The sequence below is a fragment of the Streptomyces sp. genome (assembly GCF_036566765.1).
Lineage (GTDB): Bacteria > Actinomycetota > Actinomycetes > Streptomycetales > Streptomycetaceae > Streptomyces.
The window spans coordinates 1-42,578 of sequence record NZ_DATCVQ010000513.1; the positions used below are offsets into that span (position 1 = coordinate 1).

Sequence of the window (42,578 nt, forward strand, 5' to 3'; positions counted from 1 at the left end):
GTCGCGACCGACGCGCGCGCCGGTCGCGGGCCTAGCCGCCCGCGCTGCGCGGCCCGGCCGCTCCGCCCCTACCCCGTCGGCTCCAGCAACCGCAGCCGATGTGCCATCGCCGCCGCCTCGCCTCGCCCCGAGACGCCGAGCTTGCCCAGGATGTTCGAGACGTGGACGCTCGCTGTCTTCGGGGAGATGAAGAGTTCCTCGGCTATCTGGCGGTTGGTGCGGCCGGCCGCCACCAGGGTCAGGACGTCCTGCTCCCGGGGGGTCAGGCCGAAGGCGTCGTCCTCCGGTTCCGGGCCTGCCGGGAGGGGGGTCGTCAGGGAGAGGCGGGCTCGGGCGGCCAGGAGTTCCAGGTCTTCGACCAGGGGGCGGGCGCCCAGGCGTGCCGCCGCGCCGTGGGCCGCGCGGAGGAGCGTCGCGGCCTCGTCCCTGCGGCCGCCTTCGGCGAGGAGCGCGTCGGCGAGGCGGTGGCGGGCGCGGGCGGTCGGGTACGGGGCGTCGAGGGGCTCGTACGCGGCGACCACTTCCGCCCATCGCTCGACCCGGTCCCGCTTCTCCGCGCGGGCCAGCTCCGCGGAGACGTGCAGCGCGTACGCCTGCCAGAGGGGCGCCGGGGAGGCGACCCGGCGCGCGAGGCCGGAGATCAGCGCCAGCGCCTCGGCGCGGCCCTCCTCCGCGGCCGGCAGCCCCAGCGCGTCCGCCTCCGCCGCCGCCGCGCCCAGCAGCAGCGGCCACACGTAGCGGTGCTTGCCGGTCGTGAGGGCGTCGTCCGAGGCCGCGGCGAGGGCCGCCCGCACATCGGCGATGCGCCCCTCCCCCGCGGCCACCAGGAGTTCGACCTCGGCCAGCGGCAGGGTGTACTGCACCATCGGGTCCTTCGTCCCGAAGTGCTCCCGGGCCTGTGCCAGTTGACGGGCCGCACCGGTGAAGTCGCCGCGCAGCACGGCGATCTGGCCCAGCCGCAGCGCCGCCGAGCCCCGCGGCTTGGCGCTCTGCGCGGCCTGCCGGACCCACTCCGCGGTCCGCTGCGCCTGCTCCCAACACCCCAGGGCCACCTGCGACTCGGCGAGGTTGGAGTTGATCCAGCCCTCGCTGTCGCGCAGCCCGTGCGCCTGGGCGAGCGCGATCCCGGCCTCGCAGACCTCCACCGACTCGCGCGACCGCCCGACGCTCTCCAGGGAGGAGGCGAGGTTCACATAGGCGCGGGTGGCCTCGGAGAGCTGCCCCACGGCGACCGCGCGGTCCCGGACCTCGTACATCTCGGCGAGCCCGCGCTCCACCTCGCCGGCGGCGACCAGGATCGTGCCCCGGGTGAGCCGAGCGTTGAGCTCGATGGGCTCGTTGCGGACCAGCCTGGCGTACTCGACGGCCCGCTCGGCCGCGGTCAGGCTCTCCGGCCCGGGCGTGCGGATCTGCCACGCCGCGGCGATCGCGAGGACGAACGCGTGCACGGCGGACGGCGGCAGCCCCCGCACCAGTTCCTGCGCGGTGGCGATCTCGGCCCAGCCGTCCCCGCGGCCGAGCCCGGACAGCAGCCGGGAGCGCTCGGTCCAGAACCACGCGGAGCGCAGAGGGTCGTTCTCCTCCTCCAGCATCCGCAGCGCCATCTTGCCGATCTTCAGGGCGCGTTCGCGCTCGCCGCCGAGCCGCGCCGCGACGGCGGCCTCGGCGAGCAGGTCGAGGTGGCGCAGCGGGGCGCTCTCGGGGTCGCAGCCGCAGGACGGGTACGCCTCGGCGTAGTCGACGGGCCGCAGGGTCGCGCGGACCTCGTCGGGGACCTCGTCCCACAGCTCCATGGCGCGTTCGAGGAGCTGCAACTGCTCGGCGTACGCGTACCGCTTGCGCGTCTCGACGGAGGCGCGGAGCACCGCGGGCAGCGCCTTGACGGCGTCGTGCGCGTGGTACCAGTACGTGGCGAGGCGGGTGGCCCGCTCGTCGGCGCGGACGAGGCCCGGGTCGGCTTCGAGGGCCTCGGCGTAGCGCCGGTTGAGCCGGGAGCGCTCGCCGGGCAGCAGGTCGTCGCTGACCGCCTCGCGGACCAGGGAGTGGCGGAAGCGGTAGCCGTCGCCGTCCGGGGAGGCGAGCAGGATGTTCGCGCCGACGGCGGCCCGCAGCGCCTCGATCAGGTCGTCCTCGGGAAGCCGGGCGACCGCGGCGAGCAGCGCGTACTCGACCGTGGAGCCGCCCTCGGCGACGATCCGGGCGACCCGCTGCGCGGTCTCGGGCAGCGTCTCGACCCGGACGAGCAGGACCTCGCGCAGGGATTCGCTGAGCTCGCAGCCGCAGGCGTGCGAGGTGATGAGCTCCTCGACGAAGAACGCGTTGCCGTCGGAACGGCTGTAGATGGCCTCGACGGTCGCCGGGTCGGGTTCGGCGGCGAGGATGCCGGTGAGCTGGCGGTGCACCTCGTTACGGGTGAACCGGGCGAGCTCGACGCGGCGCACGGTGCGCAGTCGGTCGAGCTCTGCGAGCAGCGGGCGCATCGGGTGGCGGCGGTGGATGTCGTCCGAGCGGTACGTGGCGACGACGACGATCCGGCCGCGGTGCAGGGTGCGGAAGAGGTAGGACAGCAGGTGCCGGGTGGAGGCGTCGGCCCAGTGCAGGTCCTCCAGGACGAGGACGACGGTCCGCTCGGCGGCCAGCCGCTCCAGGAGCCGTACGGTCAGTTCGAAGAGCCGGGCGGTGCTGTCCTCGTGGGACGCCTCGTGGTGGCCGACGTCGCCGAACTCGGGCAGCAGCCGGGCGAGTTCGTGCTCCTGGCCGGCGGCCGCGGCGGCGAGCTCGTCGGGCAGCGACCGGCGCAGGGCGCGCAGCGCGGTGGAGAACGGGGCGAAGGGCAGGCCGTCCGCGCCGATCTCGACGCAGCCGCCGACCGCGACGACCGCGTCGGCGGCGCGGGCCGACTGGACGAACTCCTCGATGAGGCGCGTCTTGCCGACGCCCGCCTCGCCGCCGACGAGCAGCGCCTGGGGCTCTCCCGCCGCGGCGCCCGCGAGCGCCTCGGTGAGGGCGGTCAGTTCGCCGGACCTGCCGACGAACACCGGACTGACTGACCTGGTCTCCACGTCGCCGAGCATCGCACAGCCCCCCGACGGTGCGGCACCCTCGATCGCTCCGGTGATCGATTCCGTGACGGATTCGTTGGACACGGACATCGTGCTGAACCCTTACCCGCGCGGGGGCGGGTCACGCGGCCCGTACGAAGCGTCTGCGCTCCGAGCTCACCCGCCCCTCGGCCCCGTTCTTCCCGGACCGGCGGGCGGCGCGGGCGGCCTTGACGGCCTCGCGGGAGAGGCGGTGGGCGGCGGCCTGGCGGAGGAGCTCGGCGTGGTGCATGTGGTGGAGTTCGTACTCGAACATCGTGTTCTCCCCTGGTGGGCTCCCGGTCCGTTCCGGTCCGGGTGATCGCTCCTTGCGATGTCCCTACTCTCTCGGGCCAGAGGGGGTCGCCACATCGGGCGAGTGCCGCATGTTCGGGGGGCGGGGCGCCTTAGGCGGTCCTCAGACCCGCCTAGGGCCTGTCCGGCGGATCAGGGTCGGATAGGCCCTAGCTGACTGAGGAGTGCCCTAAGCCGTCTTCTTCGCGGCCCGCCACTCGGGCGCGAGCACCGACCAGACCTCCATGTCGTGCCGCTTCCCGCGGTACGGGTAGCTCTCGCGGAGTACGCCGTCCTTGGTCATGCCGAGCCGGCGCGCCACGTTGACGCTGGCCTCGTTCCCGGAGGCGACCAGCCATTCGACGCGGTGGATGCCGCGCTCCTCGACCGCCCAGTCGATGATCACGCGGGCGGCCCGGGTCACCAGGCCCTTGCCGACGGCGGAAGGCTCCAGCCAGCAGCCGGCCTCGGCGGTGCCGAAGGTGACGTCCATGGTGCGGAACAGGACGCCGCCGACGAGGGTGCCGTCCGTCCAGATGCCGTAGATCCGGCCGGTGTCGGACGCGGCCTTGTCGGCGTAGGCCCGCAGGAAGGCGCGGGTCGAGTCGAGGTCGGTGTTGACGTCCGGCAGGGCGATGAACTGCCCGATGAACTCCCGGCCGCGGTCCATGTGGGCCAGGAACTCCTCCGCCCGCCACGGCTCCAGGGGCCGCAGCTCCGCGTCGTCACCCAGCGGTATCGCGAACATCGTCGTACTTCTCCTCCGTCGGTACCGTCACACGCTGCGAAGGGATCTTCGCACGCACGTCGGCGACGGCACGATCGGAAATCACGGCGCCGGCGTCGGCGCCGGCCTCCGCCTCCGCGCGCGCGTCCGCGACCGCGCGGCAGTCCGGCGGCTCGATGCTGATCCGCGGCATCCGGCGGTCCAGCCAGCGCGGCAGCCACCAGTTCGCGCCGCCGAGCATGTGCATCAGCGCGGGGACGAGGAGGGTCCGCAGGACGAAAGCGTCCAGCGCGACGGCGGCGGCGAGCGCGATGCCGAACATCGCGATGACCCGGTCGCCGGAGAGCACGAAGGCGAGGAAGACGGAGATCATGATGACCGCCGCCGAGTTGATCACCCGGCTGGTCTCGGCGAGCCCGACGCGTACCGCGCGCCGGTTGTCGCCGGTTTCCAGCCACTCCTCGTACATCCGGCTGACCAGGAAGACCTGGTAGTCCATGGAGAGCCCGAAGAGCACCGAGACCATGATCACGGGCAGGAACGGCTCGATCGGCCCGGCGCTGCCGAGGCCGAGCAGCTCGCTGCCCCAGCCCCACTGGAAGACCGCGACGACGATGCCGAAGGCGGACGCGACGGCCATCACGTTCATCAGCGCGGCCTTCAGCGGGATGCCGATCGACCGGAAGGCGAGCAGGAGCAGCAGACAGCCGAGCGCGATGACGACGCCGACGAACAGCGGCAGCTTGCCGACGATGATCTCGGCGAAGTCGTCGTACGAGGCGGTGACGCCGCCGACGTGGACCTCCAGCGAGGTGCCGTCCGCGGCCTCGGGGAGCACGTCGGCGCGGAGCCGGTCGACCAGGTCGCTGGTGGCCTTCGACTGCGGGGAGGAGTCCGGTACGACGGTGAGCACGGCGGTGTCGCCGGTGCTGTTGTACGTGACCGGCGAGACCGACTCGACGCCCTTGGTGTCGGCCAGCTTCGCGGGCAGTTCGCCCAGCGCGAGCCGGTCGTCGGCGCCGTCGATCCCGGCGACCAGGGTGAGCGGGCCGTTGACGCCGGGCCCGAAGCCGTCGGCGAGCAGGTCGTACGCCTGCCGGGTGGTGGCGGTGGCCGGATTGTTGCCCTGGTCGGAGGTGCCGAGGTGGAGCGTGAAGGCCGGCAGGGTCAGTACCGCCATGACGACGGCGGCGACGGCGCCGAGCAGCTTGGGGTGGCGCTCGACGAAGGCGGACCAGCGGGCGGCGAAGCCGGTGGGCACCTCGGGCTCGGGCCCGTGCTCGGCGAGGCGGCGGCGCTCGCGGCGGCTGAGCGCGCGCATCCCGATGAGGGAGAGCAGCGCGGGCAGCAGGGTCACGGACGCGGCGACGGTGAGGATGACGGTCAGCGAGGCGGCGATGGCGACGCCGTTGAGGAAGCTGAGCCGCAGGATGAGCATGCCGAGCAGGGCGATGCAGACGGTCGCGCCGGCGAAGACCACGGCTCTGCCGGTGGTGGCGACGGCGTTCTGGGCCGCCTCTGGGACGCTGAGGCCGCGTTTGAGGCCCTTGCGATGGCGGGTGACGATGAACAGCGCGTAGTCGATGCCGACGCCGAGGCCGATGAGCAGGCCGAGCATGGGCGCGAAGTCGGCCACCGTCATGACGTGGCCGAGGAGCGCGATCCCGGAGTACGCGGTGCCGACGCTGACCAGGGCGGTCGCGATGGGCAGCGCGCTGGCGGCGAGCGAGCCGAAGGCAAGGAACAGGACGACGGCGGCGACGGCGACGCCGACGATCTCGGCGACATGGCCGCCCTTCGCCTCGGTGAGCGCGACGGCGCTGCCGCCGAGCTCGACCTGGAGGCCGTCGCGCTCGGCCTGCTGCGCGGTGTCGACGAGGGCCTGGGCCTGCGCCTTGGGGATGTCGTCGGCCTGCTCGTGGAAGGTGACGGTGGCGTAGCCGGTACGGCCGTCCTCGCTGATCTGCGCCTGGCCGGCGGGGCCGTCGTACGGGCCGGTGACGGAGGAGACGCCGGGAAGCTCGGCGACCTCGTCGAGCATGGCGGTGACCCGGTGTTCGACCGCACCGGCGCGGACCGATCCGTCGGCGGTGTGCCAGACGATGGTGTCGCTGTCGCCGCCCGCGCCGGGGAAGCCCCGGTCGAGCAGCGCGGTCGCGCGGCCGGACTCGGTGCCCGGGACCTCGTAGTCGTTCGAGTAGGCGTTGCCGGCGACGGCAGCGCCGGCGGTGACGCCGCCGAGGGCGACGAGCCAGAGCAGAACAGCGACGAGACGGTGCTTGATGCACCACCGGGCGATGGCGGCCAAAGGACGGGCTCCCTGGGGTTCGTGGATCTTGGTCGATCTTCATCGGGGGAAGCCCGCAAAGAACGCATGACCTACGCGAGGCCACACGGATGGCCTACCAGAGGCAACTGTCGCAGCCGATCGTGATCCTTTGTCCCTTTCGTGTCGATCCTCACAGCGGGGCGCGGGGGCACGGGACCGGATCCCGTACCCCCGCGCTCGAAGACTCGGCGGAGCAGCTCGATCAGCCCGAGACGCTCGCGCGCCCGTTCTCGATGTGCCCCATCAGCCGGCGGCGGAAGCCGTCGGCGGCGGTGACCTCGACGTCGTACCAGCCGTGCGCGTCGGCGGCGGAGTGGACGACCGTACGGCTCTTCCCGGGCTTGACCGTGACCGTGCGGGTCCAGTCGGCGAAGTCGGACTCGTCGACGTAGCCGAGCGGCCGGACGGTGAAGGAGAGCGGGGCGGCGGAGGTGTTGCGCACGGTGATGTGCACGTCACGGTCCTCGTGGTCGAGGCGCGTGACGACCTCGGCCCCGCCCGCCGCGGGCCCCTCGAACTCGCGGCGGAAGCCGTTGGGGCCGGTGATCGTGAAGCGGTACCGCTCGCCCGAGAGGGGGACGGTCCACTCGCCGGCGCCCCGGACGTCCGTGTGCTGCGGGGCGGCGAACTCGCCCGCGTACGGGTAGAGGGCGAGCGGCGCGCTGGCCTTGCCGCTGTTGCGGAGCTGGACGGTCACAGTGCCGCCGGCGACCGTGCCGTACGCGTCCGGCTGGTACGGCAGCGGCCGGGCCGGTCGGGTGCCCGGCTCCTGGACCGGCATGCTCTGCACCAGCGGCGGCTGGGGCCGCCAGCGGCCGCTGAAGGGCGGGATCGGGCCCGGCTGCTCGACCGGGGGCTGCCGGCGCGCGCGGCGGAAGTCGAAGGCGGAGGTCAGGTCGCCGGTGACGCGACGGCGCCACGGGGTGATGTTGGGCTCCTGGACGCCCGTCCAGGTCTCAAGGAACTGGACGACGGAGGTGTGGTCGAAGACCTCCGAGCAGACGTAGCCGCCGACGGACCACGGCGAGACGACGAGCAGCGGGACGCGGATGCCGAGGCCGGTGGGCAGCCCCTTGTACCGCTCGTCGGTGTCCGTTACCGGCGGAACCGGCGGCGGGACGTGGTCGAAGAAGCCGTCGTTCTCGTCGTAGTTGATCAGCAGGACGGTGTGCCGCCAGACGTCCGGGTGCGAGCCGAGGGCGTCGAGCACCTTGTAGACGAGCGAGGCGGAGGCGATCGGCGAGGACGAGCCGGGGTGCTCGGAGTCGATCGCGGACGGCACGAGGTACGAGACCTCCGGCAGCGTCCCGGCCGCGACGTCGGCGCGGAAGGCGTCGGCGAGGGCGCCGGACTCGACGCGGCGCAGGCCCCGCTCGAAGAGCGAGCGCTCGGCGTCGGTGAGGGTGGCGACGCCCTCCTCCAGGAGGCCGAGGAGGCGGGCCCGCTCGGCGGCGTCGTCGGTGTCGCGGACGGCGGCGTAGAAGGACTCCATGAAGGTGTGCCCGCCGGTGGTGGCGAGCGCCTTCCGGGCGATCTTCTTGAACGTGGTGAAGAACTCGATGTTGTTGTCGGTGAAGTTCTCCCACTCGGTGTACGTCTTCCAGCTCCGCCCGGCGGCTTCGAGCCGCTCGGCGTAGGTGGACCAGCCGTAGCCCGGATGGGTGCCCTCCGCGTACGCGGCGTTGGTGACGGCGCGGCTGCCGTCGGCCTCGAAGCCGGTCCAGCCGGACCACAGGTGGTTGCGGTTGGGGCTGGTGGAGGTGTGGGTGGAGGAGTGGTAGGCGTCGCAGACGGTGAAGGTGTCGGCGAGCTCGTAGTGCAGCGGGATGTCCTGGCGGTCGTAGTACGCCATGGTGGCGGCGGTCTTCGCGGAGACCCAGCCGTCCATCCAGCCGCCGTGCCAGGCCTTGGCGCCGCCGCTCCAGGAGTGGTCGAGGTCGCCTATGTACTGGAGGTCCTTGTGCTGCGTCTCGGCGGCGCCGCGGATCGGGAAGGGCAGCACGGTGCGGCCGAGTGCGGCGGGCTGCTCGAAGACCGGCTTGCCGGACGGCAGCTCGATCGCATTGCGGTCGGAGAAGCCGCGGACGCCGCGCAGGGTGCCGAAGTAGTGATCGAAAGAACGGTTCTCCTGCATGAGGATCACCACGTGCTTGACCGCGGACAGCCCCCCGGCCGGCGGCTCGGCGGCCATCGCGGCCTGCAACGACGGCGGCAGCATCGATCCCACCGCGGCGGCGCCGAGCGCGCCTCCGCCCAGGGCGAGCAGCCTTCTGCGCGAAATCTCCGGGGACAAGCTCCCGACCTCCCTGTCGACGGCCAATGGATCGCCTTCGAGCCATTGGGTGGGTACGGCCGGGACGCTAATGAGACCGGATGACACCGAGAAGACCCGGGAACGGCCTCGTGGTGAACGTCCACCATGCGGACACCCGAGGCCGAGCGGAATCCGGCCTTCGCCGCCTGTGGGCCACAACGGTCGTCATCCCGCGCCGTTCGGGGGACGCGCGGCCGCCTCCGGCGCGGCGTCCGCCCCCTTGGGGCACCCGTCCCTCCGGACATGGGCGCACAGGCCGCCCGTGCCGGAGGACCACAGCGGGGCCCGGATCGTCAGGACGCCCCCGCGCTGAGGACGGGAGAGGTGGATGTTCGAGCAACGAGCCCCGCTGGTGTGGCGTCGGCGCGCGCTGACGGCAGCGGTCTCAGCGGTGACGGCGACGGTCTCAGCGGTGACGGCGGCGACGGTCGGCCTGGTCGGCGCGACCCCGGCGGCGGCCGGGGAACCCGCCGCGGTGAACTGCGAGGCGAACCCCGCGGCCCTGCGGATCGCGATCACCGGAGCCGCCGCGGGGGAGATTCTGGAAGTGTCGGGGACCTGTACCGGCCCCTTCGTCATCACCCGGAACCTGACGCTGATCGGCGCCGAGGACGCCGTCCTCGACGGCAACTTCGCCGGCTCCACGGTGTCGGTCGGCGGAGCGGGCGTCCGAGTACGGCTGGACAACCTGACCATCATCAACGGCACCGGAACCGTGGTGAACAACCAGATCTTCGGCGGCGGCATCCTCAACAACACCGGTGCCACGGTGGCGTTGACGGACTCCACGCTGCGCAACAACGCCGCCGAGTTCGGCGGCGGCATCGCCGACCTCGCCGTCGGCGGCGGCGCGGTGACGATGGACCACTCGCTGCTGCGCGACAACACCGCGAGCTTCTCCGGCGGCGCCGTCTTCGTCGGCCAGCAGAGCACGTTCTCGGCGACCCACTCGCTGCTGCGTGACAACACGGCCGCGCACGGCGGCGCCGTCCTCACCGACGCGGGCGGCAGGGTGACACTGTCCGACTCCGCGGCGCGCGACAACTCGGTGTCGTCGGACGGCGGTGGCATCAGCACGCTCACCGGGAGCACGCTGACCTTGATCCGCTCCTTTGTGGAGGGCAACCACGCGAGCAATGGCCCCGGCAGCGGCGGCGGCATCCTCAACGTGGCCGGCACGGTGACACTGACCCAGTCCACGGTGCGCGACAACCACCCGGACAACTGCGCGCCGCCCGGCAGCGTCGTCGGCTGCATCGGCTGACCTCATCAGGCCGGCCCCCGCGCTCCCAGTGCGCGGGGGCCCGCCCCTCGTCGTTCACCGGAACGCGCACCGGACGATGTCGCCCCCACCCGCTATCGTGCGCGGATGATATTCGGACGCAGGCGGTTCTCGGCCGTCGTCGAGGACTTCGAAGCGGCCGTACGGGCCCAGGACGCCGACGCGGCGGAGCGTGAGTTCGCGCGGCTGACGCGCGGCTTCGGCAAGGCGACGGACGACGAGCTGCACGCAGCGGGGCCTCGGCTCGCCGCCCTGCTCGGGGACGTACCGCCCGGACCGCGCGCGATCGTCGCCGTACTGATCGGGGCGTGCGTCGAACGCGGCGCCGACCCCTCGGCCTGCGCGCCGGCCCTGTTCGCGAACGCCCTGGACGCCTTCGAGCAGTCCGCCGCCTTCTGCGAGGCGTGGACCGCGGCGGGCCGCGGCGAACTGCCCGACCACGAGGGCGAGGGCCTCACGGACTCGGACTTCGAGCGGTTCGGCTTTGAGCCCGTCATGGCCTGGCAGGCGCTGCCGCAGTTCGAGATGGCCTGCGTGGCGATGCTCAACTCCCCTCGAATCCGGCGCGAGATGACCTGCCGCGACGAGCTGCGGGCCGCCGTCGCCCAGCTCGCGGAACTGACCGATGAGCCGTTCAAGTGCCTCGCGTACGCCCTCGTCGTCCTCGACGACGAGCCGGTCGTCGCGCTCGACCGCGCCACCGGCGCGGGCTTCGCGCTACGGGCCTTTGGCATCGGCGACAACTTCCAGCTGCACACGCTCCTCGCCGCCGCCCTGATCGGCCGGGGTCTCGTGGCGGGCGAGGCGCCGTCGGCCGAGGCCGTGGCCTGCTGCCGCGACCAGCCCGGGATGGCGCCCACCACCGGCTCCTTCAACCTGGTCGGAGCCGACGGCGAGTGGATCTGGAACGAGGGCAACCCGGCCGACATCCCCGTCGTGGACGGAGTCCGGCTCGTGGTCCTCGACCCGCCGTCGTACGCGCGGAGCTGGCCCGCCGGGCGCTTCTTCCCCGGCATGACCGGCGAGCTCGTGTACGAGCGCACCCTCTCCCCGGAGGAGTCGGGTGCGCTGCTGGCCGGCGTGGCGGCGCCCGTCCGCTGACGGTCCGGGAGCCGACTCGGCCACACCGGTCGTCGCCACGGGCGTTCGAGGGACGTGCGGTCGACTCCGGCACGGGTCTCCCCTGCGTGGGGCACCCCTGGTCGGGATGTCCCCGCACCCTGGAGTTCGCCATGAAACGCAGAAGTACGGTCCTGCTCGTCTCGGCGGCGGTCGTCGGTGTCACCGCGGCCGCCGCGCCCGCCGCGCCCGCTCCCGCCGACCCGGCAGGGCCACGCTCCGGCCGGGCGGCCGCGGTGTATCGGCAGGTGGTCAGCGCGCCCGTGACGGTGCAGAACAATCACGGCAACAGCGCGGAGGCAGCCTGTCCGGACGGCATGTTCGCGGCCGGGGGCGGGATGACCACGGACGGCACGGCCGACCGCGTGTTCACGACCAGTTCGTTCAGCACGGGCCGGGGCTGGTACATCGACTTCCGCAACGTCAGCGGGGCCCCGCGGACCGTCCGCGCCGCCGCGGTCTGCTCCACCGCCCAGCAGCACAATCATTCCGGCGTCCGTGAGCCGATCGCCCCGGGACGGGCCGCCACGATCTACGTCAGGTGTCCGGCGGGCAGTACGCCCAGCGGCGGCGGCTACTCCGCGGTCTCCTTCCACGCCTGGGAGTCCGCCCCGCAGCCCGACGCCAGCTGGGGGATCTCGGGGGTCAACACCCGCTACGTCGACGGAAGCGCGGTGCCCACGGTCACCTGCTCGGCCGAACCCCACCGGCTCGTCCTCGGGGACCCGGTGACGCTGTTGCCCGGCGAGACCAAGGACGCCGTCGTCGCCTGCCCGGCCGGCGAGACGCCCACCGGCGGCGGCGGATGGGCCGGGCGAGCCCTCCTCCACAACGTCTTCCTCACCCGCAACTTCCCCCGCGGCGACAGCTGGGTCGTGTCGGGCACCAACACCGGCAGCGACGAGAACACCCTCACCCCCAAGGCGATCTGCACGCCCAAGTGACCGAACGCCCGAGGGGCGGTACGGCCGTCGCATGACAGCCGTACCGCCCCTCGTCCCGGAGCCGGAGAGATCAGCCCTCGCTGACGCCCAGCTTCTCCAGGATCAGGTCCTTCACGCGGGCCGCGTCGGCCTGGCCGCGGGTTGCCTTCATGACCGCGCCGACCAGTGCGCCGACGGCCGCGACCTTGCCGCCGCGGATCTTGTCCGCGATGGCCGCGTTGCCGGCGATCGCCTCGTCGACGGCGGTGCCGAGGGCGCCCTCGTCGGAGACGACCTTCAGGCCGCGCTTGTCGACGACCTCGTCCGGGGCGCCCTCGCCGGCGAGGACGCCCTCGATGACCTGGCGGGCCAGCTTGTCGTTGAGCGAGCCGTCGGCGACGAGCGCGGCCACGCGGGCCACGTCCGCCGGGGTGATGGCCAGCTCGTCGAGGCCCACGCCCGCCTCGTTGGCGCTGCGGGCCAGCTCGCCCATCCACCACTTGCGGGCCGACGCCGAGTCCGCGCCCGCGTCCACGGTGGCGACGATGAGGTCGACCGCGCCCGCGTTGAGGATCGACTGCATGTCGTGCTCGCTGACGCCCCAGTCCTCGCGGAGCCGGTTGCGGCGCACCCGCGGCAGCTCCGGCAGACCGGCGCGCAGCTCCTCGACCCACTCGCGGGACGGGGCGACCGGCACCAGGTCGGGCTCCGGGAAGTAGCGGTAGTCCTCCGCCTCCTCCTTCACCCGGCCGGAGGTCGTGGAGCCGTCGTCCTCGTGGAAGTGACGGGTCTCCTGGATGATCGTGCCGCCGGCCTCGAGCACGGCCCCGTGGCGCATGATCTCGTACCGCGCGGCCCGCTCGACCGAGCGCAGCGAGTTGACGTTCTTCGTCTCCGAGCGGGTGCCGAACTTCTTCGCGCCCTTCCGCATCAGCGAGAGGTTCACGTCGCAGCGCATCTGGCCCATCTCCATGCGGGCCTCGGACACGCCGAGGGCCCGGATGAGCTCGCGCAGCTCGGCGACGTACGCCTTGGCGACCTCGGGGGCTCGCTCGCCGGCGCCGACGATCGGCTTGGTGACGATCTCGATCAGCGGGATGCCGGCGCGGTTGTAGTCCAGCAGGGAGTGGGACGCGCCCTGGATACGGCCGGTGGCGCCGCCGACGTGCGTCGACTTGCCGGTGTCCTCCTCCATGTGGGCGCGCTCGATCTCCACGCGGAAGATCTCGCCGTCCTCCAGCTGGACGTCCAGGTAGCCGTTGAAGGCGATGGGCTCGTCGTACTGGGAGGTCTGGAAGTTCTTCGGCATGTCCGGATAGAAGTAGTTCTTCCGGGCGAAGCGGCACCACTCGGCGATCTCGCAGTTCAGCGCGAGACCGATCTTGATCGCCGACTCGACGCCGATCGCGTTGACGACCGGGAGCGAGCCGGGCATGCCAAGACACGTGGGGCAGGTCTGCGAGTTGGGCTCGGCGCCCAGCTCGGTCGAGCAGCCGCAGAACATCTTGGTCTTGGTACCGAGTTCGACATGGACCTCGAGGCCCATGACGGGGTCGTACTCGGCGAGGGCCGCGTCGTACGACAGGAGTTCAGTGACGGTCACGGTGAGACTTTCCCTCTCAGCCCAGCAGGACGTCGTCGTCGCCGAGGCGCTTCAGCTCGCGGTAGAGGATCGCGAGGCCGGTGGCGATGGCGGCGGCGGACACGACGGCATCGATCAGCTTCAGCGTGTCGTGCTCGGCGCGGGCCTTCTTCGCCTGCTTGTACACGCTGATGGCGCCGAACGCGGTGGTGCCGATGGTCAGGTAGGTGCCGGACTTGGTCTTCTTGAAGCCCTTGGCCTTGGACAGTGCGTTGCTCACAGCGACGGTGCCTCCTCAAGCAGGTGGTGACCCCAGCGCTCGACGAAGGCGGCCTCGACTGCGGCACCCACCTTGTACAGGCGGTCGTCCTTCATCGCCGGGGCGATGATCTGCAGACCGACCGGCAGCCCGTCCTCCGGCGCGAGGCCGCAGGGCAGCGACATGGCGGCGTTGCCGGCCAGGTTGGTCGGGATGGTGCACAGGTCCGCGAGGTACATCGCCATCGGGTCGTCGGCGCGCTCGCCGATCGCGAAGGCGGTGGTCGGCGTCGTCGGGGAGACGATGACGTCCACCTGCTCGAAGGCCTTCTCGAAGTCCCGCGTGATGAGCGTGCGGACCTTCTGCGCGGAGCCGTAGTACGCGTCGTAGTAGCCGGAGCTGAGCGCGTACGTGCCGAGCATGATGCGGCGCTTGACCTCGTCGCCGAAGCCGGCCTCGCGGGTCATGGCGGTGACGTCCTCGGCCGAACGGGTGCCGTCGTCCCCGACGCGCAGGCCGTAGCGCATGGCGTCGAAGCGGGCCAGGTTGCTGGAGCACTCCGACGGCGCGATCAGGTAGTACGCGGCGAGCGCGAGGTCGAAGGACGGGCAGTCCAGCTCGACGATCTCGGCGCCCAGCTCCTTCAGCAGCTCGACGGACTCGTCGAAGCGCTGCACGACGCCGGCCTGGTAGCCCTCGCCGCGGAACTGCTTGACGACGCCGACGCGCATGCCGGCGACCGAGCCGTTGCGGGCCGCCTCGACGACCGGCGGGACCGGGGCGTCGATGGAGGTGGAGTCCAGCGGGTCGTGACCGGCGATGACCTCGTGCAGCAGGGCCGCGTCCAGGACCGTACGGGCGCACGGGCCGCCCTGGTCGAGCGAGGACGAGAAGGCCACCATGCCGTAGCGGGAGACGCCGCCGTAGGTGGGCTTGACGCCGACGGTGCCGGTGACGGCGGCGGGCTGGCGGATCGACCCGCCGGTGTCCGTGCCGATGGCGAGCGGGGCCTCGTACGAGGCGAGCGCGGCGGACGAGCCGCCGCCGGAGCCGCCGGGGATCCGGGTGAGGTCCCAGGGGTTGCCGGTCGGGCCGTACGCGCTGTTCTCGGTGGAGGACCCCATGGCGAACTCGTCCATGTTGGTCTTGCCGAGGATGACGACGTCGGCCTCCTTCAGCTTGCGCGTCAGGGTGGCGTCGTACGGCGGGATCCAGCCTTCGAGGATCTTCGAACCGACCGTGGTCGGGATGCCCTCGGTGGTGAAGATGTCCTTCAGGGCGAGCGGGACGCCGGCCAGCGGGCCGAGCTTCTCGCCGGCCTCGCGCTTGGCGTCGACGGCGCGGGCCTGCGCGAGCGCGCCCTCGCGGTCGACGTGCAGGAAGGCGTGCACCTTCTCGTCGACGGCGTCGATCCGGGCCAGGTGGGCCTCGGTGACCTGGACCGCGGTCAGCTCGCCGGAGGCGATCTTCGCGGCGATCTCGGCGGCCGTGAGCTTGATGATGTCCGTCATGGATTAGTCCTCCCCCAGGATCTGCGGCACCTTGAAACGCTGCTGCTCCTGGGCCGGGGCGCCGGAGAGCGCCTGCGCGGGGGTGAGCGACGGACGGACCTCGTCCGCGCGCATGACGTTCGTCAGCGGCAGCGGGTGGGAGGTCGGCGGTACGTCTTGGTCGGCGACCTCGGAGACGCGGGCGACCGCGCCGATGATGTCGTCGAGCTGACCGGCGAAGTGATCGAGCTCTTCGCCCTTCAGCTCCAGACGCGCCAGCCGTGCGAGGTGGGCGACCTCCTCGCGCGTGATGCCAGGCATGCAGCGATCCTCTGGGGTGAGTGTGTGTCGGTTGGACCCAATCCTAGGGGGCGGACCCTTCCCGGAACGAAACGGATTCGGCCGGGGGCCGGACGGGCCTCGGTGCGGGCGTCGTTGGGCGGGGCGCGTGGCCCGCGGCGGCGAGGGCGTTCTCGTACGCGTCCAGCGCCTCGGTGAGCGCGCCCCGGGAGCCGGACCGGGCGGATCCGGCGGCCTTGGGACCGGGGCGCGGCAGGGCTGCGGCGGACCGTTACTGCACGGTCTGGGTCGGGGAGTGGTCCGCCTCGGCCTGGGCGGGGGTCTCGCTCGGGCGGCGCCAGCCGTGCTCGCCGCGGGCGCGCAGCCAGGCCGTGGTCTCGCTGGGCGGCATCGCGGCGGCGACCAGCCAGCCCTGGACGGCGTCGCAGCCCAGGTCGCGCAGGCGCTCCCAGGTCTCGTCGTCCTCGACGCCCTCGGCTACGACCAGCAGGCCGAGCGAGTGGGCGAGGTCGACGGTGCAGCGGACGATCTCCGCGTCCTCGGTGTCCACGGCGAGCCGGGCCACGAAGGAGCGGTCGATCTTCAGCTCGCTGACCGGCAGCCGGCGCAGGTGCACCAGTGAGGAGTAGCCGGTGCCGAAGTCGTCCAGCGACATCTTCACGCCGTGGCCGGTCAGGCCCGCCAGGGTGTCGGCGGCCCGCTGCGGGTCCTCCAGGAGCACGTGTTCCGTTATCTCCAGCTGGAGGGCGCCGGCCGGGACACCGTGCCGGGCGAGCCGGGCCGCGACGGCGCCGGCGAAGCCGGGGGTGTGCACGTCGCGGGGCGAGACGTTGACGGCGACGGGGACCTTCAAGCCCTGCGCGCGCCAGCGGGCGACCTGGGCCAGGGCGGTCTCCAGGACGTACTCGGTGAGGTGCGGCATCAGGCCGGAGGACTCGGCGATGGCGATGAACTCGTCCGGCGGGACCTTGCCGCGCTCGGGGTGCACCCAGCGGACCAGGGCCTCCAGGCCGGCCACCTGGCCGTCGAATTGGACCTTGGGCTGGTAGTGCAGCTCGACGTCGCCGGCGTCGAGCGCGCGGCGCAGGTCGCCGAGCAGCCCGAGCCGGTCGGGGGTGTTGGAGTCGCGCTTGGACTCGTACACCTCGACGCCGGTGCGGTCCCGCTTGGCCTGGTACATCGCCACGTCGGCGCGGCGCAGCAGGCCCTCCGCGTCGAGCGCGTGGTCGGGGAAGACCGCGACGCCGGCGCTGGCCTCCAGGACGAGGGTGAGCCCGTCCAGGTCGAGCGGGGAGCTCAGCTCGGCGACGAGGTGCCGGGCGACCCGCTGGGCGCTGGTGGTGGAGTCGGCGGTGGGCAGCAGGACGGCGAACTCGTCGCCGCCGAGCCGGGCCGCCTCGGCGCCGCGCGGCAGCGCGAGCCGCAGCCGTTCCGCTATCTGCAGCAGCAGCCGGTCGCCCGCGAGGTGGCCGAGCGTGTCGTTGACCGACCGGAAGCGGTCGAGATCGATCAGGACGAGGGCGGAGCGCGCCCCCTCACCCTCGGCCTGCTCCAGCGCCGTCCAGGTCCGCTCCAGGAGCCACTGGCGGTTGGGCAGCCCGGTGAGCGGGTCCTTCAGCTGCTCCTCGGCGCGGGCGCGGGCGATCCACAGGGTGGAGTCGAGCGCGATCAGCGGGACGGCGAACAGCGGCAGCAGGACGGGCAGCGAGGCGGCGACCACGCAGATCAGCGGGGCGATGCCGAGCAGCGCGACCGCGACCAGGCCCTGCCGCAGCAGCGCCGTCCGGGCGATGGTGGGCAGCCCGCCGCCCTGGGGCGCGAGCGCGTACCAGAGCAGCAGGCGGGTCACCGCGAGATAGGCGCCCGCGGCGAGCGCCACCTCCGGTACGGCGGCGAAGCCCCAGTCGAGGGGCTGCCAGGGGGCGTCGACGGTCGGCGTGTCGCCGAAGGCGACGAGGACCAGGGCGGCCGCGCCGATGCCGAGGACGTCCGCGGCGCCGTGCAGCAGGCCCTGCCGCCAGCGGTGCCGGCGGGCCGCTCCGACCAGCACGACGACGGCCAGCGAGACCAGGCCGGCGGGCACCCAGCCGTACAGCAGCAGGACGGCGAGGGTGAGCGCGGCGCCGGAGCCGGTGCCGCCCCACCAGCGGTCCCGGCCGAGGGCGACCAGATGGCCGACGACGAGTCCGGTGAGCACGGCGAAGGACCAGCCGGCGGCGCCGCCGGGGAAGAGTCCGTGGCCGGTGGTGAGCGCTCGGCAGATCCCAACGACGAGCACGACGGCCGCGACGCCCGCCAGCACGGCGGCCGTCGCGGAGCCGAAGCCCGCGTATCCCGCGCGCGCCTGCGGCCGCGGGACCGGGGCGGCACTCTCGGTCGGTTTCATTCCCGTCCCTCTCACAGCCGTCGGCGGTGCCGATGCATCGCGATGGCCCGTTGTCATGCCATCACGGCTGACATCCCACCACGCAGCCGTGCACGACGACGCGCACGTCTCAACAGTAGGACGCGGAGGGCTCCCACGGGCAGCGCTCTACAGGTCTTGCCCGAATGCGACCCGGCCACCCGTCACGATCTGGTATGAGCTGAACGGGTGACGTCCGGCCGCTGTCCGAACGCCCGTTCAGCCTTCCTCGGGCACCGGGACCGCGGCGTCCCGAGCGGCCTCCGGACCCTGTTCCAGCAGGACCGCGAAGCCTCCCTCGTCGAGAACCGGAACCTTCAGTTGCATCGCCTTGTCGTACTTGGATCCCGGGTTGTCACCCACGACGACGAAGTCGGTCTTCTTTGAAACGGAACCGGTCACCTTCGCTCCGCGGCTCTGCAGCGCTTCTTTTGCGCCATCCCTGGTGTGGTTCTCCAGAGTTCCGGTGACCACGATCGTCAGACCCTCCAAAGGACGCGGGCCCTCGTCCTCGCCGGCCCCCTCGTCCTCCGTCCGGGCCCCGGCCTCCCGCCACTTGCGCAGGATCTCCCGGTGCCAGTCCTCGGCGAACCACTGCTTCACCGCGGCAGCGATGATCGGACCGACGCCCTCGGTGGCCGCCAGCTCCTCCTCGGTGGCCTCGTCGATCCGGTCGATGGAGCGGAACTCGCGGGCCAGCGCCTGGGCCGCGACCGGACCCACATGACGGATCGAGAGCCCGTTGAGGAACCGGGCGAGCGGGCGCTGCTTGGCGGCCTCGATGTTCGCCAGCATCGCCACCGCGTTCTTCTTCGGCTCGCCCTTCTGGTTGGCGAAGACCGTGACGACCTTCTCCTCGCCGGTCTTCGGATCCCGCTTGGGCAGCCCGCTGTCCTTGTCGCGCACGTACGCCTTGATGGGCAGCAGCTTCTCGATCGTCAGGTCGAACAGATCGCCCTCGTCGACCATCGGCGGCGATGGGGGCGCCCCCTGCTCGAGCGAATCCGAGAGCTTGGGGGACGGCGGAAGCGGGCGGGTCAGCGCCGCCGCGGCCACCTCGCCGAAGTTCTCGATGTCCAGGCACTCCCGGCCGACGAGGTAGGAGAGACGTTCACGCAACTGGGCCGGGCAGGTACGGGCGTTGGGGCAGCGCAGATCGATGTCGCCCTCCTTCATGGCCCGCAGCGGCGTGCCGCACTCGGGACACTCGGCCGGCATCACGAACTCGCGCTCCGTGCCGTCCCGCAGGTCGACGACCGGGCCGAGGATCTCCGGGATCACGTCGCCCGCCTTGCGCAGCACCACCGTGTCGCCGATCAGCACGCCCTTGGCCTTCACCACCTCCTGGTTGTGCAGGGTGGCGAACTCGACCTCGGACCCGGCGACCGTGACCGGCTCGACCTGCGCGTACGGCGTCACCCGGCCCGTCCGCCCGACGCCGACCTTGATGTCGACCAGCTTGGTGTTGACCTCCTCAGGCGGGTACTTCCAGGCGATCGCCCAACGCGGCGCGCGCGCCGTCGAGCCGAGCCGGCCCTGGAGCGGGATCTCGTCCAGCTTCACGACCACGCCGTCGATCTCGTGCTCGACCGAGTGACGGTTCTCGCCGAAGTACGCGATGAACTCCCGCACGCCCTGAAGCGAGTCCACGACCCGGTTGTGCCGGGCGGTCGGCAGCCCCCACTCGTGGAGGAGCGCGTACGCCTCCGAGAGCCGGGAGATGTCCAGGCCGTCGCGCGCGCCGAGACCGTGCACCACCATGCGCAGCGGCAGCGTGGCGGTGACCCGGGGGTCCTTCTGGCGCAGCGAACCGGAGGCGGAGTTACGGGGGTTGGCGTACGGCTGCTCGCCGGCGGCGACCCGGCGGGCGTTGAGCTCCTCGAACTTCTCCATCGGGAAGTAGACCTCGCCGCGGATCTCCACCAGGTCGGGGATCCGGTCGCCCATCAGGCGCTCCGGGATCCCCTGGATCGTCCGCGCGTTGGGCGTGATGTCCTCGCCCGTGACGCCATTGCCCCGGGTCGCGGCGCGGGTCAGCCGGCCCTTCTCGTACGTGAGGTTGACCGCCAGGCCGTCCACCTTCAGCTCGCACAGGAAGTGGTACGCGGACGAGCCGACGTCCCGCGCGACGCGCTCCGCCCAGGCCGCGAGCTCCGCGTCGTCGAAGGCGTTGTCCAGCGAGAGCATCCGCTCGCGGTGGTCGACCTTCGTCAGGCCCGTCTCGTAGTCCCCCGCGACCTTCTGGGTCGGCGAGTTCGGCGTGCGCAGCGCCGGGTACTCCTCCTCCAGCGCCTCCAGCTCGCGCAGGAGCTTGTCGAACTCCGCGTCGCTGATGACCGGCTGGTCCTTCACGTAGTACCGGAAGCGGTGCCCCTCGACCTGCTCGGCCAGCTGTGCGTGCTGCTCCCGCACCTCGGCGGGCAGGGCCCCCTGTTCGACAGCCACCGTTTCGTCCTCCCGTTACTCAGGGTTGTCCGCGAGCGATCTCGCCGCCCGGACGCAGTGGGCGAGCGCCGCCCGGGCATAAGCGGGCGAAGCACCCGCCAGCCCGCACGAGGGCGTCACCACGACGGACTCCGCGAGGGTCCCCGGATTCAGCCCCAGCCTGCGCCACAGCGTCCTGACACCCATGACGCTACCGCCCGGGTCCGACAATGCCGCGTCGGTGGAGGGCACCACGCCCGCGAAGAGCTTCGTGCCGCCCTCGACGGCCTCGCCGATCGGCTCCTCGTCACGTTCGGTGAGGAGCCCGAAATCGAACGAGATGCCCGCCGCGCCGGCCCTGCGGAGCAGCGCGAACGGCACGTCGGGGGCGCACGAGTGGACGACCACCGGGCCGTCGTGCACGGCGATCACGTCGCGCAGCGCGCTCTCCACGACCTGCCGGTCCACGGCCCGGTACGTGCGGTAGCCGCTGGCGGTGCGCACCTGACCGCGCAGCACGGCGGTCAGGGAGGGCTCGTCGAGCTGGAGCACCAGGCCGGCCCCGGGGACGCGCCTGCGCAGTTCCGCGAGGTGGCCGCGCAGGCCCTCGGCGAGCGAGGCCGTGAGATCCCGGCAGGCGCCGAGGTCGCCGAGGGCGGACTCGCCGCCCCGCAGCTCCAGGGCGGCGGCGAGCGTCCACGGCCCGACGGCCTGGACCTTCAGCGGGCCCTCGTAGCCCTGGGTGAACTCCTCAAGGGCGTCGAGGTCCTCGCCGAGCCAGGAGCGGGCGCGCCGGGTGTCACGGCCGGGTCGGTCGCTGACCCGCCAGCCGCTCGGCTCGACATGGCCGTACATCTCGACGAGCAGCCCGATCGTCCGCCCGATCATGTCCGCGCCGGGCCCGCGGGCGGGCAGCTCGGCGAGGTACGGGAAGTCCTCGAAGGACCCGCTGACGGTCTTGGCGGCCTCGCGCGCGTCGCCGCCGGGCATGGACCCGACGCCGGTCGCGGGCCCCCAGGTGAAGGTGCTCTTCTCGCTCACCCGGGAAGCCTACGCGGGCCCGGCCGGCTACCGCCCCGGACGGACCGTCAGGTCGTTGATCTCGGCGTCGCGCGGCAGGTCGATCGCGGTGACGATCGTCGTGGCGACCGACTCGGGGTCGATCCAGCGGGAGGCGTCGTACTCCTTGCCCTCCTGCCGGTGCACCTTCACCTGCATCGGGCTGGCGGTCCGGCCCGGGTAGACCGAGGTGACGCGGACGCCGTTGGCGTGCTCCTCCTGGCGCAGCGAGTCGGCGAGCGCCTTCAGGCCGTGCTTGGAGGCCGCGTACGCGCTCCACTCGGCGTGCGCGGTGAGCCCGGCGCCCGAGTTCACGAAGACCACGTGGCCCTGGGAGACCCGCAGCTGCGGCAGGAAGTGCCGGGTCAGCTCGGCGGGGGCGATCAGGTTGACGTTCAGCTGCTGGTGCCAGGCCTTCGGGGTGAGCTCGCCGACCGGGCCGAGCTCCACGACCCCCGCGATGTGCAGCAGGGAGTCGATCCGGTCGGGCAGGCTCTGGTGCGAGAACGCCCAGGAGAGCCGGTCCGGGTCGGCGAGGTCGCCGACGAGGGTGCGGGAGCCCGGGAACGCGGCGGCGAGTTCCTTGGCGCGGCCCGCGTCCCGCGCGTGCAGCACCAGCTGGTCGCCGCGCGCGTGCAGGCGGCGGGCGACCGCCGCGCCGATTCCGGACCCGGCTCCGGTGATCACATGAGTAGCCATAGCGGCCATGCTCGCACTACTGGATGCCGACGCTCGCCTCCAGGTAGGCCAGCGCCGAGACGCCGTCCTCCGCGAAGAAGACCAGGTCGGTCAGCGGCAGCGGCAGGAAGCCCTCCTCGTCCATCCGGCGGAACTGCTCCTTCAGGCCGTCGTAGAAACCCGCCGTGTTCAGCACCACGACCGGCTTGTCGGTCTTGCCGTGCTTCTTCAGCTCCAGCACCTCGGTGGCCTCGTCGAGCGTGCCGGTGCCGCCGACCATGACCACGATCGCGTCCGACTTCGCCAGGAGCAGCGCCTTGCGCTCCGCGAGGTCCTTGGCGGTGACCATCTCGTCGGCCTCGGGGCGGGCCTTGTAGGCCAGGAACTCCACCGAGACCCCGACCAGCCGGCCGCCGGTCTCCTGCACGCCGTCGGCGACGACCTTCATCAGGCCGACGTCCGAGCCGCCCCAGACCAGGGTGTGGCCGCCCTTGCCGAGCAGTTCGGCGAACTCGCGGGCCGGGCGGGTGTAGCGCTCGTCGAGGTCGGCGGCGGAGAGGAAGACGCAAATGTTCATGCGCACCACGGTAGGCCCTGCCGCCACGGCCCGGGTGATCGGCGGGAACCGGCATGTGTCGACCGGGGACGCGAGAATTCTGCTGGAAATCCCGCCGGGGACCGATGAGTTCCCGCGGTGCCCTCGGTCTGCCCTGGCATGGACGAGGTGAACACCACCCTGAGCAGGTCCCGGGGCCACGTCATGTCGCCGGACGGGACGAGGATCGCGTACGAGCGGTACGGGGACGGCCCGCCGCTCGTCCTGGTGAGCGGGGCGCTGTGCACGGCGGAGGACGAGCAGCCGCTGGGCGGCCTCCTCGCGGCGCGGCACACGGTGGTCGCGTACGACAGGCGGGGCCGCGGCCGCAGCGGCGACGCCCCGGCGTACGCGGTGCAGCGCGAGATCGAGGACCTCGCCGCGCTGGTCGAGGAGTTCGGCGGCCAGGTGGCGGTGCACGGGACGTCGTCCGGCGCGGCGCTCGCCCTGGCGGCGGCGGCCGCGGGGGCGCCGATGACGCGGCTCTCGGTGTTCGAGCCGCCGTACTCCGCGGACCCGGAGTCCCGGACCGCCGAGGCGGCGCACACGGCCCGTCTGACGGAGCTGCTCGACCAGGGCCTGCGGGAGGCGGCCCTGGAGCTGTTCCTGTCCGAGGCGATGCCGGCGCAGGCGCTCGCGGGGCTGCGCGGCTCCCCGGCGTGGGCGGCGCTGCTGGAGGTGGCGCCCACGCTCGCGTACGACTGCGCGGTGCTCGGCGACGGGCAGGTGCCGACGGTGCTGCTGGCCGGGGTGCGCACCCGCGTCCTGGTGATCGACGGCGGCGCGAGCCCGCTGTGGATGCGCGAGGGAGCCGTCGCGGTCGCTGCCTCGCTCCCCCGGGGCCGGCACCGCACGCTGACGGGCCAGACCCACATGGTGGCCCCGCACGTGCTGGCGCCGGTGCTCGCGGACTTCCTGGCGGAGGACTGACGCCCGTTTACGCCGGCGTCGGCGCCGTACGGCGGACCGTCGTCGCGATCGTGGCCGAGCCGACGACGCGGGTCCCGTCGTACAGGACGATCGCCTGGCCGGGGGCCACGCCGCGGACCGGCTCGCCGAAGGCGACCCGCAGCTCGCCGTCCACGAGCTCCGCGGACACCTCGGTCTCGCCGCCGTGCGCGCGCAGCTGGGCCGTGTAGGCGCCGGGGCCCTCGGGGGCCTGGCCGCACCAGCGGGGCTTGATCGCGGTCAGCGCAGTGACGTCGAGCGCCTCGACGGGGCCGACGGTGACCGTGTTGTTCACCGGCGAGATGTCGAGGACGTAGCGCGGCTTGCCGTCCGCGGCCGGGTGGCCGATCCGCAGGCCCTTGCGCTGGCCGATGGTGAAGCCGTACGCGCCCTCGTGGCTGCCGATCTTGGCGCCGGCCTCGTCGACGATGTCGCCCTCGGCCTTGCCGAGGCGGGCGGCGAGGAAGCCTTGGGTGTCGCCGTCGGCGATGAAGCAGATGTCGTGGCTGTCCGGCTTCTTGGCGACCGCGAGGCCGCGGCGCTCCGCCTCCGCCCGGATCTCGTCCTTGGTGGTCAGCGTGTCGCCGAGCGGGAACATGGCGTGCGCGAGCTGCTTCTCGTCCAGGACGCCGAGCACGTACGACTGGTCCTTGGCCATGTCGCTGGCGCGGTGCAGCTCGCGCGAGCCGTCCTCGTTCAGCACGACGGTGGCGTAGTGGCCGGTGCAGACCGCGTCGAAGCCGAGCGCGAGCGCCTTGTCGAGCAGCGCGGCGAACTTGATCTTCTCGTTGCAGCGCAGGCAGGGGTTGGGGGTGCGGCCGGCCTCGTACTCGGCGACGAAGTCGTCGACCACGTCCTCGCGGAAGCGCTCGGCGAGGTCCCATACGTAGAACGGGATGCCGATCACGTCGGCGGCGCGGCGTGCGTCGCGCGAGTCCTCGATGGTGCAGCAGCCGCGCGCTCCGGTGCGGAAGGACTGCGGATTCGCCGACAGCGCCAGGTGCACGCCGGTGACGTCGTGCCCGGCTTCGGCGGCGCGGGCGGCGGCGACTGCGGAGTCCACGCCGCCGGACATGGCGGCGAGGACGCGAAGGGGGCGCTGGGGGGACGTGTGGCGAGTCTCAGTCATAGCCCTCCCAGGGTACGGGTCCGCGGGAACCCGGGTCGCGTGAGTAAGCGTTCTTGAGTGCATGGGGAGCGAGAAGCAGGGCGGGGTGGGGCGGCGTGCTGTGCTGCTCGGCGGCGGGGCGGCGCTGGTGGGGACGGCGCTGCTGGCCAAGGACGAGCTGCAGCGTGCCTGGTGGCGGCTGCCCGGCTCGCAGAAGAAGCGGGTGGAGGGGGAGCTCGACCACAAGGGCGCGGTGTGGACGTCGGCGGCCCGGGCGAACTGGCGGCGGGCGGACCGCCCTGACGACTTCGCGATCGACCGGGTGGTGATCCACGTGGTGCAGGGCAGCTACGCGTCGGCCCTGAAGGTGTTCAAGAACCCGGGGCACGGTGCCGCGACGCACTATGTGGTGGCCAAGGACGGCCGGATAGCGCAACTGATCCGCGAGCTCGACGTGGCCTTCCACGCCGGCGACCGCGACATGAACGAGCGCAGCGTCGGCATCGAGCACGAGGGCTTCGTGGACCGCCCCCAGGACTTCACCCCGGCGATGTACGCGGCGTCGGCGACGCTGACGGCGGGGATATGCGCGCGGTACGGCATACCCGTCGACCGGCAGCACATCATCGGCCACGCGGAGGTGGAGGGCACGGACCACACGGACCCGGGCCCGCACTGGGACTGGGACCGGTACATCCCGCTGGTGCGGGCGGCGCGGGCGAAGGCGCCCGCGCCGAAGGTCAGCTGAGGCCGGCGGTTCTGGCGCGCTCCACCGCCGGGCCGATCGCTTCGGCGACCGCTGCCACGTCCTCCTCGGTGGAGGTGTGGCCGAGGGTGAAGCGGAGGGTGCCTCGGGCGAGGTCCGGGGCGGTGCCGGTGGCCAGGAGGACGTGGCTGGGCTGGGCGATGCCTGCGGTGCAGGCGGAGCCCGTCGAGCACTCGATGCCGGCCGCGTCCAGGAGCAGCAGGAGCGAGTCGCCCTCGCAGCCTGGGAAGGTGAAGTGGGCGTTGGCGGGCAGCCGGTCGACCGGGTCGCCGCCGAGGATCGCGTCCGGGACGGAGGCGCGTACGGCCGCGACCAGCTCGTCGCGGAGTGCGCCGACCTCGCGGGCGTACTCCTCGCGCCGCTCGGCGGCCAGCCGCCCGGCGACGGCGAACGCGGCGACGGCCGGGACGTCGAGGGTGCCGGAGCGGACGTGCCGCTCCTGCCCCCCGCCGTGCAGCACGGGCACGGGGCTGTACTCGCGGCCGAGGAGCAGCGCGCCGATGCCGTACGGTCCGCCGATCTTGTGGCTGGAGACGGTCAGCGCGGCGAGTCCGGAGGCGGCGAAGTCGACCGGGACCTGGCCGAAGGCCTGGACCGCGTCGGCGTGCAGCGGGACGTCGAACTCCGCGGCCACGTCGGCGAGTTCGCGGACCGGCATGATCGTGCCGATCTCGTTGTTCGCCCACATCACGGTGGCCAGCGCGACGGACTCGGGGTCGCGGGCGATCGCCTCGCGCAGCGCCTCGGGGTGGACCCGCCCGTACCGGTCGACGGGCAGGTACTCGACGGTCGCGCCCTCGTGCTCGCCTAGCCAGTCGACGGCGTCGAGCACGGCGTGGTGCTCGACGGGGCTGGCGAGCACCCGGGTGCGGCGCGGGTCGGCGTCCCGGCGGGCCCAGTACAGGCCCTTGACCGCGAGGTTGTCGGCCTCGGTGCCGCCGGAGGTGTAGACGACCTCGCTGGGCCGCGCGCCGAGCGAGGCGGCGAGGGTCTCGCGGCCCTCCTCGACGGCGCGCCGGGCCCGCCGACCGGCGGCGTGCAGCGAGGACGCGTTGCCGGTCACGACGAGCTGGGCGGTCATCGCCTCGACCGCCTCCGGCAGCATGGGAGTGGTCGCGGCGTGGTCGAGGTAAGCCATGGTGCGTCGATTCTACGAGCCCGGCGGCGGCCTCTCGGCTCCCCCTGGCCGGTTCCCGCCGTACAGCGCGATCACCACGGCCGCGACGGTCGCGAGCAGCTTGCGGGCGTCGGGCGGCGCTGTCGGGCGAACGGACCGGCTCGGCGCCTGTCGCAACCGCCTCCCGTGCCCCTACGCGCGTGGTGCGCGGGCCAGTTGGCGGGACTGGGCTACCAGGCGGTCGGCGGAGTCCCAGACCTCGGCGTCCTCTTCCAGGAAGCCGCCGGCCAGGTTGCGGGTGGTGATGGCGACGCGCAGGGGGCCGGGGGCCGGGCGGCAGCGGATGTGGGTAGTGAGCTCGACGGTCGGGGTCCAGCCCTTCAGGCCCAGCTCGAAGGAGGTCGGCGGCAGCGCGTCGACCGTGAGGAGGAGCGAGATCGGGTCGGCGTCGCGGCCGTCCGCGAGGCCGAACCAGGCCCGCATCTCGCCCTTGCCGGACGGCGCGCCGATCGCCCAGCCGACGGTGGCGGGGTCGAGCTTGATGTCGAGCCGGTCGGTGATCGCGGAGGAGCCGGGAATCGCGGGTCTGGCCGGGCCGTCCGACGGCCCGAAGCACTGCTCGCGCGGCGGGATCGACGGCGGCGTGGCGGAGGTGCGCACATCGTCGGGGAGCGCGTCCAGGTCCCCGTACGAGGCGAGCACGCGGATGCGCTCGACCTCGCTGCCGTCCTCGGCGAACTGGAAGAGCGAAGCCTGGCCGGTCGACAGCGTGCGGCCGGTGCGGACGACTTGGGTCCGGATCACCGCGGGGCCCGGGGCGGACGGCGTCAGGTAGTGCGCGGAGACCGAGAACGGGTCCGGGTGCGGCAGGGCCTCGCCGAGCGCGCGGCCGAGCAGCGCGAGGAGGTAGCCGCCGTTGACGGCGTGGATGATCGTCCAGCCGGCGGAGAGGTCGGCGTCGTAGACGCCGGGCTCGCGGAGGGTGACGGCGGTGTCGCGGTCGAATTCGCTGTCGCCGATGCGGGCCTGCTCCAGGGCGGGCCGAGCTGCTGCCTGTGCCATGGCGGTACCGTACAACAAGCTATTACTGAGCGGTAGCTTTTCCGGTCTCTAGCTCCTCGTGGGCGCTGGACCTGCGGTTCCAGGCGCGGGGGGCGCGCCAGTGGTAGCGCATGGCGAGGAGGCGCAGCAGGAACGCGGTGATGACGGCGAGGCCGCCGGTGACGGCGTTGAGCGCGTCGAAGCGGATGCACAGGACGACCATGGTCGCGCCGACGATGGCCGGCACGGCGTAGAGGTCGCGGTCCCAGCGGAGCAGGGAGGGCACCTCGTTGGCGAGCACGTCCCGCAGGACGCCGCCGCCGACGGCGGTGGCGAGGCCGAGGGCGGCGGAGGCGGTGAGGTTGAGGCCGTACTCGTACGCCTTCATGGTGCCGGTGACGGCGAAGAGGCCGAGGCCGGCGGCGTCGAAGACGTTGACCGCGGTCTGGGTGCGCTCGACCTCGGGGTGGAGGAAGAAGACGAGCACGGTCGCGACGAGGGGTGTGAGGAAGTACCCGAGATCGGTGAACGCGGCCGGGGGCACGGCGCCGATGATCAGATCGCGGAAGAGCCCGCCGCCCAGGGCGGTGACCTCGGCGAGGACGGCGATGCCGAAGACGTCGAAGTTCTTGCGAACGGCCAGGAGGGCGCCGGAGATGGCGAAGACGAAGATCCCGACGAGGTCGAGCGCGTGTTGGACGGACGGGGTGAACAGTTCGTGGAGCACGCGCCCATTGTGACGGCCGCCGGCAACGGGGCTGCCTCCCCCCACCCCGCCCGGGAGCGAGTACGGGGCTCCGCCCGGACCGCGGGAGCGGCAGCTTCGCGCCCCGCCGGGGCCCCGGGATCCGCCGGGGCCCCGCGCACGGCAGCTTCGCGCCGCTCCGTCCCACCGTTGTGGGCATACGTCCCGCAGTGGGGGTCCCCCCAGAACGAAGTCCTGGGGGAGGGTAAGGGTGGGCACAACCCCCGGGGGTCTGGGCCTCTTCAGGGCCCTTGCCCCCAGGGGCCCGGGGTTACTTCTCGGGGGCCTCGTCCTTCGCAGGCGCGTCGGCCTTCGCAGGCGTCTCGGCCTTCGTGGGAGCGGGCGCGGCCGGCTTCAGTTCGATCGCTTCGCGTTCCGGCTCCACTCCCTCCGGGTGGTGGCAGGCCACCTGCTGGCCCGGGCGGAGTTCCAGGAGCGGGGGCTCCTTCGTCTTGCAGATCTCCGTCGCCTTCCAGCAGCGCGTGTGGAAGCGGCAGCCCGAGGGGGGCTTGATGGGGGACGGGACGTCGCCCTTCAGGAGGATGCGGTCGCTCTTCGCGCCGCGGCGCCGCGGGTCCGGGATCGGGACCGCGGACATCAGGGCCTTCGTGTACGGGTGCATCGGCGACTCGTACAGCGACTTCCGGTCCGCCAGCTCCACGATCTTGCCGAGGTACATGACCGCGATCCGGTCCGACACGTGCCGGATCACCGACAGGTCGTGCGCGATGATCACGTACGTCAGGCCCAGCTCCTCCTGGAGGTCGTCCAGGAGGTTCACCACCTGCGCCTGGATCGACACGTCCAGCGCCGACACCGGCTCGTCCGCGACCACCAGCTTCGGCTTGAGCGCCAGCGCCCGCGCGATGCCGATGCGCTGCCGCTGACCGCCGGAGAACTCGTGCGGGTAGCGGTTGTAGTGCTCGGGGTTGAGGCCGACCAGGCCCAGCAGCCGCTGGACCTCCTTCTTCAGGCCGCCCTCCGGCTCCACGCCCTGCAGCCGGAACGGCGCCGACACGATCGAGCCGACCGTGTGCCGCGGGTTCAGCGAACCGTACGGGTCCTGGAAGATCATCTGGATGTCCCGCCGCAGCGGGCGCATCTTCGCCACGCCCAGATGCGAGATGTCCGTCCCCTGGAACTCGACCGTGCCGCCCGTCGGTTCGAGGAGCCGCGTGATCAGCCGGCCCATCGTCGACTTGCCGCAGCCGGACTCGCCGACCACGCCCAGGGTCTCCCCGGGACGCACGTCGAAGGAGATCCCGTCGACCGCCTTCACGGCGCCGACCTGCCGCTGCAGCAGGCCCTTCTTGATGGGGAAGTGCTTGGTCAGGCCCTCGACCCGCAGCAGCGGCTCCGGCGTGGTCGTCGCCTGCGCCGGGATCTTCACGTCACTTTTCTCGGTCACAGCTTCGGCGCAATCTCTTCGGTCCAGATCCGGGTCCGCTCCTCCTGCGACATGTGGCACGCGGAGAAGTGGCGGTCGTCCGACCCGCCCGTCGCAAGCTTCAGCTCGGGGCGCTCCGTCCGCGTGATGCCGCCCTTGGGCACATCGGCGTACGGGCATCGCGGGTTGAACGCGCAGCCGCTCGGGACGTTGATCAGGCTGGGCGGGTTGCCCTTGACCGGGATGAGCCGGTCCGTCTGGTCCCGGTCGATCCGCGGCATGGAGCCCAGCAGACCCCAGGTGTACGGGTGCTTCGGCTCGTAGAAGACGTCCTCGGCCGAGCCGCGCTCCACACACCGGCCGCCGTACATCACGAGGATGTCGTCGGCGATCTCGGCGACCACGCCGAGGTCGTGCGTGATGATGACGACCGCGGAGCCGAACTCCTGCTGCAGGTCCCGGATCAGGTCGAGGATCTGCGCCTGGACGGTGACGTCGAGCGCGGTCGTCGGCTCGTCCGCGATCAGCAGCTCGGGGTTGTTGACCAGCGCCATCGCGATCATCGCGCGCTGGCGCATGCCGCCGGAGAACTCGTGCGGGTAGTTCTCGAAGCGCTTGGCCGGCTCGGGGATGCCGACCCGGTCGAGCAGCTCGACCGCACGCCTGCGCGCGGTCTTCTTGTCGACCTTGTTGTGGACCCGGTACGCCTCCACGATCTGGTGCCCGACCGTGTAGTACGGGTGCATCGCGGACAGCGGGTCCTGGAAGATCATCGCCATGTCGCGGCCGCGCAGCCGGCGGACGGTGTCCGGGTCGGCGGAGAGCAGCTCCTGGCCGTTGAGCCAGATCTCTCCGGAGATCTGCGCCTTCTGCCGGCCGTACTGGCCGACGGTGTGCAGGCCCATGATGCCGAGCGAGGTCACCGACTTGCCGGAGCCGGACTCGCCCACGATGCCGAGGGTCTTGCCCTTCTCCAGCTGGAAGGTGAGGCCGTCGACGGACTTGACCAGGCCGTCGTCGGTCGGGAAGTGGATCTTCAGGTCGCGTACGTCCAGGAACGCGTCGGACGGGGCGGAGCGCACCGGTTCTCCGGCCGCCGCGGCCGTCGAGGTTCCGGTCTTCGACAGCTGCGTCATGCCAGCCTCACTCGGGGGTCGATCACGGCGTACAGAAGGTCCACCACGAGGTTCGCGAGGACGACGCAGGACGCGGTGATGAGGGTGACGGCCAGAATGATCGGGAGGTCGCGCTCGCTCACTCCCTTGATGGCCAGCCCGCCGAGCCCCTTGAGGTTGAAGGCGGTCTCGGTCAGGATCGCGCCGCCGATGAGGGCGCCGAGGTCCATGCCGAAGATGGTCAGGATGGGGGTCATGGTGGAGCGCATGGCGTGCTTGCCCAGGACGACCGGCTCCGGCAGGCCCTTGGCCCGTGCGGTACGGATGTAGTCCTCGCCCAGGACCTCCAGCATGGTGGCGCGGGTGAGTCGCGCGTACATCGCCGCGTACAGGAAGGCGAGGGTGACCCACGGCAGGAGCAGGCCGCCGAACCAGCCGCCGAAGGACTCCCCGATCGGCACGTACGAGGCGTCGAGCCAGCCGAGTTGGGTGCGGAAGACCAGCATCGCCAGCATGGCGGTGAAGAAGATGGGGAGCGAGACGCCGGCGAGGGCGGTGATCATCGCCGCGCGGTCGATGATCGTGCCCCGCTTGAGCGCGGAGAGGACGCCGGTGGAGACGCCCAGGACGAGCCACAGCACGGCGGCGCCGAGAACCATGGACAGGGTCACCGGGAAGGCGTCGACCAGCATCGCCGAGACGTCCTGCTCGGTGCGGAACGAGTAGCCGAAGCAGGGCGCCGCGCAGTGGATGGTCTCGCCGCCGCCCGTGTAGTCACGGCCGACGAAGACTCCGGAGACGAAGTGCCAGAACTGCACCAGGATCGGCTCGTCCAGGCCCAGCTTCTGACGGATGCCCTCGATGGAAGCCGGATCCGCCTGCTTGCCGACGAACATCGCGGCAGGGTCGCTGCCGGTCATCTTGGGGATGAGGAAGAAGATGCTGAGCGTCACCAGGGTGACGACGAGCAGCATCGCTGCGACGGCGAAGAGCCGTCGGACTATGTATGCAAGCATGCGGTCGGCCGGCCGGCGGCCGGGGAACCCGATCGGGTTCCCCGGCCGCCGCCACGGCCATCACCTGCCCTTCGGACCTAGCGGCGGGTGCGCCGTTGGAGCGAGTTGACGGAGACGGGAGACGCGTCTTACTTGACGACGCCGAGCGACGCGTAGTCGTAACGGCCGTTGTAGGCGTCGGCCGTGTAGACGTTGGTCAGGCGCGAGCTACGCCAGATGATGTTCTTCTCGTGGGTGAAGGGGAGGTAGACCGCGGCCTCCGAGACCTTCGTGTTGATCTGCTTGTAGAGCTCGCCCGCCTTGGTCGGGTCGGTCTCCTTCAGCGCCTGGTCGAACAGACCGTTGACGGCCGGGTCGTTCAGCTCCGAGAAGTTGTTGTTGCCGCTCGGCAGGATGAAGCGACCGTCGACCAGCGGCTGCAGGAAGCCCTGGCCGGTCGGGAAGTCGGCGCCCCAGCCCATGATGATGATGCCGTAGCCCTTCTCCTTGACCACCTTCGGCGAACCGATGATGCCGGAGGTCTGGGCGCCGTCGAACTGGTCGATCTGAGCGTCGATGCCGACGGCCTTCAGCGACTGCTGGAGGGACTCGGCGGTCGCGATCTCGATCTTCTTGTTGTTACGGACGGCGATCGTGGTCTTGAAGCCGTTCGGCTGACCGCACTTCTTCAGCGCCTCCTTCGCCTTGGCGATGTCCGGCTTGCCGCCGAGCTTGCCGTACGGGTCGGCCTTCGGGTCGGCGCCCTTGATCGCCGGCGGCAGCATGTTGGTGGCGATGTCGCCACCGGCCTGCGGGCCGCCACGGGCGGTCTGGAGGGACGTGGAGTCGGCCGCGTAGATGATCGCCTTGCGGCACTCGATGTTGGGGATGACCGTCTGCGGGAAGGCCGCGTAGCGGATGAAGCCGGTCTGCGGGTTGTCCGCGTTCGCCTTGTTCTGCTGGAGAACCTTCTGGCGGGCCGCGGCGCCGACGCCCGTCGCGTTGATGTCGAGGTCGTACTCGCCCTCGATCAGACGGTTGTCCATGTCGTCGGCGTTCGTGGTGAACGTGACGCTGATCTTGTCCGGCAGGGCCTTGCGGACGGTGTCCGTCTTGGCGTCCCACTTCTCGTTGCGGACCAGCTTCATGGACTTGTTCGGCGTGTACGACTCCCACTTGTACGGGCCGGAGGAGAACGGCTTCAGGCCGTACTTGGCCTTGGTGTCCATGTCCGGGCGGACCGGGGAGGCCGCGGGCATCGCCAGCATCTGCAGGAAGTCACCGTTGGCGACCGGCAGCTTGAAGATGATGGTCTTGTCGTCCGGGGTCTCGATCGCCTTCAGGCCGAGCTTGTCCGGGGCGGTGTCCTTGTACGGGCCCGCGTACTTCTTCTGCGGGTCGAGGACCTGCTGCAGGTAGATCGGGCCGCCGGAGATGACGTCCTGGGCCCAGATGCGCTCGATGCCGTACTTGATGTCCTTGGAGGTGATCGGCTTGCCGTCCTCCCAGGTGACCCCGTCCTTCAGCGTGAAGGTGTAGGTCAGGCCGTCCGCCGAGACCTTGCCGGCGTCGGTGGCGAGGTCCGGGACCAGCTCGGTGGAGGCGGCGCCCGGCTCGGCCTTGAAGGTGACGAGCTGGCGCGTGTAGTAGCGGGCGAAGTCCCACACGAAGCCGTAGTAGCCGCGCTGCGGGTCCCACGAGTCGGCCTCCTGCGAGCCGATGAACTTCAGCTCGCCGCCCTTCTTGTCGGAAGCGTTGGCGACCTTGTTCACCGCGGCGTCGAAGCCGGGCGCGCCCGCCTTGCCCTTGTCACCGCTGCCGCTGCCACCGCCACAAGCAGTGGTGACGACCATCGTGGCCGCGGCGAGCAGCGCGCCCGCGGCAATTCTGCGCCTCTGGGAGCTGTTCAGAGTCATGGTCGAGCAACCTCCGGTGTTGTGGCGGCCGCTATGGGCGGTCCGCCGTTGGGGGATGTGCCTCCTGTCGACAGCGGCAGGGGCTGGTTCAGTGGAGAACGGTGCGGTCAGCGAGAGCTCTTCGGGTCGAGCGCGTCGCGCACGCCGTCGCCGAAGAGGTTGAACGCCAGCACGGTGATGAAGATCGCGAGGCCGGGAATCACCATGAAGAGGGGGTCCGCCTCATAGGTGGTGATGGCCGTCGACAGCATCTGCCCCCAGGAAGCGGTGGGAGGCTTGACGCCCGCGCCGAGGAAGCTGAGCGCCGCTTCGGTGAGGATGTTGGTGGGGATCATGAGGGTCGCGTAGACCATGATCGGAGCGATCAGGTTGGGCAGCAGCTCGCGGCGCAGGATGTAGAGGCGGCCGGCGCCCAGGCTCTGGGCGGCCTCGACGTACTCGCGGTTGCGCAGCGAGAGCGTCTGGCCGCGGACGATGCGGCCCACGTACGGCCAGCCGAAGAAGCCGATCACGACGACCAGGGCGACGATGCGGACGCCCGAGCCGGACAGGCCGAGGAGTTCGTTCGGCAGCACGGAGACCAGGGCGATCGTGAAGAGCAGCTGCGGGAACGCCAGCATGACGTCCATGATCCGGCTGAGCGCCGCGTCGACCCAGCCGCCGAAGTAGCCGGCGATGATGCCGAGGACGGTGCCGAGCGCCACCGCGAACACGGCGGCGAGGAAGGCGACGAGGAGCGAGACCTGGGCGCCGTAGACGATCCGGCTGAACACGTCGCGGCCGTTGACCGGTTCGACGCCGAGCAGGAAGTCGGAGCTGATGCCGCCGTACGACCCGATGGGCGTGCCGAACAGCGGGTCGATCTGGTCCTCGTGGAACTCGTTCGGCGGGTGGCCGAGCAGGCCGACGATGACCGGGGCGAGGATCGCGACGAGCACCAGGAGGAGGACGACGACCCCGCCGGTGAGGGCGAGCTTGTCACGCTTGAGCCGGATCCAGGCGATCTGCCACGGAGAGCGGCCTTCGATCGCCTTGGCGGGGGCTGCGGCCGCGACGTCGACAGCTGCGGTCTCGGCCGCACTCGTGTCGTGCAGTGGTGCCGTCATCGTGGTGAGGACCCCTCTCGGCCGCCGGTGGACGGCCCTTGCCCGCCGCGGGTGGCGGCGTTGTGGAACTGCTGGTTGAGCGCTCGATCAGGGAGTCGAACGCCCGGCGTTCCGGGGAGTCTTCAACGGTCGCGCGATCACCCGCCAGACCTGGCGGTGAATGTTTGCGCAACTGTGATGCGGTCCGCCCACTTCCGTTATCCGGACGGTGAGATCGGCTCAGCGGACCATCTCGGCCGCTATTCGGCCAGAACGGACAAATGCTCAACTGTCCTGGTGAGACGGGTGATTGGAGTGACTAGAGCGACGCGTGCGTCACTGGGGGTAGCCGTAGCCGGATCCACGCGCCGGCGCGGCGTGCGCCTCGCGGTCGTAGAAGGGCCGGGCGGACGCGTGCAGCCACATCGCCACCGGGTCGTACGCGTCGGACATCGCGACGGTCGAGACGGGCAGCCCGTCGGGCACCGCGGCCACGGACTGGCGCATCATCTCCCGCACGGCGTCGACGGAGGCCGGCGCGGTGTCGTACAGGTCGAGGCCGATGGCGAGGTACGGGGAGCCGAGCACCGGCTGCACCCAGGCCCGGCGCAGCGAGCGGACGGCGGGGGTGCGGTGCGCGTTCTGCGTGAGCAGGGCGTAGAACTGCGGGATCTCCAGGGCGGGTTCGGAGAGCCGCAGCGGTCCGGCGGGCATCCGGTCGAGACCGGTCGCGATCCGGCGCAGGTCGGCCCACGGGATGCCGACGCCGCCGCCGGGGGCGTGCGGGTTGAGCCAGATGCCCCAGCGGTCGGGGTAGAGGGCACGGGCGATGTCCCGGCCGGTGACGACCTCGTGGGCGCGGTTCCAGCCGGAGGCGCCGAGTTCCTGGGCGGAGGTGACGCAGGGCGCGTAGCCGAGGCCGTCGACCTGCATGTTCCCGTACTGGGCGTCGGAGGCGCCGGGCCGGCCGTGCCAGAGCAGCATCCAGACCTGCTCCGCGGCGAGCGCGCCGAGCAGCGCCTCGTAGGCGTCGTAGCGGCCGGGAGCGACCTGGCGCAGCAGGTGTTCCACCTGGCCGCCGGCCTGCCCGGTCCGGCCGACCGCAGCGTCGCGCGACGCACTCACCCTGGGTTCCGCCCCTCTTCCGTCTGCCGTTCGGTTCGGATTGTCTCGGTACCGATTATGCGTACACGCGCTGGTAGAACGGGCGCACCTTCGCCAGCATCCAGTCGGCCACCGGGTCCTGGGCCACGTCGAGCAGGACGATGTTGACCGGCCAGCGGACCTCGACCCGGCCGAGCGCGCGGCCGAGCGCGTCCTGGGGGTCCCCCCGGACGAAGTCTGGGGGAGGCGCGTCCCGGTGCACGCCGTCGTAGACGGAGAGCTGGACGCCGATGAAGAGCGCCGGCTCGGCGCCCTCGACGCTGGCGAGGACGCGGCGGGCGGTGGTGACGGTGCCGAGCGCGTCGAACTCCTCTGCCGCGGCGGACAGGAAGTCGACCGGGTCGTCCTGCCAGTCGGGCTCGAAGAGCCGGACCCGGCCGCCGCTCGCCGTGCCGTCCAGCGGGGTGCGGCCGGTGCGGCACAGTTCGGCGACGGCGGGCGGGGGCAGCGGGACGCCGACGGTGCCGCCGGGGTTCACGGCGAGGCCGAGCTGCGGCGGCAGACCGCGGGCGAAGTCACGGGCGGGGGCGACGGTGAACGACATGTGGGCGCCGACGCAGGCGAGGAACTGCTGCTCGGAGCTGAAGACGGGGACGTAGGCGCCGCCGTCGATCTCCACCGTGGGCAGATCGAGCGAGCGGCTGTCGGGGCCGCCGCCCTGCGGCAGGGGCACCCACACGTGGCTGCGCCCGAGGACCTCGACGAGACGGGCTCCGGCGGAGGGGGCGCCGAGCGAGGCGGCGAGCGTCTCTTCCAGCTCGTTGCCCGGCCATGCGATGTCCACGTTCTTCGTTCTTCCCTTCCGGCGGCGCGTCCTGCGGGCACCTTAACGTCGCGGACCGACACCGGGGGCACGCTGCCCCCGATTCGGACGCGGTGACTTCTCCCACCAGGACGGCGCCGAGCGGCGGAGGGTTGCCCTCCGGCCCGACGGAGTGGATCAGGGCGCCGGGCGGAAGGCGATGCGGCGCAGGGCGGTGGCGGCCGGCCGGTCGAGCAGGGTGGTGGTGGCGCAGCCGGCCGGGGGGCGCGGCGACTGGGCGGCGGCGAGCAGCCGGCCGACCGCGTGCCGGTGCCGGGTGAACGCGTACCCGGACACGCCCCGGCCCCGGTCGCGCTGGCCGTCGCGGGCGGTCTCGGGGGTGACGTCGAGCAGGATCAGGTGCAGGGCGCGGCCGCGGCGGCGTGCCTCGCGGGCCAGCCAGCGGCGGACCCAGCTCTGGGTGCCGCAGTCGTGGACGACGACGCTCGCGCCGGAGCGCAGGGCGGCGCGCAGTCCGGCGTAGTGCGCGATGCGGACCAGGGGGCGGTAGACGGCGTACGGCAGGAAGCCCGGCATCTTCGCCTCCCAGCGCTCACGGACGTCCTGCGAGTCGATGGCCCGGTCCTGCGCCGCGCGGCGGATGAGCGTCGACTTTCCGCTGCCGGGGAGCCCGGAGACGACCACCACGTCACCCTCCGCGAAGGTGAGCACGCTCGGGCCGCGGCCCTCGCGCTCGCGCAGATCGCGCAGCACGGGCGCGGCCCTGTGCCGGGCGGCGCGCTGCACCTGCTGGGCCGGTATGCCCGTCCCTGTCGCCATCGCGCCGGTTCGCTGCCACGTCATCGCTTCTCCCCCTGCCGGGTCTTTCGGGACCCTTGCCCATGAAGTGTAAAGAGACGGTAATGAGGCACAAGCGATTTGCCGATCAGACCCCGCATGCAATGATGTGCGCGCCAAGCGCACACAACCACATACTGGCCGCTCGAATCCGCGCGGGAGAGTCCCGAGCCGGAAGTATCCGGCCGGGCGCCGAAGGAGCAAGACCCTCCCTTGAATCTCTCAGGCCCCGATACCGCGTGGATGAGGCAGATCTGAAAAGCGGGCCGCGTCAGCGCGGTCCCACCCAAGGTGCAAGCCGGGGATGCCCCCGGTGAACCTCTCAGGTTCCATGACAGATGGGGAGGATGTCCTCACCCGTCATGTACGTCGTGCCCTGCACGCCACGCCCTGGGACCCGGGAGCCACCCGATGAGCACTGCCCCCCGTCTGACCGCCCTCGATGCCCTGCATCGTTCGCTGGGCGCGACCATGACCGACTTCGCCGGCTGGGACATGCCGCTGCGCTACGGCAGCGAGCGCGACGAGCACACCGCCGTGCGCACCAAGGCCGGCCTCTTCGACCTCTCGCACATGGGCGAGATCACCGTGACGGGCCCGCAGGCCGTCGAGCTGCTCGACCACGCGCTGGTCGGCAACATCTCCACGGTCGGAGTCGGCCGCGCCCGCTACACGATGATCTGCCAGGAGGACGGCGGCATCCTCGACGACCTGATCGTCTACCGCCTCGGCGACACGGAGTACATGGTCGTCGCCAACGCCTCCAACGCGCAGATCGTCCTCGACGCGCTGACCGAGCGCGCCGCCGGCTTCGACGCCGAGGTGCGCGACGACCGCGACGCGTACGCGCTGATCGCCGTCCAGGGCCCGGAGTCCCCCGGCATCCTGAAGTCCCTCACCGACGCCGACCTGGACGGGCTGAAGTACTACGCCGGCCTGCCGGGCACGGTCGCCGGGGTCCCCGCGCTGATCGCCCGCACCGGCTACACCGGCGAGGACGGCTTCGAGCTCTTCCTGAAGCCGGAGCACGCCGAGGGCGTATGGCGTGCGCTGACCGAGGCCGGCGCGCCGGTCGGCCTGGTGCCGTGCGGCCTGTCCTGCCGCGACACGCTCCGCCTGGAGGCGGGCATGCCGCTGTACGGCCACGAGCTGACCACCTCCCTCACCCCGTTCGACGCGGGGCTCGGCCGGGTCGTGAAGTTCGAGAAGACCACCAACGAGGGCCGCTTCGTCGGCCGCGAGGCGCTGGAGAAGGCCGCCGAGCGCGCCGAGACCGCCCCGCCGCGCAAGCTGGTCGGCCTGATCGCCGAGGGCCGCCGGGTGCCGCGCGCCGGGATGCCGGTCGTCGTGGCCGGCGAGGTCGTCGGCGAGGTCACCTCGGGCGCCCCGTCCCCGACCCTGGGCAAGCCGATCGCGATGGCGTACATCGACGCGGCGCACGCCGAGCCCGGCGCCGAGGGCGTCGGCGTGGACATCCGCGGCACCCACGAGCCGTACGAGGTCGTGGCGCTGCCGTTCTACAAGCGCCAGAAGTGACACTGAGCACGTCTCGTCCCTCACTGCACTCCCCGTTCATCAGCACTCTTCCGCGTACAGGAGAATTCAGGTCATGAGCAACCCCCAGCAGCTGCGCTACAGCAAGGAGCACGAGTGGCTGTCGGACGCCGTGGACGGCGTCGCGACGGTCGGCATCACCGAGCACGCGGCGAACGCCCTCGGCGACGTCGTGTACGTCCAGCTCCCGGACGTCGGCGACACCGTGACCGCGGGCGAGACCTGCGGCGAGCTGGAGTCGACCAAGTCGGTCAGCGACCTGTACTCCCCCGTGACCGGCGAGGTCGTCGCGGCCAACCAGGACGTCGTGGAAGACCCGTCCCTGGTGAACACGGCTCCGTTCGAGGGCGGCTGGCTCTTCAAGGTACGCATCGCGGAGGAGCCGAAGGACCTGCTCTCCGCGGACGAGTACACCGAGTTCTCCGGCAGCTAAGGAACCCCTCCCGATGTCGCTTCTGAACACCCCTCTCCACGAGCTGGACCCGGACGTCGCCGCCGCCGTCGACGCCGAGCTCCACCGTCAGCAGTCCACCCTCGAGATGATCGCCTCGGAGAACTTCGCTCCGGTCGCGGTCATGGAGGCGCAGGGCTCGGTCCTCACCAACAAGTACGCCGAGGGCTACCCCGGCCGCCGGTACTACGGCGGCTGCGAGCACGTCGACGTCGCCGAGCAGATCGCCATCGACCGGATCAAGGACCTGTTCGGCGCCGAGTACGCCAACGTCCAGCCGCACTCCGGCGCGTCCGCGAACCAGGCCGCGCTGTTCGCGATCGCCCAGCCCGGCGACACGATCCTGGGCCTGGACCTCGCCCACGGCGGTCACCTGACCCACGGCATGCGCCTGAACTTCTCCGGCAAGCAGTTCAACGTGGTCGCGTACCACGTCGACGAGGCCGGTCTGGTCGACATGGCCGAGGTCGAGCGCCTCGCCAAGGAGCACCGCCCCAAGGTCATCATCGCCGGCTGGTCCGCGTACCCGCGCCAGCTGGACTTCGCCGAGTTCCGCCGGATCGCGGACGAGGTCGAGGCGTACCTGTGGGTCGACATGGCCCACTTCGCCGGCCTGGTCGCCGCCGGTCTGCACCCGAACCCGGTCGAGTACGCGGACGTGGTCACCTCCACCACGCACAAGACCCTGGGCGGCCCGCGCGGCGGCATCATCCTGGCGAAGAAGGAGTTCGCGAAGAAGCTGAACTCCTCGGTCTTCCCCGGTTTCCAGGGCGGCCCGCTGGAGCACGTGATCGCCGCCAAGGCGGTCTCCTTCAAGGTCGCGGCCTCGGAGGAGTTCAAGGAGCGCCAGCAGCGCACGCTGGACGGCGCCCGGATCCTGGCCGAGCGCCTGGTCCAGGACGACGTCACCGCGCACGGTGTCTCGGTCCTGTCCGGCGGCACGGACGTGCACCTGGTCCTGGTCGACCTGCGCAACAGCGAGCTCGACGGCCAGCAGGCCGAGGACCGTCTCCACGAGGTCGGCATCACGGTCAACCGGAACGCGATCCCGAACGACCCGCGTCCGCCGATGATCACCTCGGGTCTGCGCATCGGTACGCCGGCGCTCGCGACCCGCGGTTTCGGCGACGAGGACTTCACCGAGGTCGCCGACATCATCGCGGAGACCCTGAAGCCCGGCTTCGACGCCGAGTCCCTCAAGGCCCGGGTCACCGCGCTGGCCGACAAGCACCCGCTGTACCCCGGCCTGAAGTAATTTCGTACCCTTTTGTTCGTACGAACCTCCGGGGCACCGCGCACACTGGACAGTGACAGTGGGCGCGGTGCCCCGTCCCATGCTCAGCGTTTCTGCACCACCCCGGCAGACAACGACGTCTAGCCCCCACAAGGAGTCCCCGTGGCCATCTCGGTCTTCGACCTGTTCTCGATCGGCATCGGCCCGTCGAGCTCCCACACGGTGGGCCCCATGCGCGCGGCCCGCATGTTCGCCCGCCGGCTGAAGAACGAGGGGCTGCTCGCGCACACCGCGTCGATACGGGCGGAGCTGTACGGCTCGCTGGGCGCGACCGGGCACGGCCACGGCACCCCGAAGGCCGTCCTGCTCGGTCTGGAGGGCAATTCGCCGCGCACGGTGAACGTGGAGACCGCGGACGACGAGTTCGAGCGGATCAAGCAGAGCGGGCGGATCAACCTGCTCGGGATGCACGAGATCCCGTTCGCCTTCGACGACGACCTGATCCTGCACCGCCGCAAGGCGCTGCCGTACCACGCCAACGGCATGACGGTCTTCGCGTACGACGCCGAGGGCGCGCTCGTCCTGGAGAAGACGTACTACTCGGTCGGCGGCGGCTTCGTCGTCGACGAGGACGCCGTGGACGGCCAGAACCCGATCGTGCCGGACGACACGGTCCTGAAGTACCCCTTCCGCACCGGCGACGAGCTGATGCGGATGGCGAACGAGAGCGGCCTGTCGATCTCCTCGATGATGCTGGAGAACGAGAAGGCCTGGCGCACCGAGGAGGAGATCCGCGAGGGGCTGCTCGAGATCTGGCGGGTCATGCAGTCCTGCGTCTCGCGCGGCATGTCCCGCGAGGGCATCCTGCCGGGCGGCCTGAAGGTCCGCCGGCGCGCCTCGTCGCTGGCCCGCAAGCTGCGCTCCGAGGGCGACCCGAAGGCGCACGCGATGGAGTGGATCACCCTCTACGCGATGGCCGTGAACGAGGAGAACGCGGCCGGCGGCCGCGTGGTCACCGCCCCGACGAACGGCGCGGCGGGCATCATCCCGGCGGTTCTGCACTACTACATGAACTTCGTCCCCGGGGCCGACGAGGACGGCGTGGTCCGCTTCCTGCTGGCGGCCGGCGCGGTCGGCATGCTCTTCAAGGAGAACGCCTCGATCTCCGGCGCCGAGGTCGGCTGCCAGGGCGAGGTCGGCTCGGCCTGCTCGATGGCCGCCGGCGCCCTGGCGGAGGTCCTCGGCGGCTCCCCCGAGCAGGTGGAGAACGCCGCCGAGATCGGCATGGAGCACAACCTGGGCCTGACCTGCGACCCGGTCGGCGGTCTGGTCCAGATCCCGTGCATCGAGCGCAACGGCATGGCCTCGGTGAAGGCCGTCACCGCCGCGAAGATGTCGATGCGCGGCGACGGCAGCCACCTGGTCTCCCTCGACAAGGTCATCAAGACCATGAAGGAGACCGGCGCGGACATGAGCGTGAAGTACAAGGAGAC

At 71.9% G+C, this 42,578-nt stretch carries 35 protein-coding genes and 1 riboswitch; of the genes, 9 read left to right on the forward strand and 26 right to left on the reverse strand.

The window, feature by feature from the left end; translation table 11 throughout:
• Window positions 1–68: 68 nt before the first annotated feature.
• The 5 genes from VIU94_RS29840 to VIU94_RS29860 form a co-directional block, all read right to left on the reverse strand.
• Complete coding sequence (locus tag VIU94_RS29840) at window positions 69–3,074, reverse strand: helix-turn-helix transcriptional regulator (RefSeq protein ID WP_331916073.1); 3,006 nt, start codon at window positions 3,072–3,074, stop codon at window positions 69–71.
• A gap of 109 nt (window positions 3,075–3,183) precedes the next feature.
• The gene (locus tag VIU94_RS29845) at window positions 3,184–3,357 is read right to left on the reverse strand and encodes a hypothetical protein (RefSeq protein WP_331916009.1); all 174 of its coding nucleotides are present in this window, start codon (window positions 3,355–3,357) and stop codon (window positions 3,184–3,186) included.
• A gap of 207 nt (window positions 3,358–3,564) precedes the next feature.
• On the reverse strand, window positions 3,565–4,122 hold the full coding sequence (locus VIU94_RS29850) for a GNAT family N-acetyltransferase (protein ID WP_331916011.1): 558 nt from the start codon (window positions 4,120–4,122) through the stop codon (window positions 3,565–3,567).
• Complete coding sequence (locus tag VIU94_RS29855) at window positions 4,100–6,409, reverse strand: MMPL family transporter (protein WP_331916013.1); 2,310 nt, start codon at window positions 6,407–6,409, stop codon at window positions 4,100–4,102. The genes VIU94_RS29850 and VIU94_RS29855 overlap by 23 nt, the downstream gene beginning before the upstream one ends.
• 223 nt (window positions 6,410–6,632) lie before the next feature.
• On the reverse strand, window positions 6,633–8,723 hold the full coding sequence (locus VIU94_RS29860) for a phosphocholine-specific phospholipase C (protein ID WP_331916015.1): 2,091 nt from the start codon (window positions 8,721–8,723) through the stop codon (window positions 6,633–6,635).
• Window positions 8,724–9,072: 349 nt separating this feature from the next.
• Between VIU94_RS29860 and VIU94_RS29865 the strand changes: the two genes are divergently transcribed.
• The 3 genes from VIU94_RS29865 to VIU94_RS29875 all read left to right on the forward strand — a co-directional run bounded on the left by VIU94_RS29865 (window position 9,073) and on the right by VIU94_RS29875 (window position 12,089).
• A complete protein-coding gene (locus VIU94_RS29865) occupies window positions 9,073–10,008 on the forward strand; it encodes a right-handed parallel beta-helix repeat-containing protein (RefSeq protein ID WP_331916017.1) in 936 nt (311 codons plus the stop codon).
• Between the two features lie 105 nt (window positions 10,009–10,113).
• Window positions 10,114–11,127, forward strand: coding sequence for a hypothetical protein (locus VIU94_RS29870; protein WP_331916019.1), 1,014 nt, complete (start codon window positions 10,114–10,116; stop codon window positions 11,125–11,127).
• Window positions 11,128–11,258: 131 nt separating this feature from the next.
• On the forward strand, window positions 11,259–12,089 hold the full coding sequence (locus VIU94_RS29875; RefSeq protein WP_331916021.1) for a hypothetical protein: 831 nt from the start codon (window positions 11,259–11,261) through the stop codon (window positions 12,087–12,089).
• 70 nt (window positions 12,090–12,159) lie between these two features.
• Here the strand turns inward: VIU94_RS29875 and gatB are convergent, their stop codons facing one another.
• The 9 genes from gatB to VIU94_RS29920 all read right to left on the reverse strand — a co-directional run bounded on the left by gatB (window position 12,160) and on the right by VIU94_RS29920 (window position 22,841).
• Entirely contained in the window at window positions 12,160–13,671 is a 1,512-nt protein-coding gene (gatB, locus tag VIU94_RS29880) for an Asp-tRNA(Asn)/Glu-tRNA(Gln) amidotransferase subunit GatB (RefSeq protein ID WP_331916023.1), read from the reverse strand.
• Between the two features lie 16 nt (window positions 13,672–13,687).
• Window positions 13,688–13,930: a hypothetical protein gene (locus tag VIU94_RS29885; protein ID WP_331916025.1), complete on the reverse strand. Its 243-nt coding sequence runs from the start codon at window positions 13,928–13,930 to the stop codon at window positions 13,688–13,690.
• The gene (gene gatA, locus VIU94_RS29890; protein ID WP_331916027.1) at window positions 13,927–15,420 is read right to left on the reverse strand and encodes an Asp-tRNA(Asn)/Glu-tRNA(Gln) amidotransferase subunit GatA; all 1,494 of its coding nucleotides are present in this window, start codon (window positions 15,418–15,420) and stop codon (window positions 13,927–13,929) included. Before gatA ends, VIU94_RS29885 begins: the two co-directional genes overlap by 4 nt.
• Before the next feature lie 3 nt (window positions 15,421–15,423).
• Entirely contained in the window at window positions 15,424–15,720 is a 297-nt protein-coding gene (gene gatC / locus VIU94_RS29895; RefSeq protein ID WP_003966094.1) for an Asp-tRNA(Asn)/Glu-tRNA(Gln) amidotransferase subunit GatC, read from the reverse strand.
• Between the two features lie 250 nt (window positions 15,721–15,970).
• Window positions 15,971–18,085 (reverse strand): putative bifunctional diguanylate cyclase/phosphodiesterase, encoded by a 2,115-nt coding sequence (locus VIU94_RS29900; protein ID WP_331916029.1) that lies wholly within the window; start codon window positions 18,083–18,085, stop codon window positions 15,971–15,973.
• 237 nt (window positions 18,086–18,322) lie between these two features.
• Complete coding sequence (ligA, locus tag VIU94_RS29905; RefSeq protein ID WP_331916031.1) at window positions 18,323–20,548, reverse strand: NAD-dependent DNA ligase LigA; 2,226 nt, start codon at window positions 20,546–20,548, stop codon at window positions 18,323–18,325.
• A gap of 15 nt (window positions 20,549–20,563) precedes the next feature.
• Complete coding sequence (locus VIU94_RS29910; protein ID WP_331916033.1) at window positions 20,564–21,568, reverse strand: methionine synthase; 1,005 nt, start codon at window positions 21,566–21,568, stop codon at window positions 20,564–20,566.
• Between the two features lie 27 nt (window positions 21,569–21,595).
• Window positions 21,596–22,294 carry an SDR family oxidoreductase gene (locus VIU94_RS29915; RefSeq protein WP_331916035.1) on the reverse strand — a complete coding sequence of 233 codons (699 nt, stop codon included), beginning with the start codon at window positions 22,292–22,294 and terminating at the stop codon, window positions 21,596–21,598.
• Between the two features lie 7 nt (window positions 22,295–22,301).
• Window positions 22,302–22,841 (reverse strand): LOG family protein, encoded by a 540-nt coding sequence (locus VIU94_RS29920; RefSeq protein WP_331916037.1) that lies wholly within the window; start codon window positions 22,839–22,841, stop codon window positions 22,302–22,304.
• A gap of 138 nt (window positions 22,842–22,979) precedes the next feature.
• Here VIU94_RS29920 and VIU94_RS29925 point away from each other — a divergent pair, with 138 nt between their 5' ends.
• Window positions 22,980–23,789 carry an alpha/beta fold hydrolase gene (locus VIU94_RS29925; RefSeq protein WP_331916039.1) on the forward strand — a complete coding sequence of 270 codons (810 nt, stop codon included), beginning with the start codon at window positions 22,980–22,982 and terminating at the stop codon, window positions 23,787–23,789.
• Window positions 23,790–23,796: 7 nt separating this feature from the next.
• Here the strand turns inward: VIU94_RS29925 and mnmA are convergent, their stop codons facing one another.
• Window positions 23,797–24,936, reverse strand: a complete 1,140-nt coding sequence (gene mnmA / locus VIU94_RS29930; protein WP_331916041.1) for a tRNA 2-thiouridine(34) synthase MnmA — start codon at window positions 24,934–24,936, stop codon at window positions 23,797–23,799.
• Between the two features lie 61 nt (window positions 24,937–24,997).
• Here mnmA and VIU94_RS29935 point away from each other — a divergent pair, with 61 nt between their 5' ends.
• Window positions 24,998–25,663, forward strand: coding sequence for an N-acetylmuramoyl-L-alanine amidase (locus VIU94_RS29935; protein WP_331916043.1), 666 nt, complete (start codon window positions 24,998–25,000; stop codon window positions 25,661–25,663).
• Here VIU94_RS29935 and VIU94_RS29940 read toward each other — a convergent pair.
• The 11 genes from VIU94_RS29940 to VIU94_RS29990 form a co-directional block, all read right to left on the reverse strand.
• Window positions 25,656–26,819 carry a cysteine desulfurase family protein gene (locus VIU94_RS29940; RefSeq protein ID WP_331916045.1) on the reverse strand — a complete coding sequence of 388 codons (1,164 nt, stop codon included), beginning with the start codon at window positions 26,817–26,819 and terminating at the stop codon, window positions 25,656–25,658. The genes VIU94_RS29935 and VIU94_RS29940 overlap by 8 nt on opposite strands.
• Before the next feature lie 171 nt (window positions 26,820–26,990).
• Window positions 26,991–27,860, reverse strand: a complete 870-nt coding sequence (locus VIU94_RS29945; RefSeq protein WP_331916047.1) for a thioesterase family protein — start codon at window positions 27,858–27,860, stop codon at window positions 26,991–26,993.
• A 22-nt stretch (window positions 27,861–27,882) separates the two neighbouring features.
• Window positions 27,883–28,566 (reverse strand): trimeric intracellular cation channel family protein, encoded by a 684-nt coding sequence (locus tag VIU94_RS29950; protein WP_331916049.1) that lies wholly within the window; start codon window positions 28,564–28,566, stop codon window positions 27,883–27,885.
• Window positions 28,567–28,855: 289 nt separating this feature from the next.
• Window positions 28,856–29,992: an ABC transporter ATP-binding protein gene (locus tag VIU94_RS29955; protein ID WP_331916051.1), complete on the reverse strand. Its 1,137-nt coding sequence runs from the start codon at window positions 29,990–29,992 to the stop codon at window positions 28,856–28,858.
• Entirely contained in the window at window positions 29,989–31,107 is a 1,119-nt protein-coding gene (locus VIU94_RS29960) for an ABC transporter ATP-binding protein (RefSeq protein ID WP_331916053.1), read from the reverse strand. Before VIU94_RS29960 ends, VIU94_RS29955 begins: the two co-directional genes overlap by 4 nt.
• Entirely contained in the window at window positions 31,104–32,102 is a 999-nt protein-coding gene (locus VIU94_RS29965) for an ABC transporter permease (RefSeq protein WP_331916055.1), read from the reverse strand. Before VIU94_RS29965 ends, VIU94_RS29960 begins: the two co-directional genes overlap by 4 nt.
• A gap of 128 nt (window positions 32,103–32,230) precedes the next feature.
• The gene (locus tag VIU94_RS29970; RefSeq protein ID WP_331916057.1) at window positions 32,231–33,997 is read right to left on the reverse strand and encodes an ABC transporter substrate-binding protein; all 1,767 of its coding nucleotides are present in this window, start codon (window positions 33,995–33,997) and stop codon (window positions 32,231–32,233) included.
• A 107-nt stretch (window positions 33,998–34,104) separates the two neighbouring features.
• On the reverse strand, window positions 34,105–35,103 hold the full coding sequence (locus VIU94_RS29975) for an ABC transporter permease (RefSeq protein WP_331916059.1): 999 nt from the start codon (window positions 35,101–35,103) through the stop codon (window positions 34,105–34,107).
• A gap of 315 nt (window positions 35,104–35,418) precedes the next feature.
• Window positions 35,419–36,144: an enhanced serine sensitivity protein SseB C-terminal domain-containing protein gene (locus VIU94_RS29980; RefSeq protein ID WP_331916075.1), complete on the reverse strand. Its 726-nt coding sequence runs from the start codon at window positions 36,142–36,144 to the stop codon at window positions 35,419–35,421.
• 118 nt (window positions 36,145–36,262) lie between these two features.
• Entirely contained in the window at window positions 36,263–37,030 is a 768-nt protein-coding gene (locus VIU94_RS29985; RefSeq protein WP_331916061.1) for an enhanced serine sensitivity protein SseB, read from the reverse strand.
• A gap of 156 nt (window positions 37,031–37,186) precedes the next feature.
• Complete coding sequence (locus tag VIU94_RS29990) at window positions 37,187–37,852, reverse strand: AAA family ATPase (protein WP_331916063.1); 666 nt, start codon at window positions 37,850–37,852, stop codon at window positions 37,187–37,189.
• 140 nt (window positions 37,853–37,992) lie between these two features.
• Window positions 37,993–38,094: riboswitch (glycine riboswitch) on the forward strand.
• A 163-nt stretch (window positions 38,095–38,257) separates the two neighbouring features.
• Between VIU94_RS29990 and gcvT the strand changes: the two genes are divergently transcribed.
• The 4 genes from gcvT to VIU94_RS30010 form a co-directional block, all read left to right on the forward strand.
• Entirely contained in the window at window positions 38,258–39,382 is a 1,125-nt protein-coding gene (gcvT, locus tag VIU94_RS29995; RefSeq protein WP_331916065.1) for a glycine cleavage system aminomethyltransferase GcvT, read from the forward strand.
• A 73-nt stretch (window positions 39,383–39,455) separates the two neighbouring features.
• Entirely contained in the window at window positions 39,456–39,833 is a 378-nt protein-coding gene (gcvH, locus tag VIU94_RS30000; RefSeq protein ID WP_331916067.1) for a glycine cleavage system protein GcvH, read from the forward strand.
• A gap of 13 nt (window positions 39,834–39,846) precedes the next feature.
• The gene (gene glyA, locus VIU94_RS30005) at window positions 39,847–41,106 is read left to right on the forward strand and encodes a serine hydroxymethyltransferase (RefSeq protein WP_331916069.1); all 1,260 of its coding nucleotides are present in this window, start codon (window positions 39,847–39,849) and stop codon (window positions 41,104–41,106) included.
• A gap of 141 nt (window positions 41,107–41,247) precedes the next feature.
• Window positions 41,248–42,578 (forward strand): L-serine ammonia-lyase (locus VIU94_RS30010; protein ID WP_331916071.1); only part of this gene is annotated, 1,331 nt, incomplete at its 3' end.

Coding starts and splice junctions, on each gene's coding strand:
- VIU94_RS29870 (WP_331916019.1), top strand. CDS start 10,114: ATGATATTCGGACGCAGGCGGTTCTCGGCCGTCGTCGAGGACTTCGAA.
- VIU94_RS29990 (WP_331916063.1), bottom strand. CDS start 37,852: ATGACGTGGCAGCGAACCGGCGCGATGGCGACAGGGACGGGCATACCG.
- VIU94_RS29945 (WP_331916047.1), bottom strand. CDS start 27,860: ATGGCACAGGCAGCAGCTCGGCCCGCCCTGGAGCAGGCCCGCATCGGC.
- gatA (WP_331916027.1), bottom strand. CDS start 15,420: ATGACGGACATCATCAAGCTCACGGCCGCCGAGATCGCCGCGAAGATC.
- VIU94_RS29925 (WP_331916039.1), top strand. CDS start 22,980: ATGGACGAGGTGAACACCACCCTGAGCAGGTCCCGGGGCCACGTCATG.
- VIU94_RS29920 (WP_331916037.1), bottom strand. CDS start 22,841: ATGAACATTTGCGTCTTCCTCTCCGCCGCCGACCTCGACGAGCGCTAC.
- gatC (WP_003966094.1), bottom strand. CDS start 15,720: ATGCCTGGCATCACGCGCGAGGAGGTCGCCCACCTCGCACGGCTGGCG.
- mnmA (WP_331916041.1), bottom strand. CDS start 24,936: ATGACTGAGACTCGCCACACGTCCCCCCAGCGCCCCCTTCGCGTCCTC.
- VIU94_RS29865 (WP_331916017.1), top strand. CDS start 9,073: ATGTTCGAGCAACGAGCCCCGCTGGTGTGGCGTCGGCGCGCGCTGACG.
- VIU94_RS29875 (WP_331916021.1), top strand. CDS start 11,259: ATGAAACGCAGAAGTACGGTCCTGCTCGTCTCGGCGGCGGTCGTCGGT.
- VIU94_RS29915 (WP_331916035.1), bottom strand. CDS start 22,294: ATGGCCGCTATGGCTACTCATGTGATCACCGGAGCCGGGTCCGGAATC.
- VIU94_RS29935 (WP_331916043.1), top strand. CDS start 24,998: ATGGGGAGCGAGAAGCAGGGCGGGGTGGGGCGGCGTGCTGTGCTGCTC.
- gcvH (WP_331916067.1), top strand. CDS start 39,456: ATGAGCAACCCCCAGCAGCTGCGCTACAGCAAGGAGCACGAGTGGCTG.
- VIU94_RS29840 (WP_331916073.1), bottom strand. CDS start 3,074: ATGCTCGGCGACGTGGAGACCAGGTCAGTCAGTCCGGTGTTCGTCGGC.
- VIU94_RS29965 (WP_331916055.1), bottom strand. CDS start 32,102: ATGCTTGCATACATAGTCCGACGGCTCTTCGCCGTCGCAGCGATGCTG.
- VIU94_RS29900 (WP_331916029.1), bottom strand. CDS start 18,085: ATGAAACCGACCGAGAGTGCCGCCCCGGTCCCGCGGCCGCAGGCGCGC.
- VIU94_RS29850 (WP_331916011.1), bottom strand. CDS start 4,122: ATGTTCGCGATACCGCTGGGTGACGACGCGGAGCTGCGGCCCCTGGAG.
- gcvT (WP_331916065.1), top strand. CDS start 38,258: ATGAGCACTGCCCCCCGTCTGACCGCCCTCGATGCCCTGCATCGTTCG.
- VIU94_RS29970 (WP_331916057.1), bottom strand. CDS start 33,997: ATGACTCTGAACAGCTCCCAGAGGCGCAGAATTGCCGCGGGCGCGCTG.
- VIU94_RS29845 (WP_331916009.1), bottom strand. CDS start 3,357: ATGTTCGAGTACGAACTCCACCACATGCACCACGCCGAGCTCCTCCGC.
- VIU94_RS29975 (WP_331916059.1), bottom strand. CDS start 35,103: ATGACGGCACCACTGCACGACACGAGTGCGGCCGAGACCGCAGCTGTC.
- VIU94_RS29940 (WP_331916045.1), bottom strand. CDS start 26,819: ATGGCTTACCTCGACCACGCCGCGACCACTCCCATGCTGCCGGAGGCG.
- VIU94_RS29960 (WP_331916053.1), bottom strand. CDS start 31,107: ATGACGCAGCTGTCGAAGACCGGAACCTCGACGGCCGCGGCGGCCGGA.
- glyA (WP_331916069.1), top strand. CDS start 39,847: ATGTCGCTTCTGAACACCCCTCTCCACGAGCTGGACCCGGACGTCGCC.